At 69.4% G+C, this 54,547-nt stretch carries 53 protein-coding genes (2 of these 53 cut by a window edge); 24 read left to right on the top strand and 29 right to left on the bottom strand.

All coding sequences use genetic code 11. From position 1 onward, the window contains the following. From J8I33_RS06895 to ugpC, 3 genes are all read left to right on the top strand, one after another. Window positions 1-532, top strand: partial view of a carbohydrate ABC transporter permease gene (locus J8I33_RS06895; RefSeq protein ID WP_050016995.1) — the 3' portion only. 320 nt of this gene lie to the left of the window's left edge; 532 of the gene's 852 nt are visible here — the last part of the coding sequence; its start codon lies beyond the left edge, outside the window; it ends in the stop codon at window positions 530-532. Next, the gene (locus J8I33_RS06890) at window positions 529-1,257 is read left to right on the top strand and encodes an HAD family phosphatase (RefSeq protein ID WP_209934055.1); all 729 of its coding nucleotides are present in this window, start codon (window positions 529-531) and stop codon (window positions 1,255-1,257) included. The genes J8I33_RS06895 and J8I33_RS06890 overlap by 4 nt, the downstream gene beginning before the upstream one ends. A gap of 62 nt (window positions 1,258-1,319) precedes the next feature. Continuing rightward, a complete protein-coding gene (ugpC, locus tag J8I33_RS06885; protein WP_124557316.1) occupies window positions 1,320-2,429 on the top strand; it encodes a sn-glycerol-3-phosphate ABC transporter ATP-binding protein UgpC in 1,110 nt (369 codons plus the stop codon). Window positions 2,430-2,529: 100 nt separating this feature from the next. On the opposite strand, the gene J8I33_RS06880 is transcribed toward ugpC, so the two are convergent. The 4 genes from J8I33_RS06880 to J8I33_RS06865 all read right to left on the bottom strand — a co-directional run bounded on the left by J8I33_RS06880 (window position 2,530) and on the right by J8I33_RS06865 (window position 7,674). Then, window positions 2,530-3,543, bottom strand: coding sequence for a sugar-binding transcriptional regulator (locus J8I33_RS06880; RefSeq protein ID WP_011546075.1), 1,014 nt, complete (start codon window positions 3,541-3,543; stop codon window positions 2,530-2,532). A gap of 64 nt (window positions 3,544-3,607) precedes the next feature. After that, entirely contained in the window at window positions 3,608-5,089 is a 1,482-nt protein-coding gene (xylB, locus tag J8I33_RS06875) for a xylulokinase (RefSeq protein WP_175977455.1), read from the bottom strand. Between the two features lie 105 nt (window positions 5,090-5,194). Then, complete coding sequence (gene dalD, locus J8I33_RS06870) at window positions 5,195-6,589, bottom strand: D-arabinitol 4-dehydrogenase (RefSeq protein WP_209926290.1); 1,395 nt, start codon at window positions 6,587-6,589, stop codon at window positions 5,195-5,197. A 173-nt stretch (window positions 6,590-6,762) separates the two neighbouring features. Next, complete coding sequence (locus J8I33_RS06865; RefSeq protein WP_050017005.1) at window positions 6,763-7,674, bottom strand: LysR family transcriptional regulator; 912 nt, start codon at window positions 7,672-7,674, stop codon at window positions 6,763-6,765. A gap of 99 nt (window positions 7,675-7,773) precedes the next feature. Between J8I33_RS06865 and mdlC the strand changes: the two genes are divergently transcribed. The 4 genes from mdlC (at window position 7,774) to J8I33_RS06845 (ending at window position 13,491) form a co-directional block, all read left to right on the top strand. Continuing rightward, entirely contained in the window at window positions 7,774-9,381 is a 1,608-nt protein-coding gene (gene mdlC, locus J8I33_RS06860; RefSeq protein WP_209934053.1) for a benzoylformate decarboxylase, read from the top strand. A gap of 29 nt (window positions 9,382-9,410) precedes the next feature. Continuing rightward, a complete protein-coding gene (locus J8I33_RS06855) occupies window positions 9,411-10,862 on the top strand; it encodes an aldehyde dehydrogenase family protein (protein ID WP_124639450.1) in 1,452 nt (483 codons plus the stop codon). Between the two features lie 14 nt (window positions 10,863-10,876). Then, the gene (locus J8I33_RS06850) at window positions 10,877-11,821 is read left to right on the top strand and encodes a 2-dehydropantoate 2-reductase (RefSeq protein WP_209934051.1); all 945 of its coding nucleotides are present in this window, start codon (window positions 10,877-10,879) and stop codon (window positions 11,819-11,821) included. Window positions 11,822-12,084: 263 nt separating this feature from the next. Further along, window positions 12,085-13,491: an MFS transporter gene (locus tag J8I33_RS06845; protein ID WP_209926292.1), complete on the top strand. Its 1,407-nt coding sequence runs from the start codon at window positions 12,085-12,087 to the stop codon at window positions 13,489-13,491. Window positions 13,492-13,512: 21 nt separating this feature from the next. Here J8I33_RS06845 and kynA read toward each other — a convergent pair whose 3' ends face one another. From kynA to kynB, 3 genes are all read right to left on the bottom strand, one after another. After that, window positions 13,513-14,448: a tryptophan 2,3-dioxygenase gene (gene kynA / locus J8I33_RS06840; protein WP_050017015.1), complete on the bottom strand. Its 936-nt coding sequence runs from the start codon at window positions 14,446-14,448 to the stop codon at window positions 13,513-13,515. Window positions 14,449-14,535: 87 nt separating this feature from the next. Continuing rightward, window positions 14,536-15,786, bottom strand: a complete 1,251-nt coding sequence (gene kynU, locus J8I33_RS06835) for a kynureninase (RefSeq protein WP_124557329.1) — start codon at window positions 15,784-15,786, stop codon at window positions 14,536-14,538. A gap of 30 nt (window positions 15,787-15,816) precedes the next feature. Beyond that, window positions 15,817-16,458, bottom strand: coding sequence for an arylformamidase (gene kynB / locus J8I33_RS06830; RefSeq protein WP_050017019.1), 642 nt, complete (start codon window positions 16,456-16,458; stop codon window positions 15,817-15,819). Window positions 16,459-16,587: 129 nt separating this feature from the next. Between kynB and J8I33_RS06825 the strand changes: the two genes are divergently transcribed. Further along, window positions 16,588-17,088: an Lrp/AsnC family transcriptional regulator gene (locus J8I33_RS06825; RefSeq protein WP_006477992.1), complete on the top strand. Its 501-nt coding sequence runs from the start codon at window positions 16,588-16,590 to the stop codon at window positions 17,086-17,088. Here J8I33_RS06825 and J8I33_RS06820 read toward each other — a convergent pair. From J8I33_RS06820 to J8I33_RS06810, 3 genes are all read right to left on the bottom strand, one after another. Continuing rightward, window positions 17,075-17,584, bottom strand: a complete 510-nt coding sequence (locus J8I33_RS06820) for a flavin reductase family protein (RefSeq protein ID WP_050017021.1) — start codon at window positions 17,582-17,584, stop codon at window positions 17,075-17,077. The genes J8I33_RS06825 and J8I33_RS06820 overlap by 14 nt on opposite strands. Before the next feature lie 279 nt (window positions 17,585-17,863). Then, window positions 17,864-18,529: a hypothetical protein gene (locus tag J8I33_RS06815; protein WP_050017023.1), complete on the bottom strand. Its 666-nt coding sequence runs from the start codon at window positions 18,527-18,529 to the stop codon at window positions 17,864-17,866. Next, window positions 18,526-19,932 carry a selenium-binding protein SBP56-related protein gene (locus J8I33_RS06810; protein ID WP_050017025.1) on the bottom strand — a complete coding sequence of 469 codons (1,407 nt, stop codon included), beginning with the start codon at window positions 19,930-19,932 and terminating at the stop codon, window positions 18,526-18,528. The genes J8I33_RS06815 and J8I33_RS06810 overlap by 4 nt, the downstream gene beginning before the upstream one ends. Window positions 19,933-20,523: 591 nt before the next feature. Between J8I33_RS06810 and msrA the strand changes: the two genes are divergently transcribed. Next, window positions 20,524-21,084: a peptide-methionine (S)-S-oxide reductase MsrA gene (gene msrA / locus J8I33_RS06805; protein WP_050017027.1), complete on the top strand. Its 561-nt coding sequence runs from the start codon at window positions 20,524-20,526 to the stop codon at window positions 21,082-21,084. Between the two features lie 31 nt (window positions 21,085-21,115). On the opposite strand, the gene J8I33_RS06800 is transcribed toward msrA, so the two are convergent. The 3 genes from J8I33_RS06800 to pdxH all read right to left on the bottom strand — a co-directional run bounded on the left by J8I33_RS06800 (window position 21,116) and on the right by pdxH (window position 24,427). Further along, on the bottom strand, window positions 21,116-22,417 hold the full coding sequence (locus tag J8I33_RS06800; protein ID WP_209934049.1) for a DUF72 domain-containing protein: 1,302 nt from the start codon (window positions 22,415-22,417) through the stop codon (window positions 21,116-21,118). A 23-nt stretch (window positions 22,418-22,440) separates the two neighbouring features. Continuing rightward, window positions 22,441-23,661, bottom strand: a complete 1,221-nt coding sequence (locus J8I33_RS06795) for a cyclopropane-fatty-acyl-phospholipid synthase family protein (protein WP_050017030.1) — start codon at window positions 23,659-23,661, stop codon at window positions 22,441-22,443. 121 nt (window positions 23,662-23,782) lie between these two features. Next, window positions 23,783-24,427 carry a pyridoxamine 5'-phosphate oxidase gene (pdxH, locus tag J8I33_RS06790; RefSeq protein ID WP_209934047.1) on the bottom strand — a complete coding sequence of 215 codons (645 nt, stop codon included), beginning with the start codon at window positions 24,425-24,427 and terminating at the stop codon, window positions 23,783-23,785. A gap of 128 nt (window positions 24,428-24,555) precedes the next feature. Between pdxH and J8I33_RS06785 the strand changes: the two genes are divergently transcribed. Continuing rightward, complete coding sequence (locus tag J8I33_RS06785) at window positions 24,556-25,413, top strand: tRNA threonylcarbamoyladenosine dehydratase (protein ID WP_050017033.1); 858 nt, start codon at window positions 24,556-24,558, stop codon at window positions 25,411-25,413. 108 nt (window positions 25,414-25,521) lie between these two features. Here J8I33_RS06785 and trxA read toward each other — a convergent pair whose 3' ends face one another. Both trxA and J8I33_RS06775 read right to left on the bottom strand, forming a co-directional pair. Beyond that, on the bottom strand, window positions 25,522-26,370 hold the full coding sequence (gene trxA / locus J8I33_RS06780; protein WP_050017034.1) for a thioredoxin: 849 nt from the start codon (window positions 26,368-26,370) through the stop codon (window positions 25,522-25,524). Between the two features lie 52 nt (window positions 26,371-26,422). Beyond that, a complete protein-coding gene (locus J8I33_RS06775) occupies window positions 26,423-27,304 on the bottom strand; it encodes a pirin family protein (protein WP_050017036.1) in 882 nt (293 codons plus the stop codon). Window positions 27,305-27,521: 217 nt separating this feature from the next. On the opposite strand from J8I33_RS06775, the gene J8I33_RS06770 reads away from it, so the two are divergent. Then, entirely contained in the window at window positions 27,522-28,400 is an 879-nt protein-coding gene (locus J8I33_RS06770; RefSeq protein WP_185625052.1) for an EamA family transporter, read from the top strand. 45 nt (window positions 28,401-28,445) lie between these two features. Here the strand turns inward: J8I33_RS06770 and J8I33_RS06765 are convergent, their stop codons facing one another. Further along, window positions 28,446-29,978, bottom strand: a complete 1,533-nt coding sequence (locus tag J8I33_RS06765; protein WP_050017039.1) for an N-acetylmuramoyl-L-alanine amidase — start codon at window positions 29,976-29,978, stop codon at window positions 28,446-28,448. Then, complete coding sequence (tsaE, locus tag J8I33_RS06760) at window positions 29,960-30,511, bottom strand: tRNA (adenosine(37)-N6)-threonylcarbamoyltransferase complex ATPase subunit type 1 TsaE (RefSeq protein ID WP_050017041.1); 552 nt, start codon at window positions 30,509-30,511, stop codon at window positions 29,960-29,962. The genes J8I33_RS06765 and tsaE overlap by 19 nt, the downstream gene beginning before the upstream one ends. 17 nt (window positions 30,512-30,528) lie before the next feature. Here tsaE and queG point away from each other — a divergent pair, with 17 nt between their 5' ends. The 3 genes from queG to xerD all read left to right on the top strand — a co-directional run bounded on the left by queG (window position 30,529) and on the right by xerD (window position 33,257). After that, window positions 30,529-31,764, top strand: coding sequence for a tRNA epoxyqueuosine(34) reductase QueG (gene queG, locus J8I33_RS06755; protein WP_209934043.1), 1,236 nt, complete (start codon window positions 30,529-30,531; stop codon window positions 31,762-31,764). A gap of 63 nt (window positions 31,765-31,827) precedes the next feature. Beyond that, window positions 31,828-32,298: a methylated-DNA--[protein]-cysteine S-methyltransferase gene (locus J8I33_RS06750; RefSeq protein WP_050017046.1), complete on the top strand. Its 471-nt coding sequence runs from the start codon at window positions 31,828-31,830 to the stop codon at window positions 32,296-32,298. Next, window positions 32,295-33,257, top strand: a complete 963-nt coding sequence (xerD, locus tag J8I33_RS06745) for a site-specific tyrosine recombinase XerD (RefSeq protein ID WP_209934036.1) — start codon at window positions 32,295-32,297, stop codon at window positions 33,255-33,257. The genes J8I33_RS06750 and xerD overlap by 4 nt, the downstream gene beginning before the upstream one ends. 67 nt (window positions 33,258-33,324) lie before the next feature. Here xerD and J8I33_RS06740 read toward each other — a convergent pair whose 3' ends face one another. Further along, a complete protein-coding gene (locus J8I33_RS06740) occupies window positions 33,325-34,887 on the bottom strand; it encodes an AMP-binding protein (RefSeq protein WP_209934028.1) in 1,563 nt (520 codons plus the stop codon). Window positions 34,888-35,121: 234 nt separating this feature from the next. Between J8I33_RS06740 and ybaK the strand changes: the two genes are divergently transcribed. After that, window positions 35,122-35,613 carry a Cys-tRNA(Pro) deacylase gene (gene ybaK, locus J8I33_RS06735; protein ID WP_047898865.1) on the top strand — a complete coding sequence of 164 codons (492 nt, stop codon included), beginning with the start codon at window positions 35,122-35,124 and terminating at the stop codon, window positions 35,611-35,613. 116 nt (window positions 35,614-35,729) lie between these two features. Then, window positions 35,730-36,371, top strand: a complete 642-nt coding sequence (gene plsY, locus J8I33_RS06730) for a glycerol-3-phosphate 1-O-acyltransferase PlsY (RefSeq protein ID WP_209926305.1) — start codon at window positions 35,730-35,732, stop codon at window positions 36,369-36,371. 79 nt (window positions 36,372-36,450) lie between these two features. On the opposite strand, the gene J8I33_RS06725 is transcribed toward plsY, so the two are convergent. Then, window positions 36,451-36,936: a YajQ family cyclic di-GMP-binding protein gene (locus tag J8I33_RS06725; RefSeq protein WP_006482217.1), complete on the bottom strand. Its 486-nt coding sequence runs from the start codon at window positions 36,934-36,936 to the stop codon at window positions 36,451-36,453. 135 nt (window positions 36,937-37,071) lie between these two features. Here J8I33_RS06725 and murB point away from each other — a divergent pair, with 135 nt between their 5' ends. Continuing rightward, window positions 37,072-38,121 (top strand): UDP-N-acetylmuramate dehydrogenase, encoded by a 1,050-nt coding sequence (murB, locus tag J8I33_RS06720; protein WP_124639440.1) that lies wholly within the window; start codon window positions 37,072-37,074, stop codon window positions 38,119-38,121. Between the two features lie 85 nt (window positions 38,122-38,206). On the opposite strand, the gene argF is transcribed toward murB, so the two are convergent. Further along, entirely contained in the window at window positions 38,207-39,136 is a 930-nt protein-coding gene (gene argF, locus J8I33_RS06715; protein ID WP_027785240.1) for an ornithine carbamoyltransferase, read from the bottom strand. A gap of 423 nt (window positions 39,137-39,559) precedes the next feature. Here argF and J8I33_RS06710 point away from each other — a divergent pair, with 423 nt between their 5' ends. Continuing rightward, window positions 39,560-39,880, top strand: coding sequence for a DUF3579 domain-containing protein (locus J8I33_RS06710; protein WP_011546046.1), 321 nt, complete (start codon window positions 39,560-39,562; stop codon window positions 39,878-39,880). A gap of 159 nt (window positions 39,881-40,039) precedes the next feature. Here J8I33_RS06710 and rpsT read toward each other — a convergent pair whose 3' ends face one another. Next, window positions 40,040-40,312 carry a 30S ribosomal protein S20 gene (rpsT, locus tag J8I33_RS06705; RefSeq protein WP_006482211.1) on the bottom strand — a complete coding sequence of 91 codons (273 nt, stop codon included), beginning with the start codon at window positions 40,310-40,312 and terminating at the stop codon, window positions 40,040-40,042. A gap of 304 nt (window positions 40,313-40,616) precedes the next feature. Between rpsT and murJ the strand changes: the two genes are divergently transcribed. Both murJ and J8I33_RS06695 read left to right on the top strand, forming a co-directional pair. Further along, a complete protein-coding gene (murJ, locus tag J8I33_RS06700; RefSeq protein WP_050017059.1) occupies window positions 40,617-42,167 on the top strand; it encodes a murein biosynthesis integral membrane protein MurJ in 1,551 nt (516 codons plus the stop codon). Between the two features lie 8 nt (window positions 42,168-42,175). Then, window positions 42,176-43,018 carry a SirB1 family protein gene (locus tag J8I33_RS06695; protein ID WP_011546044.1) on the top strand — a complete coding sequence of 281 codons (843 nt, stop codon included), beginning with the start codon at window positions 42,176-42,178 and terminating at the stop codon, window positions 43,016-43,018. A gap of 232 nt (window positions 43,019-43,250) precedes the next feature. On the opposite strand, the gene adk is transcribed toward J8I33_RS06695, so the two are convergent. The 4 genes from adk to lpxK all read right to left on the bottom strand — a co-directional run bounded on the left by adk (window position 43,251) and on the right by lpxK (window position 46,241). Further along, a complete protein-coding gene (adk, locus tag J8I33_RS06690; RefSeq protein ID WP_050017061.1) occupies window positions 43,251-43,913 on the bottom strand; it encodes an adenylate kinase in 663 nt (220 codons plus the stop codon). A gap of 208 nt (window positions 43,914-44,121) precedes the next feature. Then, window positions 44,122-44,913 carry a 3-deoxy-manno-octulosonate cytidylyltransferase gene (gene kdsB / locus J8I33_RS06685; protein WP_050017063.1) on the bottom strand — a complete coding sequence of 264 codons (792 nt, stop codon included), beginning with the start codon at window positions 44,911-44,913 and terminating at the stop codon, window positions 44,122-44,124. A gap of 124 nt (window positions 44,914-45,037) precedes the next feature. After that, a complete protein-coding gene (locus J8I33_RS06680) occupies window positions 45,038-45,232 on the bottom strand; it encodes a Trm112 family protein (RefSeq protein WP_006482216.1) in 195 nt (64 codons plus the stop codon). Next, the gene (gene lpxK, locus J8I33_RS06675; protein WP_124557690.1) at window positions 45,213-46,241 is read right to left on the bottom strand and encodes a tetraacyldisaccharide 4'-kinase; all 1,029 of its coding nucleotides are present in this window, start codon (window positions 46,239-46,241) and stop codon (window positions 45,213-45,215) included. The genes J8I33_RS06680 and lpxK overlap by 20 nt, the downstream gene beginning before the upstream one ends. Window positions 46,242-46,690: 449 nt before the next feature. Between lpxK and xseA the strand changes: the two genes are divergently transcribed. Together xseA and sodB are read left to right on the top strand one after the other, a co-directional pair. After that, a complete protein-coding gene (xseA, locus tag J8I33_RS06670; RefSeq protein WP_209934021.1) occupies window positions 46,691-48,073 on the top strand; it encodes an exodeoxyribonuclease VII large subunit in 1,383 nt (460 codons plus the stop codon). 227 nt (window positions 48,074-48,300) lie between these two features. Continuing rightward, on the top strand, window positions 48,301-48,879 hold the full coding sequence (sodB, locus tag J8I33_RS06665; RefSeq protein WP_006489396.1) for a superoxide dismutase [Fe]: 579 nt from the start codon (window positions 48,301-48,303) through the stop codon (window positions 48,877-48,879). A gap of 103 nt (window positions 48,880-48,982) precedes the next feature. Here the strand turns inward: sodB and chrA are convergent, their stop codons facing one another. Together chrA and J8I33_RS06655 are read right to left on the bottom strand one after the other, a co-directional pair. Next, window positions 48,983-50,194: a chromate efflux transporter gene (chrA, locus tag J8I33_RS06660; protein WP_209934019.1), complete on the bottom strand. Its 1,212-nt coding sequence runs from the start codon at window positions 50,192-50,194 to the stop codon at window positions 48,983-48,985. Between the two features lie 115 nt (window positions 50,195-50,309). Next, complete coding sequence (locus J8I33_RS06655) at window positions 50,310-51,017, bottom strand: Crp/Fnr family transcriptional regulator (RefSeq protein ID WP_209934015.1); 708 nt, start codon at window positions 51,015-51,017, stop codon at window positions 50,310-50,312. An 81-nt stretch (window positions 51,018-51,098) separates the two neighbouring features. On the opposite strand from J8I33_RS06655, the gene J8I33_RS06650 reads away from it, so the two are divergent. Together J8I33_RS06650 and J8I33_RS06645 are read left to right on the top strand one after the other, a co-directional pair. Then, window positions 51,099-51,623 (top strand): Mpo1-like protein, encoded by a 525-nt coding sequence (locus J8I33_RS06650; protein WP_124654411.1) that lies wholly within the window; start codon window positions 51,099-51,101, stop codon window positions 51,621-51,623. Between the two features lie 237 nt (window positions 51,624-51,860). After that, window positions 51,861-52,466: a methyltransferase domain-containing protein gene (locus tag J8I33_RS06645; protein ID WP_209926317.1), complete on the top strand. Its 606-nt coding sequence runs from the start codon at window positions 51,861-51,863 to the stop codon at window positions 52,464-52,466. A gap of 19 nt (window positions 52,467-52,485) precedes the next feature. Here the strand turns inward: J8I33_RS06645 and J8I33_RS06640 are convergent, their stop codons facing one another. Both J8I33_RS06640 and mdtD read right to left on the bottom strand, forming a co-directional pair. Continuing rightward, window positions 52,486-53,760, bottom strand: a complete 1,275-nt coding sequence (locus tag J8I33_RS06640) for an EAL domain-containing protein (RefSeq protein ID WP_050017078.1) — start codon at window positions 53,758-53,760, stop codon at window positions 52,486-52,488. A gap of 168 nt (window positions 53,761-53,928) precedes the next feature. Then, window positions 53,929-54,547, bottom strand: the final stretch of a protein-coding gene (gene mdtD, locus J8I33_RS06635; protein ID WP_124595614.1) for a multidrug transporter subunit MdtD. It continues 818 nt past the right edge of the window; 619 of the gene's 1,437 nt are visible here — the last part of the coding sequence; its start codon lies off the right edge, out of view — the gene reads right to left on this strand; the stop codon is at window positions 53,929-53,931.

Below are 54,547 nucleotides of genomic sequence, written 5' to 3'. Positions count from 1 at the left end.
CCCGAACCATCGCACGCAGAAGGTGCTGCTGTGGATGCTGTCGACGAAGATGATGCCGTCGGTCGGCGTGCTGGTGCCGATCTACCTGCTGTGGAAGAACGCGGGGCTGCTCGATACGGTGTCGGGGCTCGTGATCGTCTACACGCTGATCAACCTGCCGATCGCGGTGTGGATGACCTTCACGTACTTCAACGAAATCCCGAAGGACATCCTGGAGGCCGGGCGGATCGATGGCGCATCGACGTGGCAGGAGATCGTCTACCTGCTGATGCCGATGGCGCTGCCGGGGCTCGCGTCCACCGCGCTGCTGCTCGTGATCCTGTCGTGGAACGAGGCGTTCTGGAGCATCAACCTGTCGAGCTCGAACGCCGCGCCGCTGACCGTATTCATCGCGTCGTACTCGAGCCCCGAAGGCTTGTTCTGGGCGAAGCTGTCCGCGGCGTCGCTGCTCGCGGTCGCGCCGATCCTGATCGTCGGCTGGCTGTCGCAGAAGCAGCTCGTGCGCGGGCTCACGTTCGGGGCGGTTAAATGAGCGATGCAAGCAAAGGTGCCGCTGGCAAACGTACGACCGGCCACGGCGTGAACGTGCTGATCTGCGATTGCGACGGCGTGCTGATCGACAGCGAGGCCGTGGCCGCCGACGTGATCGTGCGCGAACTCGATGCACGCTGGCCAGGGGTCGACGCGCGGCCGGCCGTGATGCCGCTGCTCGGGCTGCGCATCGAGCGCGTGCTGGCCGGCGCGAGCGACGCCGTGGGCCGCACGCTATCGGCCGGCGACGTCGACGCGATCCGCCGCGCGGTCGAGGCGGCGGCCGTGAATGCGCCGATGGTCGAAGGCATCGACGCGGCGCTGGCCGCGATCGACCTGACGACGGCCTGCGCGAGCAACAGCTACCGCACGTACGTCGAAGCGGCGCTCGCGCGCACCGGCCTCGCGCGCTTCTTCGGCGACCGGCTGTTCTGCGCGGATGCGGTCGCGCGGCCGAAGCCGGCGCCGGACGTGTATCTGGCAGCCGCACGCACGCTCGGCGCGGTGCCCGCGCAATGCCTCGTGGTCGAGGACAGCGTGACCGGCATCACCGCCGCGGCCGCGGCCGGCATGACCGTGCTCGGCTTCATCGGCGGCGGGCACGCATCGGCGGCCCAGATCGACGCGCTGCGCGGCATCGGCGCGCGTCACGTATTCGACGACATGCACGAGCTGCCCGGCTACGTCGCGCGCTGGCAGGCGACGGGCGAGGTGCTGCCGAACTAGCAATCAGGAACGAAGGCGCGCCGCTTTCAACGCGGCGCATCACGAACGAACGGAGACAGATCATGGCAAGCGTGCTCCTGCGCAACATCGCGAAGCGCTACGACGACACCGAAGTGCTGCGCAACGTGAACCTCGACATCGCCGACGGCGAATTCGTCGTGTTCGTCGGCCCGAGCGGCTGCGGCAAATCCACGCTGATGCGGATGATTGCCGGCCTCGAAGACATTTCGAACGGCGACCTGCTGATCGACGGCGCGAAGGTCAACGACGTGCCGAGCGCGAAACGCGGCATCGCGATGGTGTTCCAGTCGTATGCGCTGTACCCGCATATGACGCTATACGACAACATGGCGTTCGGCCTGAAGCTCGCCGGCGCGAAGAAGCCCGAGATCGACCAGGCGGTGAAGCAGGCCGCGAAAATCCTGCACATCGATCATCTGCTCGACCGCAAGCCGAAGCAGCTGTCGGGCGGCCAGCGGCAGCGCGTCGCGATCGGTCGCGCGATCACGCGCAAGCCGAAGGTGTTCCTGTTCGACGAGCCGCTGTCGAACCTCGACGCCGCGCTGCGCGTGAAGATGCGGCTGGAATTCGCGCGACTGCACGACGAGCTGAAGACGACGATGATCTACGTGACGCACGACCAGGTCGAGGCGATGACGCTCGCCGACAAGATCGTCGTGCTGTCGGGCGGCGCGGTGCAGCAGGTCGGCACGCCGAACGCGCTCTATCACGCGCCGGCGAACCAGTTCGTCGCGGGCTTCATCGGCTCGCCGAAGATGAACTTCCTGAAGGGCACGGTCGAATCGGCCGATGCGGGCGGCGTGCTCGTGCGCTTCGACAGCGGCGAGACGCAGCGTGTCGCGGTGGACGCGGCGGGGCTGCAACGCGGCGCGGCGGTGACCGTGGGCGTGCGGCCCGAGCATCTGCTGGTCGATGCGGCCGCCGCGGGCGTTGCCGCGCGCACGATGGCGGTCGAGTCGCTCGGCGATGCCGCATATCTGTATGCGGAATCGGCCGTCGCGCCGGACGGGCTGATCGCGCGGATTCCGCCGCTCGACACGTACCGCACCGGCGACGCGTTGCGCGTGCATGCGCAGGCGGAGCACTGTCACCTGTTCGACGAAAACGGGCAGGCGTTCCGGCGGCTGAGCGTGCACGCGAAGGCGGCGTGACGCGTCGGTGTTCGGCGGTTTGCGCGTCGATCGTGCGTCCCCCGCGGTAGCGCGAAGCAATGCCGGTACGGCCGAGCGCCGCGCAGGATCCATGGCCGCGTCAGGCCGCCTTCGCCGCGAGCGCGGCGCGCGCGCACGCTTCGTCGGTGACGAGCCCCGACAGCCAGCCGCCGCGCAGCGCGGCAATCACCGCGTCGTGTTTCTTCGGGCCGCCGGCGAACGCGATCGTCGGCAGCTTCGGCGGCGTGGCGAGCGCGACGCTGGTCACGCGCGCGCTCGTCGACACGGTGATCTGCGTGCCCTGCGCGTCGATCGGCACGCCGAGCAGCTCGGCCACCGCGCCGAGCGCGGTCATCTCGTCGCGCTCCTGTTCGGTGATGAAGCCGTCTTCGTAGAGCGGGCAGTGCGGGCCGATGTTGCCGATCCCGACGAACGCGACGTCGGCCTCGCCGGACAGCGCCTCGACGATCCGGTACAGCCGGTGGTTGCACCACTGCGCGCGTTCGGCGTCGCTGTCGGCGAACAGCGGCGCGGGCAGCAGGAAATGCTTGCTGCCGGTTTTCTCGGAGATGTACTGCGCGACGTCGTAGCGGTTCGACGAACCGTCGGCCGCGATCGCGCCGACCATCGACACGAGCCGGTGCTGCGGGCGGTCGATCTGCGCGATCTGCGCGACCGCGGCCTTCAGCGTCCGGCCGCTGCTGACCGCGATCACCATCGGTCGCGTCTCGTTCAGGTAGCGCTCCATCACCTGCGCGCCGGCGACCGCGAGCTTGCGGTCGATCGCGTCGGGCGCATCGGCGTCGACGGGCACGACTTCGCACATCGCGAGGCCGTAGCGTTTCGACAGCTGCGCGCCGAGGTCGAGACAGTCGGCGAGCCGATGGTCGACGCGCACGCGGATCAGGTTCTTCTCGACCGCGAACGCGACGAGACGCTGCGCGACGGGGCGCGACACCTGCAGCTTTTCGGCGATTTCGTTCTGCGTGTCGCCCGCGACGTAATAGAGCCACGCGGCGCGCGTGGCGAGATCGAGTTTTTCTGAGGACTTGGACACGATAGCGATTCGGTTCGGATCGGGGGGCCGCCCCGCGGGCCGGCCGGCGGGCCGCATGACGGCATCCACTGTAACGCATGTCGCGCGGCTGGCCTGCGGCCGGCCGTGCGACGGAGCGCGCCTACGCGAGCCGCGCGCGCGACGGCTCGTACAGCGGCCGCACGTGACGGTACAGCGTGCGGAACGCATCGAGGCGTTCGCGCAGCCGCGCATGGCGAGCGGCATCCGGTGCGTATTCGGCGCGTACCGGCGGCTTGGTCAGCACCGTATGTGCGTCGCCGCCGACGGCCAGCCAACCGAGCCGCGCCGCGCCGAGCGCCGCGCCCGTTTCGCCGCCGCCGATCTGCTGCGTGCGCACGTTCAGCGCGTCCGCGATCAGTTGCGCCCAGAACGCGCTGCGCGCACCGCCGCCGATCAGCGACAGCTGGTCGGTTTCGACGCCGGCCGCGTGCAGCGCGTCGAGGCCGTCGGCGAGGCCGAGCGTCACGCCTTCGAGCACCGCGTAGCCCAAGTGCGCGCGCTCGGTCGCATGCGTCATCCCGAAGAACACGCCCTGCGCGTATGGATCGTTGTGCGGCGTGCGTTCGCCGGACAGGTAGGGCAGGAACAGCGGCGCCGCCGCGAGCGCGTCGGGATCGAGCGCCTCGACTTCGGCGAGCAGCGCGGGCTCGTCGGTGCCGGTCAGCTTGCAGACCCAGCGCAGGCAACTCGCGGCCGACAGCACGACGCTCATCAGTTGCCAGCGATCGGGAATCGCATGGCAGAACGCATGCACGGCCGACGCGGGATTCGGCATGAAGCGATCGCCGACCACGCTCAGCACGCCCGACGTGCCGAGCGACACGAAGCCGTCGCCCGCGTGGATCGCGCCGATGCCGAGCGCGCTCGTCGCGTTGTCGCCGCCGCCGCCCGCGACCAGCACGGCCTCCGACAGCCCGAGCTCGCGTGCGACGTCCGCGCGCAGCGTGCCGGACGGCGCGTTGCCTTCGACGATGCGCGGCATCTGCTCGCGCGTCATCCCGCACGCGGCGAGCAGCGCATCGGACCAGTCGCGGCGCGCGACGTCGAGCCACAGCGTGCCGGCCGCGTCGGACGGATCGGACACTTTCGCGCCGGTCAGCCGGAACCGCAGGTAATCCTTCGGCATCAGCACGCACGCGGTGGCCGCGAACACGTCGGGTTCGTGCTTCGCGACCCACAGCAGCTTCGGCGCGGTGAAGCCGGGCATCGCGAGGTTGCCGGCCAGCGCGTGGAGGTCGGGCGCACGTTCGGTGAGCAGCGCGCATTCGTCGGCGCTGCGCATGTCGTTCCACAGGATCGCGGGGCGCAGCACGCGGTCGTCGCGGCCGAGCAGCACCGCGCCGTGCATCTGGCCCGACAGGCCGATGCCGCGCACCTGCGCGAACGCGTGGGGATGCCGTTCACGCAGCGCCGCGAGCGCGGCGAGCGTGCCTTGCCACCAGTCGTCCGGATGCTGTTCCGCCCAGCGCGGGTGCGGGCGCGACACGGTGAACGGCGAGCCCGCGGTGCCGACCACCGTGCCGTCCGGGGCCAGCAGCAGCACCTTCACTTCCGAGGTGCCGAGGTCGATGCCGAGATACATGAGCGATCCGTTCGGTCGGTGAGGAGCCGCTACTTTAGCCGTGCCGCACGGCCTGTGCCAAGCGGGTTCGCCCGGCTGCGCGGCCGGGCGCCGGCGCGCGCGTCGTCAACGCGCGGCGAGCCAGGCGTCGACGCGCGCGAGCCCGGCGCGCAACGCATCGAACAGCGCCGCGTTGCCGGCGAGCGAGCCCCACAGCGCGCGGTTGGCGCACAGCGCGACGACGGGGTCGTCGGCTTCGACGATCGCGCGTGCGCTGCTGTCGTCCATCACGCCGTCCTGGTACGCATAGGGCAGCGTGCCGCGCGCCCAGCGTTCGAGAAAGCGCAGGAACAGCGCGGGCAGCACGGCGGTGGCGACCGGCGCGGCGCCGCGCGCGAACGATTCGACGAGCGTCGGCGCGATGAAGCCGGGAATCTTCGAGAAGCCGTCGGCCGCGACGCGCTGGTTCGTGTCGAGCACGTACGGGTTGCCGAAGCGCTCCAGCACGACGTCGCGATAGCGCGCGAGATCGAGCGGGCTCGGCGTGAGGCACGGGATCACGTCCTGCGTCACGTAGCCGTGCGCGAAGCGGCGGATTGCCGCGTCGTGCGTGCCTTCATGGATGTAGGTGTAGCCCGCGAGCGTGCCGGCCCACGCGATGCAGCTGTGCGTCGCGTTAAGGATGCGGATCTTCGCTTCCTCGTACGGATGCACGTCGTCGACGAGTTCCGCGCCGGCCAGTTCCCAGCGCGGCCGGCCGGCCGCGAAGCGGTCCTCGATCACCCACTGGATGAACGATTCGCCCATCACCGGGCACGCGTCGTCGATGCCGGTGGCCGCCCGCACGCGCTCGCGCACGTCGGCGGTCGGGCGCGGCGTGATGCGGTCGACCATCGCGCTCGGCGTCGCGACGTGCGCATCGAACCACGCGAGCAGGCCGCCTTCGCCGCGCCGTTCGAGGAATTCGCGCATCCCCGCGCGAAAGCGTGCGCCGTTGTTGCGCAGGTTGTCGCAGCTCTGCAGCGTGAGTGGGCCCGCGCCGCGCTTCACACGTTCGGCGAGCAGCGCCGCGAGCGCGCCGTACAGCGTCGTGCGCGCGCCCTGCAGGTCGGCGGCGAGATCGGCGTTCGCGACGTCGAGCCGGTTGTGTTCGTCGAGGTAGTAACCGCCTTCGGTGACGGTGAACGACACGATCCGGCAGGCTGGATCGGCGCCCGCGTCGATCAGCGCGGCGAGGTCGATCGACCACGGCAGCACGCGCGTGATCGCACGGATCGTCTCGTACGCGCGCTCGCCTTGCGGCGTGACGGTTTCGAGCGTGTACGCGCCGTGCTGGGCGGCCAGCGCGTCCATCGTCGCGCGCATGTCGTCGCGGATGTTGCCGATGGTCAGCGACCAGCGTTCGTCGGCCGGCACGGCCGCGTTCACGCGATGCAGATACCACGCCTGGTGCGCGCGGTGAAACGAGCCCGCGCCGATGTGCAGCAGCACGGGCGCGTGGGCGGAGGACGATTCGCTCATCCGTGTCTCCTGTTCCTGGCTGTCTATCCTGTCGAATACGATCATTTGCTCTTTGTGTGAGCGAATGATCGTATTCGGGCGAGCGAAAGTCAAGGCGCGGACACGGCATTTCGATGGTGCGCTGCGGTGGCGTACGGGGCAGGGCGAGTGGGGCGGCGCCGGCGGAAAAGGCGTCAGCGCCCTTCGCGCGTGAGGGCGACGAGTTCGTCGAGCAGCTTGCCGGCCGGCCCCGGCAGGATCCCGTGGCGGCGCCGGAACGCGGTGAGCGTGCGCACCGCGACGACTTCGCGTACCGGCAGCGTGTCGATCGTGCCGGCGCGCCGTTCGGCGCCGACCATCGGCTCGGCCATCCAGCTGAGGAAGCCCGCATGCGCGACCAGGCTTTTCAGCGTGATGACCGAGCGCGTCTCGACCGCGATGTCGGGCAACGGCAGCCCGTGCGCGTCGAAGGTCGCGCGCATGTGGTCGAACGGCGCGGTGCCGCGCGGCGGAATCGCCCAGCGCGCGTGCAGCGTATCGGCGAGCGTCGGTGCGCGGCCGAGCGCGCGCAGCGGATGGTGCGGCGCCGCAACGATATGGCTGCGATCTTCCCAGCGGCATTCGGGAATCGCGACGATCTCGTCGGTATCGGGCCCGTGCGCGGACAGCGCGAGGTCGATCTCGTGCTTGATCAGCCCTTCCGCGAGCCGGTCCCACACGCCCTCGATGATTTCGACGCGCAGGTTCGGCCAGCGGTCGAGCACGCGGCCGACCGCGACCGGCAGCACGAGGCTCGCGATGCTGCCCACCGTGCCGACCTTGATCGTGCCCTTCGCGAACCCGCGCATCGCGTCCAGTTCCTCGCGCGCATGCTCGGCCTCGTGCTGCAGCAGCGTCGCGTGCGGCAGCAACGCTTCGCCGAACGCGGTGAGTTGCACGCCCTTCGAATGGCGTTCGAACAGCGGCGCGCCGACCTGCTCCTCGAGCCGCTTCAGGATCCGGCTCAGCGCCGGCTGCGTGACATGCAGCGCGTCGGCCGCACGGCCGAGGCTGCCGCACGCGACGATCGTCGTAAACGCGCGCAATTGTCGGAGATCGAAAGTCATGCGGGGACGTAATGGCTTTTCGCAGAAAATACAGTATCCGTGAATGGCTTGCGCTTCGATACTGTGGAAACCGCCAAGCCATCGAGGAGACGCCCGAGCATGTCCGGCACCCCGTCCCATTCCGCCGCATCGATCACCGTGCGCGACGCCGTGATCGATTTGCTCCGCCAGTTCGGCATCGACCGCGTGTTCGGCAATCCCGGTTCGACCGAGCTGCCGATGTTCCGCGACTTCCCCGACGATTTCCGCTACGTGCTCGGCCTGCACGAAGCCGTCGTGGTCGGCATGGCCGACGGTCATGCGCAGGCCACCGGCAATGCAGCCGTCGTGAACCTGCATTCGGCGGCCGGCGTCGGCAACGCGATGGGCAATCTGTTCACCGCATTCAAGAACCGCACGCCGCTGATCGTCACCGCGGGCCAGCAGGCGCGCGCGATTCTGCCGTTCGATCCGTTCCTTGGCGCGACGCAGGCCGCCGAGTTGCCGAAGCCGTACGTGAAATGGAGCATCGAGCCCGCGCGTGCGCAGGACGTGCCGGCCGCGATCGCGCGTGCGTACCGGATCGCGATGCAGGAGCCGCGCGGGCCGGTGTTCGTGTCGATTCCGGTCGACGACTGGGACCAGCCGGCCGAGCTGCTGCCGCGCCGCGACGTGAGCAGCGTCGTGCGGCCCGATCCCGACGCGCTCGCGCGGCTCGGCGACGCGCTCGATGCCGCGCGGCGTCCCGCGCTGGTGGTCGGCGCGGCCGTCGATCGCGCGCTCGCGTGGGGCGACGTCGTGCAGCTCGCCGAACGGCATCGGGCACGCGTGTACGTCGCGCCGATGTCGGGGCGCTGCAGCTTTCCCGAGGACCATCCGCTGTTCGCCGGCTTCCTGCCTGCGATCCGCGAGAAGATCGTCGCGCGGCTCGACGGCCACGACCTCGTATTCGCGTTCGGCGCGCCCGCGTTCACCTATCACATCGAGGGCTTCGGCCCGCACGTGCCGCCGGGCGCGACGCTCGTGCAGCTCGTCGACGATCCGGGCGTCGCCGCGTGGACGCCGTCGGGCGATGCGGTCGTCGGCAATTTGCGGCTCGCCGCGCGCGATCTGCTGGCGCGTCCCGCGCCGCCCGAGCGGCCGATGCCCGAGGCGCGCGCGCCGCGGGTGCGCGTCGATGCGCCCGCCGCCGGCGAGCGGATGTCGGTCGCGTTCGCGCTGCAGACGCTCGCCGACGTGCGCGACGCGCAGGACATCGTCGTCGAGGAGGCGCCGAGCGCGCGGCCGGTGATGCAGGAGCATCTGCCGTTCACGCGCAGCGGCACGTTCTACACGATGGACAGCGGCGGGCTCGGCTACGGGATGCCGGCCGCCGTCGGCGTCGCGCTCGCGCAGCCGGGCCGGCGCGTGATCGGGCTGATCGGCGACGGCTCGAGCCTGTATTCGATCCAGGCGCTGTGGAGCGCCGCGCAACTGAAACTGCCGATCACGTTCGTGATCCTGAACAACCGGCGTTACGCGGCGCTGCAGGATTTTGCGCCCGTGTTCGGCTTCGGCCCGAGCGACCCGGTGCAGGGCACCGATCTGCCCGACCTGGATTTCGTCGCGCTCGCGCAAGGGATGGGCTGCCGCGGCGTGCGCGTGACCGATGCCGCACGCCTGCGCGACACGCTGACCGATGCGCTGCGTGCGGCGACGCCGGTCGTCGTCGACGTCGAGATTGCCTGACGCGCCGCGCGCGTCTTTCCGGAGATTCCATGCAAACCGTAGCGATGCTGATCGGCGGGGAACGCCGCCACTCGTCCAGCGGCGCGACCTTCGTGCGCCGTAACCCGCTCGACGGCGACATCGCGTCGGCCGCGCCCGCAGGCACCGTCGACGATGCGCGCGCGGCGGCCGATGCGGCTGCCCGTGCGTTTCCCGGCTGGGCCGCGCGCGGCCCCGGCGCGCGGCGCGCCTTGCTGCTGAAGGCGGCCGCCGCGCTCGAAGCGAAGCAAGAGCAGTTCGTCGCCGCGATGGCGGCTGAAACGGGCGCATCCGCGCTGTGGGCCGGCTTCAACGTGCAGCTCGCGGCGAGCGGGCTCGTCGAGGCCGCGTCGCTGACCACGCAGGTCGGCGGCGAGCTGATCCCGTCCGACGTGCCGGGCTCGCTTGCGATGGGCGTGCGGCAGCCGGCCGGCGTCGTGCTCGGCATCGCGCCGTGGAATGCGCCGGTGATTCTCGCGACGCGCGCGCTCGCGCTGCCGCTCGCCTGCGGCAACACGATCGTGCTGAAAGGCTCGGAGCTGTGCCCCGTCACGCACGGGCTGGTCGTCGAGGCGCTGCAGGAGGCCGGGCTGCCGCCGGGCGTCGTCAACTTCGTGACGAACGCGCCCGACGATGCGGGCGCCGTCGTCGACGCGCTGATCGCGCACCCGGCCGTGCGCCGCGTGAATTTCACCGGCTCGACGCGGGTCGGGCGGATCGTCGCCGAAGCGTGCGCGCGCCATCTGAAGCCGGCGGTGCTGGAGCTCGGCGGCAAGGCGCCGTTCGTCGTGCTCGACGATGCCGACCTCGACGCGGCGGTCGCCGCGGCCGCATTCGGGGCGTTCGCGAATTCCGGGCAGATCTGCATGTCGACCGAGCGCATCGTCGTCGACGCGTCGATCGCCGATGCGTTCGTCGCGAAGCTCGCCGCCAAGGCCGCGTCGCTGCCGCTCGGCGACCCGCGCCACGGGCCGGTCGTCCTTGGTTCGCTGATCGACACCAAGGCGGTCGAGCGCTGCAACGCGCTGATCGACGATGCGCTCGCGCACGGCGCGACGCTGCGGTGCGGCGGCAAGGCGGACAGCACGCTGTTTCCGGCGACGCTGCTCGACCACGTGACGCCGGCGATGCGCGTCTATGCGGAAGAATCGTTCGGCCCGGTGAAGGGCATCGTGCGCGTCGACGGCGAGGAGGCCGCGATCCGCTGCGCGAACGACAACGCGTTCGGGCTGGCGTCGGCCGTGTTCAGCCGCGACGTCGCGCGGGCGCTGCGCGTCGCGGCGCGCATCGAATCGGGCCTCTGTCACGTGAACGGCCCGACCGTGCACGACGAGGCGCAGATGCCGTTCGGCGGCGTGAAGGACAGCGGCTTCGGCCACTTCGGCGGCAACGCCGGCATCGCCGCGTTCACCGACCTGCGCTGGATCACCGTGCAGACGGCCCCGCGCCACTACCCATTCTGACGAGGCGGCCGACGATGAGAATCGCGATTCTGGGAGCGGGCGCGATGGGCTCGCTGTTCGGCGGGCGGCTCGCCGAAAGCGGCGAAGCCGTCACGCTGATCGACGTGAACGATGCGCATCTCGATGCAATCCGCCGCGACGGGCTGCGCATCGACGACGATCGCGGCGAACGGCGCATTCGCACGCTGCAGGCCGTGCGACCGGAAGCCGCGAATGCGGCCGCGGCCGGCGCGCCCGACACACCGTTCGACCTGCTGATCGTTTTCACGAAATCGCTGCACACGCGCGCGGCGCTCGATGGCGTGCGCGCGCTGCTGACGACGGACACGTTCGTGCTGACGCTGCAGAACGGGCTCGGCAACGTCGAGACGCTGAATGCGTTCGTGCCGCTGGAGCGCATCCTGGTCGGCGTGACGACGTGGCCGGCCGATGCGGCCGGGCCCGCGCACGTGCGCTCGCACGGCGCCGGCACGATCCGCATGATGACGGCCGACGGTGCGGCGCACCCGTTCGCGGCGGCGGTGGCCGACGCGCTGTCGCGCGCGGGGCTCGCGTGCACGCTCGACGCCGACGTATGGGCCGCGATCTGGGAGAAGGTCGCGTTCAACGCGGCGCTCAACACGCTGTGCGCGGCGACGGGCTGCACCGTCGACCAGCTCGGCCATCATCACGACGGGCCGCGGCTCGCGCTCGCGATCGCGGCGGAGACGGCCGCCGTCGCGCGCGCGAAGGGCATCGCGGTCGATGGCGAGCGCATCGCGCGCAACGTCGAGCATGCGATCCGCGACCATCTCGGCCATCGCCCGTCGATGCTGCAGGACGTGCTTGCGGGGCGCCGCACCGAAATCGATGCGATCAGCGGCAAGGTCGTCGCGGCCGCACGCGAAACTGGCGTCGCGGTGCCGCATGCGGAGACGCTGCTCGCGCTGGTCCGGTTGATCGACGCGCGGACGAACTGAGCAACAGGCCGGCGGCCGGCTGGCGCCGCATGACGATACGGATGCCGTGCGCGCGAAGCAACGGCGCTGGATCTTGAAGGATGGGACGAGACACCGGTGCCGATCGATGAGCGCCGGTCGACTGCTGCACAGCATGAGATCCGGGCACGCGTGCGCGCGCCAGCCCGGACAACAGGAGACGCCATGAAAACCATCGAATACCGTTGTCTTGCCGCGCGCCGTTCGCGCCTCTTGCCGCCGACGCGCGGTGCATCGGAGGCCGCATGAGCACGCCCGACGCACTGAATGAACGGCGGCCGCCCTCGGTCGACATCGGCACGACGCTCGACGACGGGCCGTTCACGCCGATGCAGCGCGGCGTGGTGCTGCTCGCCGCGCTCGCGATCGTGCTCGACGGTTTCGACGGCCAGTTGATCGGTTTCGCGATTCCGGTGCTGATCCGCGAATGGGGCGTCACGCGCGGCGCGTTCGCGCCGGCCGTCGCGGCGGGGCTGGTCGGGATGGGGATCGGCAGCGCGTGCGCGGGGATCGTCGCGGACCGCTTCGGCCGCCGCCAGGCCGTGATCGGCAGCGTGTTCCTGTTCGGCATCGCGACCTGCGCGATCGGGTTCGCGCCCGACGTCGCGACGATCGCGATCCTGCGCTTTTGCGCGGGGCTCGGGATCGGCGGCGCGCTGCCGACCGCCACGACGATGACCGCCGAATACACGCCCGCGCGGCGCCGCACGATGATGGTGACCGCGACGATCGTCTGCGTGCCGCTCGGCGGGATGCTGGCCGGCCTGTTCGCGCACGAGGTGCTGCCGCGCTACGGCTGGCGCGGGCTGTTCTTCGCGGGCGGCGCGTTGCCGCTCGTGCTCGGCTTCGTGCTCGTGCGCGCGTTGCCCGAATCGCCGCGCTATCTGGCGCGGCGCCCCGCGCGCTGGCCGGAACTCGGCGCGCTGCTCGCGCGGATGCAGCGGCCGGTCGCGCCGGGCACCGTGTTCACCGATGCGAAGGACGCCCGCGCGCCGGGCGGCCGCGGCGGCTTCGGCGCGCTGTTCGCGAGCGGGCAGGCGCGCGACACGGTCGCGCTGTGGTGCGCGTTCTTCATGTGTCTGCTCGCCGTGTATGCGGCATTCAGCTGGCTGCCGACGATGCTCGCGGCGAGCGGGTTGAGCGTGTCGGTTGCGGGCTCGGGACTCACCGCGTACAACCTCGGCGGCGTGATCGGCGCGCTGTTGTGCGCGTGGGCGATCGCGCACGCGGGGTCGCGCTGGCCGCTCGCGCTGTGCAGCATCGGGGGCGCCGCGAGCGCGGTGTGGCTGATGGGCGTCGACGCGAGCCGTCACACGAACTGGCTGATCGTCGGGCTCGGCCTGCACGGGCTGTTCGTCAATGCGGTGCAGTCGACGATGTATGCGCTGTGCGCGTACATCTACCCGACGGCCGTGCGCGCGACGGGGACCGCGAGCGCGCTCGCGTTCGGCCGGCTCGGCGCGATCCTCAGCGCGTTCGCGGGCGCGCTCGTGATCACGGCGGGCGGCGCGGGCGCGTACCTGACGATGCTGGCCGTTGCGATGGGCGTGGTGTGCGTCGCGCTGCTCGCGGTGCGGCGGCACATTCCGCGGCTGTCGCGCGCGCAAACGCAGCCGCGCGAAGGGGACGAACTCGCCCGCACGTCGTCGTGACGTGCGGACGCATCGCGTGCGTTACAGCGTGGTGCGCACGTGCCAGAGCTCGGGGAACAGCACGACGTCGAGCATCTTGCGCAGATACGGCGCGCCGCTCGTGCCGCCGGTGCCCTGCTTGAAGCCGATGATGCGTTCGACCGTCGTCACGTGACGGAAGCGCCACTGGCGGAACGCATCCTCGAGATCGACGAGTTCCTCGGCCATCTCGTACAGTTCCCAGTGCTGCTGCGGATGACGGTAGACCTCGAGCCACGCGGCCTCGACCGTCTCGTCGTGCCGCATCGGCTGGGTCCAGTCGCGCTCGAGCCGCTCGGGCGCGATCGGGAACCCGCGCCGCGCGAGCAGGCGCACGACCTCGTCGTAGAACGACGGCGCTTCGAGCGTCGCGCGCACCTGTTCGAGGATGTCGGCCCGGTGCGCATGCGGCTGCAGCATCTGCGCGTTCTTGTTGCCGAGCAGGAATTCGAGCTGTCGATACTGGTACGACTGGAAGCCCGACGACTGGCCGAGATACGGCCGCATCGCCGAATACTCGGACGGCGTCATCGTCGACAGCACGTTCCACGCCTGGACCAGTTGCTCGAGGATGCGCGACACGCGCGCGAGCATCTTGAACGCGGGCGGCAGCGCGTCGGTGCGCACCGCGTCGAGCGCGCCGCGCAGCTCGAACAGCGCGAGCTTCATCCACAGTTCGCTCGTCTGATGCTGGATGATGAACAGCATCTCGTTGTGATCGGGCGACAGCGGATGCTGCGCATCGAGGATCGAATTCAGCGACAGGTAGTCGCCATAGCTCATCGACTTCGAGAAATCGAGCTGCGCGTCGTGCCAGCCGGCTTGAGCGTTGGCCTCGCCCGGCACGTGCGGGGCCTCGTGCGCGGCTTGCGCCGGTTGTGCGGCGCGTGTGCCCGAGAACGGGCAGCCTGCCGGCGCGTCGCCGCCGGGCGGCTGCATATGACCAGAATTCACGACTTTCTCCAGATTTGAATGACGAACGCGTGGCGCGCGCTGCGCATGCGGCGGCGCGCCACGCAACACCGCTCAGGTCACCGCGCCGCGTTCGGCGAACTCGGGCGCCTTCCACGCGTCGGTGGCGAGGATGTCGCGCAGCGTCTCGACCGCATCCCATACGTCGGCGAAGCGCGTATAGAGCGGCGTGAAGCCGAAGCGCAGCACGTACGGCTCGCGGTAGTCGCCGATCACGCCGCGCGCGATCAGCGCCTGCATCACTTCGTAGCCGTGCGGATGCTCGAAGCTCGCCTGCGAGCCGCGCTGGTGATGCGCGCGCGGCGTGACGAGCTTCAGCGACAGGCCCGCGCAGCGTTCCTCGACGAGCGCGATGAACGCGTCGGTCAGCGCGAGCGACTTGCGGCGGATCGTCTGCATGTCGGTCTGCAGGAACACGTCGAGCCCGCATTCGACCATCGACATCGACACGATCGGCTGCGTGCCGCACAGGAAGCGCGCGATGCCCGGGTCGGGCGCGAAGCCCGGCTGCATCGCGAACGGCGCGCGGTGGCCCCACCAGCCCGACAGCGGCTGCGAGAAATGCGCGAGGTGACGCTGCGGCACCCACACGAATGCGGGCGAGCCGGGGCCGCCGTTCAGGTACTTGTACGTGCAGCCGACCGCGCCGTCCGCGCGCGCGCCGTTCAGATCGACCGGCACCGCGCCGGCCGAGTGCGCGAGATCCCACAGCATCAGCGCGCCCGCATCGTGCACCAGTTGCGTGACGGCCGGCATGTCGTGCATGTAGCCGGTGCGGTAGTTCACGTGCGTGATCATCGCGACGGCCGTGTCCGCGCCGAGCGCGCCGGGCAGGTCGGCCGGATCGTCGATCAGGCGCAGTTCGTAGTTGCCGCCGAGCTGCTCGATCAACCCTTGCGCGATATACAGGTCGGTCGGGAAGTTCGAGCGCTCCGACACGATCACGCGACGCTCGGGCGCGCGCTCGGCCTGGTGGCGCAGCATCGCGGACAGCAGCTTGAACAGGTTGATCGAGATGGTGTCGGTGACGACCGTTTCGCCGGGCGCGCCGCCGATCAGCGTCGCGAGCTTGTCGCCGAGGCGGCGCGGCAGCGCGAACCAGCCGGCCGTGTTCCAGCTGCGGATCAGGCCTTCGCCCCATTCGGCGCCGATCACCTGCTGCGCGCGGGCGGCCGACGCGCGCGGCTGCGCGCCGAGCGAGTTGCCGTCGAGGTAGATCACGCCGTCGGGCAGCGAGAACTGGTCGCGCAGCGGGGCCAGCGGGTCGTCGCGGTCGAGCGCGAGCGCATCTTCACGGGTCTTGATCATCATGATGTGAGGTCGTAGGTCGGGTAGTCAGGAAGCCTGCGCGGGCAGCGCGCGCAGCACCGCGCGCACGGGGCTCGCGTCGAGCGTCGCGAATTTCAGCGGCAGCGCGATCAGTTCGTAGTCGCCGGTCGGCACGTCGTCGAGCACGATCCCTTCGAGGATCGCCATCCGGTGCGCGCGTACGCGGTGATGCGCATCCATCGTCTTCGATTCCTGGGGATCGAGCGACGGCGTATCGATGCCGATCAGCTTCACGCCGTGCGCGGCGAGCAGGTCGACGGTGTCGGGCGCGACCGCGCAGAAGTTGCTGTCCCACTGCTCGACCGCGGCGCGCGCATAAGTGCGCAACAGCACGCGCGGCGGCACGCCGTCGAGCGCGGCTTCCACATCGGCCGGCCGCACGACGGGCGATGCGCCGATGCAATGGATCACGCGGCACGGGCCGAGATAGGTGTCGAGCGGCACCGCGCCGATCGGCGCGCCGTCGGCGTCGTAGTGCAGCGGCGCGTCGCAGTGCGCGCCCGTGTGCGGCGACAGCGTCAGCCGCGCGACGTTGACCGGCGAACCGGCCTCCATCCGCCACACGCGTTCGACGGAAACCGGCGTATCGCCCGGCCACACGGGCGTGGCGGGGCTGACTGGCGGCGAAATGTCCCAGAGTGTGTCCATGGCATGACGAAGCGTGAATCGATGCTTCGAATGATAGGTGGACGCTCGCAGAAAGTGCTTGCGAAATAAACATGGACAATCCGCCGGATTGGCAGATAATTCGACTCAGAGGGAAAACGGGGACCAAAAATGCACGCGATCACGCTCGATGCCACCGACTGCCGGATTCTGGCGGTATTGCAGGAGGAGGGCAGAATCAGCAATCTCGACCTGGCCGAACGCATCTCGCTTTCGCCATCCGCCTGCCTGCGCCGCATGCGCCTGCTCGAGGAGCAGGGCGTGATCGAGCACTATCGCGCGTGCCTGAGCCGCGAGAAGCTCGGCTTCGAGCTCGAGGCGTTCGTGCAGGTGTCGATGCGCAACGAAGAAAATCAATGGCACGAGCGCTTCGCGGAAGCGCTGCGCGAATGGCCGGAGGTGGTCGGCGCGTTCGTCGTGACGGGCGAGAGCCACTATCTGCTGCGCGTGCTCGCGCACAACCTCAAGCACTATTCGGATTTCGTGCTGAACCGCCTGTACAAGGCGCCGGGCGTAATGGACATCCGTTCGAACATCGTGCTGCAGACGCTGAAGGACGAAGCGGGCGCGCCGGTCGGGCTGGCGCGCACGGGGGCGATCAAAGCGGTGTGAGGCCGTGGAAGCCGCCGCCGTGGAACACGAGCGGCGGCGCCGTGTCCGATACCGCGCGCACGCCGCAGCGTTCCACTTCGCCGACGAAGATCACGTGGTCGCCTTCGTCGTAGCGGCTGCGGTTGTGGCATTCGAACCACGCGAGCGCGCCGTCGAGCACGGGCATCCCGGAGTTGCCGGCCGCATGCGCGATCCCTTCGAAGCGGTCGCCCTTGTAGGTCGAAAAGCGCTTGCACAGGTCGAGCTGCGACGCCGCGAGCACGTTCACCACGTAGTGGCTGTTGCCGCGGAACACGGGCGTCGACGCCGATTTGTGCGCGAGGCTCCATAGCACGAGCGGCGGATCGAGCGAAACGGAATTGAACGAACTGGCGGTGATGCCGATCAGTTGGCCGGACGGCGCGCGCGTCGTGATCACCGTCACGCCCGTCGCGAACTGGCCGAGCGCTTGCCGGAACGCGGCCGCGTCGAAATCCGGCGGATTGGCCTGGCTCATCGGGCAGCCATCCGGAACGGGACGGGCGGGCGCGACACGACACGGGCGTGACGGGTGCGGCGGACGAAAGACGACAAGGCGGTCGATTGGGAAGGGGTGCGCATGGCCCGATTTTAGCGGAATCGGGGCCGCCGGGCCCGGTCGGGCGGCGCATCGCGACGGCAGGGTGACGTAGCGAACACTGCGGCGCGCGACCGGCAGCGCGGTTCTGTCCCGTTTTTAACGCCGCGGCCATGCCGCGCGGCATGTCGTTGCGCCAGCGCGCGATCGCTACCCGCGCTATCGCGCCGCCGCCAGCCCGAGCGACAACGCCCCCGTGACGATCAGGCTCGACGCCCACACCGTATCGAGATTGAACCAGCTGCGCGACACGAACTTCAGCCCGAGATAGCGGTACACGAGCCACGCGAGCCCGCCGCCGGCGGCGATCATCGCGGCCGCATGCACGGCCGCGACGACGAGCGCCATCCCGAGATGCGCATCGACGAGCGTTGCCGCCGCGCGGTGGCCGGCATCGCGATCCAGCCCGCACAGACCGAGGTAGATCGGCACGAGCATCAGCCCCGCGCCGTGCGCGAGCGCGACCGCGAACGACCACAGGCCGAGCCGCGCCGGCGGAATCCGCGCGAGCGCCCGCGGATGCCGGCGCCGGATCAGCAGCACCGCGCCGAAGCCGATCACCAGCGCGCTCGCGCCGATCCGGATCGCCGACTGCCACGCGAGCAGCGCCGCGAGCAGCCCGAACGGCAGCATCACCGCGAAGACGGCCAGCGCATGACCGACCGCGAGATAGCCAAGCGCCGCGACGAGGGCGCGGCCGCGGCGCGTCATCAGCGCGTTCGACACCGCGAGCGGCCAGCCCATCGCCGGGTTGAGCCCGTGATAGACGCCGCTCGCGAGCACGGCCGCCCACAGCGCGAACGGCGCGGGAAGGCCGGCGCTCAACGCTTGACCGACGGATAGCAGAACGAGTCGGTCGAGCAGTCGCCGCCTTCGAGCCGGATCTGGTGCGCGCGATAGCCGTCGGGGAATTCGACCCAGTAGTCGTCGGCGAGCGTCAGCCCGCCGTCCGGCCCCGCATGCGCGAGCACCTGCGCGGCCGGCACGCCGTCCGGATAGAACTGATCGTCCCACGTCGAATAGAGCGAGTTGGTCCAGTACACGCGCCGGCCGTCGCGGCTGATCTCGACCATCTGCGGGCCGCCCGCGAACGCGCGGCCGTTCGAGTGCGGCGCACGGCGCGCGATGCCGCCGATGCGCACCGACCCGGCGAGCACCGGGTTGTGCGGGTCCGACACGTCGTACTGGCGCATCTCGCCGGTGCCCCAGCACGACACGTACAGGAAGCGGTCGTCGAGCGACAGGTCGATGTCGGTCACGAGCGGCGGCACCGCGCCGAATCCTTGCAGCAGCGGCGGCAGCTCGTCGGCCGTGGCCGGCTCGGCCGGGATCGTCGCGGTCTTCTTCACATGGAACTTGCCGTCTTCGCGCCACCAGGTCCAGATCGAGCCTTCGAGATTGGTCGTGTCGACCACGACGCCGACGAATCCGTATTCGCGCACCGGGTCGTGCGCGGGCCGCACCTCGAGCGCCATCTGGTGCTGCGCGCCGAGATCGATCGTCTGCACGTTGCGCCGCGCGCGCAGGTCCCAGAAATGCAGCCGGTGCCCGTACTTGTTCGCGAGCAGGTCCTCGGGGACGATCCCGTTCTCGAATTGCGGCGGCAGCGCCCATTCGCTCGACACCATGTAGTCGCGCGGCAGGTTCCACCAGAAGTCGTAATGCTTGTCCTGCGGGCCGCGGTCGATCTCCCAGCGGCCGAGCACGTCGAAGGTCTCGCAATCCATGATGAAGATGCCGGGCGCGCCGTCGGTGCCGTCCTTGCCCGCGCCGCCGAGCGTGCTCACGTAGATGCCCTCGGGGCCGCAATGCACGGTGTGCGGCCGCGAATAGCCGGTTTTCGCGAAGATCTCGTCGGGTTCGATGATCTTGTGGATGCGCGCCTGCGTCGGATGCGGCTTCGTGTCGATCACGTAGATGCGCGACGAGCGCAGGCCGGGGATGATCAGGAAGCGGCGCTCGAGGAACGCATGGCCGGTGAGCGGCGACAGCGACGACGAGCACGCATTCCAGCCGAAATGGTGAAACTCGTCGCCGGTATTCGGCATCGTCACCGTATGGACGATCTTGCCGTACGTCGGCGAACCGGGCTTCACGTCGATCACGGCGAGCGCGTCGGGTCTGGAAAAATCGGGGCTCAGCAACAACGTATAGGCAAACGCTTCCGCCGGCGCCTGCATCGCAAGCTCGGGCGAAGCGTGAAACGTCGGGTCGGGCCGCATGCTCATGGTGATGCCTCCTCGATGGGTTGGGATCGTGAACGCACGGCCGTTCGTTGCGGGCGTGCGGGTCGGGATGGCCGCGCGGGGTGCATCGTGCCGGCGGGTGCGATCGACGCACGGACGCACGTGTCGGTGCCACGCGCGGCGCCGTGCATCAGATCGTGAAAGCGGGGAAAGCGGGTGACGGCGACAGGCCGGATCGCCGCACCGGCGGCGGGGCGGACGGGCGGCAACGTGATGAAGCAGCCGAAGCGGCGCCTCGCGACGCGGCAGCGGCCGGGCGGGTGATGCGGGTGAATTCTGTTAAGGCATGCATAGCGATGTTCCGGCAGATGATGTTTGCATCAGGGTCGGGCATGCATCGAACGCTGCGCGCGTGGCGGCGGGTTTGCCGCCGTGCTAGCGCGTGCCTAAGTGTAGACGAGAATCGTGCAGGCGAGTCGGGCGCGGCACCTGGGTGATCTGCCAGTTTCGCGCGCGAGTGAGATACTTGCCGGAGTGCCGCTGCGTGCCGCACCGCGGGCGGGCGGCGGCGACGCGAAACGATGGCGCCGGTACTGGCGTGCCGGCTGCCTTCATCCACGAGGGACTGATTTCATGGGGAACGAGATGCTTGAAACCGCGACGCTCGGAGGCGGGTGTTTCTGGTGCACGGAGGCCGTGTTTCTCGACGTCGACGGCGTGACGGCCGTCCAGTCGGGTTACGCGGGCGGCCATACGCGCAACCCGGGCTATCGCGACATCTGCGAAGGCGACACCGGCCACGCGGAAGTCGTCAACGTGACGTTCGATCCGGCGCGCATCGGCTATCGCGAGATCCTCGAGATCTTCTTCGCGACGCACGATCCGACCACGCTGAACCGGCAGGGCAACGACGTCGGCACGCAGTACCGGTCGGTTGTGTTCACGCATTCGGATGCGCAGCGCGACACGGCGCTCGACGTGATCCGCGAGCTCGAACGCGAGCAGGTGTTCGGCCAGCCGATCGTCACACAGGTCGTGCCGCTCGACGGCAACTACTGGCCGGCCGAGGACTATCACCAGAACTATTACGCGCGGAACCCGGGGCAGGGCTATTGCTCGGTCGTGATCGGGCCGAAGCTCGCGAAATTCCGGCAGAAGTTCTCGCACCGGCTGAAGTCGCTGCGCGGCGCCTGAGCGTCGGCGGCGCAAGCCGGCGAAACCAGCGTCAAGCCGCCTCGTTGCGCCACTGCGCGCACGCGGCGGCGATTTCGCGGGCGAGCGCGATGCACGACAGCGGCGCGGAGCCTTCCGCCTTGTTGTTGATCGTGATGATCACCGGCTGCCCGGCCAGCGCATAGCGCGCGGCGAGTTCTGCGAGCGCCGAGCGCGTGGCCGGATCCTCGTCGACGAGCTTGTCGAACGGCTCGTATTTCGCTTTCGCCTGCTCGTACTTGAAGCCGCCGTGCAGGCTCCAGCGCACGATCAGCGGGCCCGGCGCATCGCCGTCGAGCAGTGCGAGCGCGGCGGCCTGGCGCAGCGGGTCGGGCATCCGCGCGTGCAGGCCGACGCAGTAGCGCACGCCGAGCGCGGCCAGCGCGCGGATGAAGCGCGGCGTGAGCAGGCTCGCGTCTCGGATCTCGATCGCGTAGCGCGTGCCGTCGGCGTCCGGCGGCAGCGGCGGCAGCGCCGCGAAGAACGCGGCGAGCCGGTCGATCAGCGCGGCCGGCTCCGCGAGCAGCTGATCGGGCAGTGGCGAGAACTGGAACACGAGCACGCCGGCTTTCCGGCCGAGCCCGTCGAGACACGGCTGGACGAATTCGCGGGTCGCGAGCTGGGCATCGAGGAAGGTCGGGTTCGGCCCGGACGGCTCGCCGCGCCGGCCGCGGATCACCGCGTCGGTCACCGCGGCCGGCGCCTTCACGACGAAGCGGAAATCGTCGGGCACCTGCTGCGCGTAGCGCAGGTAGTCGGCCACCGACAGCGGCCCGTAGAACGACCGGTCGAGGCTCACGCTCTTCAGCAGCGGATGCGCGCCGTACGCTTCGAGCCCTTCGCGCGACAGCTTCGTCTGCGCGAAATCGCCGTCGTAGACGATGCCGTTCCAGCCGGGGAAATACCACGACGACGTGCCGAGCCGCACGTTCGGCGGGAGGCCTGCCGCGGCGTCGGCCACGTCCGCCGAGATCGGCGCGGGCAGTACGCCGCGCTTGCGGCGGCCTTTCTTCGGCTCGGCGGCCGGCGGGGGCGGTTCGTCCCACAGCAGGCCGGACGACGGGGCAGGCTCGTCGTCATCGGCGGCGGGGCGGGAGGTCTGTCGGGCAAGCCGCGTCGGTCGCGCGTCATCCTGCGCGTCCGGCGTCACGTGCTCATCGGCGCTGGCGGGGCGATCGTCGTCCGGCGGCGACGCGCGTGCGGCATCCGTCGGCACGCCGAACAGATCGAACTGTCCGTCGGCGTGCGACTCGTTGGCGTCGTCGCGCGGCTGTCGTTGCGGCGGCGCGTTGCGCCGCGTCCTGCCGTCACCCATGCATGCCCTGCGTGATGCGCCGCCTAGCGCGGCAGCGCGTGTTCGTACATGTAGCGCCGCGACCACGGCAGCGTTTTCGCGCTGCGTCCGGCCTTGCGGCACACGATCTGGAAGATCGACACGTCGTCGTGCTCGAACGCATACGCGCAGCCGGCGAGATACACGCGCCAGATGCGGAATTTTTCGTCGTCGACGAGCTTTCTCGCTTCCTCGGCTTTCGCTTCGAAGTTTTCCGTCCAGATATCGAGCGTGCGCGCATAGTGCCGGCGCAGGCTTTCGACGTCAACCGCCTCGAGGCCGCCGCGCTGCGCCGCTTCGAGCGCGAGGCTGATGTGCGGCAGCTCGCCGTCCGGGAACACGTAGCGATCGATGAATTCGCCGCCGCCGAGCGCCGTTTCGCCGCTTTCCGCGTCGGTCGACGTGATCCCGTGATTCATTGCGATGCCGTCGTCGGTGAGCAGCTCGCGCACGCGCGAGAAGTAGAGCGGCAGGTTCTTGCGGCCGACGTGCTCGAACATCCCGACGCTCGTGATCCGGTCGAACTGGCCGTCGATCTCGCGGTAATCCTGCAGACGAATCTCGATCTTGTCCTCGAGCCCCGCGGCCTTCACGCGCGCGGTCGCGAGGTCGAACTGGTTCTGCGACAGCGTCACGCCGAGACACGTCGCGCCGAACTTCTGCGCGGCGCGCAGCACGAGCGCGCCCCAGCCGCAGCCGATGTCGAGCAGGCGCTGGCCGGGCTCGAGCTGGATCTTCGTCAGGATGTGGTCGATCTTCTTGATCTGCGCGGTGGCGAGATCCTCGTCGCCGTTCTCGAAGTACGCGCACGAGTACACCATGTTCTCGTCGAGCCACAGCTGGTAGAACGCGTTCGACACGTCGTAGTGGTACTGGATCGCCTTCTTGTCGGTGCTCTTCGTGTGATTGAAGTAGCGTTTCACGCGGGCCAGCTTGCTCGCGCTCGTCACGGTGCTGCGCGCGAGCGAGTAGCCGATGTTGATGATGTCCGACAGCTTGCCTTCGATGTCGATCTTGCCCTTCACGTACGCCTCGCCGAGATTGTCGAGGCTCGGTTCGAGCAGCAGCGGCAACGCCGATGCGCTGTTCACCTTCAGCGTGACCTGCGGCGCGCTGAAGGTGCCGAAATCGAGTTGATCGCCGTTCCACAGCACGAGTCGCGCCGGTATGTTCGCTTTTGCCCGTACTTCATCCGCCCACTGTGCCAGCTTCTTTTCCCAGAACATTTGGATTCTCCGTTTGTTCGTTGAATCGAATACAGCCAAGTATCTTGACCGGCGCCCACCGCTTGCGGCGCAGGCACCCGGATGCAACACGAGACACGACCGGCGCACGCCGGCGCCGCGCTTACGGCGACAGGCGCGAGATCGTCCAGCCCGGCGCCGCCGCGGCGTCGCGCGTATAGAGCAGGCGGTCGTGCAGCCGCGACGGGCGCCCCTGCCAGAATTCGATCGCGTCGGGCACGAGGCGGTAGCCGCCCCAGTGCGGCGGGCGCGGCGGGTTGTCGCCGTAGCGTTCGCTGACGGCCTGTTCGCGCGCTTCGAGCGTCGCGCGGCTGTCGATCACGGTGCTCTGGTCCGACGCCCATGCGCCGATGCGCGAGCCGAGCGGGCGCGATGCGAAATAGCGGTCGCTTTCTTCCGCGCTGGTTTTCTCGATCCGGCCCTCGATGCGCACCTGGCGCTCGAGCTCGATCCAGTAGAACAGCAGCGCGGCTTGCGGATGCACGGCGAGATCGTGGCCCTTGCGGCTGTCGTAATTGGTGAAGAAGACGAACCCGCGTTCGTCGACGCCCTTGATGAGCACGATTCGGGCCGCCGGCCGGCGGTCGGCGCCGACGGTCGCGAGCGTCATCGTGTTCGGCTCGGGCAGCTTGGCGGCGAGCGCCTCCTTGAACCAGCGATCGAACTGGGCGAACGGGTCGGGGGCGGCATCGGCTTCGTCGAGCGAAGCACGCGAATAGTTGATGCGAAGATCGGCGAGAGTCGTCATGTTATGCAAACGCTTCAATCTGGGGCCAGTATAGCTAACGCGCGAGAATCGTGCGTGCACAGTGGGGCGGGGGAGCGGGGAGTTCAGGCAAAATAGAGGGCTGCACGACTTACGTTTTCCTTGCTGCCATGTCCTCCGCCGACGCTGCCCCGCCCCGTTCTTCCGATCTTACCCCGACCCCGGAAATCCAGCTTGACGTGGATCGCGCCCGGCGTTTCGGCGGCGTCGCGCGCCTGTACGGCGCGCCGGCGGCCGCCGCATTCGAGCGGGCGCACGTCGCGGTGATCGGGATCGGCGGCGTCGGGTCGTGGGTGGCCGAGGCGCTCGCGCGCAACGCGGTCGGCACGCTGACGCTGATCGATCTCGACAACGTCGCGGAAAGCAACACGAACCGGCAGGTCCATGCGCTCGACGGGAATTACGGCAAGCCGAAGGTCGACGCGATGGCCGAGCGGATCGCGCTGATCGACCCCGCGTGCCGCGTGAACCGGATCGAGGATTTCGTCGAGCCCGACAACTTCGACGCGCTGCTCGGCGGCGGCTTCGACTACGTGATCGATGCGATCGACAGCGTGCGCACGAAGGTCGCGCTGATCGCATGGTGCGTCGCGAAACGGCAGCCATTGATCGTCGTCGGCGGCGCGGGCGGACAGCTCGACCCGACGCGCATCCGCATCGACGATCTCGCGCTGACGATCCAGGATCCGCTGTTGTCGAAGGTGCGCGCGCAATTGCGCAAGCAGCACGGTTTTCCGCGCGGGCCGAAGGCGCGCTTCAAGGTCAGCGCCGTGTATTCGGACGAGCCGCTGATCTATCCGGAAGCGGCGGCCTGCGACATCGAGGACGGCGCGGAGCCGTCCGCTGCCGCGCACGTCGCGGGGCTCAACTGCGCGGGCTTCGGTTCGAGCGTGTGCGTGACCGCGAGCTTCGGTTTCGCGGCGGCCGCGCATGCGCTGCGGGCGATCGCGGCACAGGCGGCCGGCTGAGCGCGCGGCGCGCGGGCAGGGAAGGATGACGCTGCGGCGCGGGGAGCGCGCCGCGGGCGAGACGGCGATGCAGCCGGGCCGTTGCGGTCCGGCCAGTCGCGCGTCAGGTCAGTTGAGCGCCATGCTCAGCTTGCGTCGCCATGCGGCGACGAGGTCGGGGCGATCGCCGGCCAGTTCGAACACCGAGATCATCGTGCGGCGGCCGAGGTCGTCGCCGTATGCGCGATCGCGCGTCACGATTTCCAGCAACTGCTCCAGCGCCCCTTCGTACGCGCGCCGCGCGATCAGGCTCTGCGCGAGGTCGAAGCGCGCGTCGAGATCGGCCGGGTTCGCCGCGATGCGTGCCTCGAGCGCGTCGGTCGGCGGCAGGTCGGCCGTGGCGTCGAGCGCGTCGAAACGGGTCTTGATCGCCTGGTAGCGCGGGTCGCCGTTCTGCACGGTCTGCGGCGACAGGCGCTCGGTCTCCGCGCGCGCGGCGTCGACTTCGTTGCGCGCGAGCAGCAGCTCGATCAGGTCGAGGCGCGCGTCGTCGTAGCCGGGGTTCAGCGCGAGCGCCGCTTCGAGGTGCGTGAGCGCATCGTCGAAGCGCTGTTCGGCCATCGCGTACTGCGCGGCGCGGCGCTCGGCTTCCTCGGCCGCCGGCAGCAGCCGGTCGAGGAACGCGCGCAACTGCCCTTCGGGCAGCACGCCGACGAACTGGTCGACCGGCCGCCCGTCGGCGAACGCGATCACGTGCGGGATGCTGCGCGTCTGGAAGTGCGCGGCGAGTTCCTGGTTCTCGTCGACGTTGACCTTCACGAGCTTCCAGCGGCCGGCGTAATCGGCTTCGAGTTTTTCCAGCAGCGGGCCGAGCGTCTTGCACGGGCCGCACCACGGCGCCCAGAAGTCGACCAGCACGGGCGTGTCCAGCGACGCCTCGATGACGTCTTTCTCGAATGTGGCAAGCGTGGTGTCCATGTCGTTCTCTTCCGTTCGAATATCGTCAGGATGGGGGCGGTGCGCCGCTTTTTCAACGCGGCTTCGATTCGGGCAGCGGAATCCACTCGGTCTCGCCGGGCACCTTGCCCATTTCCTGGCGCGTCCATGCCGCTTTCGCGTGCTCGATCGCGTCGCGGCTGCTCGCGACGAAATTCCATTCGATGAAGCGTTCGCCGTCGATCCGGTCGCCGCCGAGCAGCATTGCGCGCGCACCGCTGCCGCTCGTCAGCGCGACCGTCGCGCCCGGCGCGAGCACGGCCATCCGTTCGGCCGGCACCGGCGTGCCGTCGATCGCGAGATCGCCATCGACCACGTAGACCGCGCGCTCCTCGTGCGACGCATCGAGTTCGAGCCGGCCGCCGACCGCGAATTCGGCCGCGACGTACAGCGTGCGCGAGAACGTCGTCACGGGCGAATGCAGCCCGAACGCGTCGCCGGCGATCACCGTCAGCGCGACGCCGTTTTCATCGCGCTTGGGCAGCGTGTCGGCCGCGTGGTGCTCGAACGACGGCTCGGTCGTCTCGTGCGTTTTCGGCAGTGCGACCCAGGTCTGGATCCCGTGCACGGTGTGGCCGTTCGCGCGCTGGGCGTCGGGCGTACGCTCGGAGTGGACGATCCCGCGGCCGGCCGTCATCCAGTTCACGTCGCCCGGCACGATTTCCTGCAGCGAGCCGAGGCTGTCGCGATGCAGGATCGCGCCGTCGAACAGGTAGGTGACCGTCGCGAGCCCGATGTGCGGATGCGGGCGCACGTCGAGCCCCGTGCCGGCCGGCAGTGCGGCGGGCCCCATGTGATCGAAGAAGATGAACGGGCCGACGAGGCGTGCGGCGAGCGCGGGCAGCGTGCGGCGCACCTGCAGGTTGCCGATGTCGCGCACGTGCGGCTTCAGCAGGGCTTTGATCGAGTCGGTCATGGCGGGCCTCGTGGGGAGCGGCTGGGTTGGCGGTCATTGTACTGGCGGCGCGAGGCGGCCGCGGCAGGCACGCGTCGTGCTGCGTCCGCCGCGCGGCACAAGCCACCGCGTCCGCCGCCGATTCCATATGCGCCGCGCGGGTATCGGGCGCGGCGGCGAAACCCGGTAGACTGACCGGCTTCACAACGACAATTCGACAATCGAGGAGACGCCGATGATGGCCCCGAAGGACTTGCTGCTCGCGCTGGTCGTGATCCTGGCGTGGGGCGTGAACTTCGTCGTGATCAAGGTCGGCCTGCACGGCATGCCGCCGATGCTGCTCGGCGCGCTGCGCTTCACGCTCGCGGCCGTGCCGGCGGTGTTCTTCGTGCGGCGGCCGCAGATTTCGTGGCGGCTGCTGGTGCTGTACGGCGCGACGATCCAGCTCGGCCAGTTCGTGTTCCTGTTCACCGGCATGTACGTCGGGATGCCGGCCGGCCTCGCGTCGCTCGTGCTGCAATCGCAGGCGTTCTTCACGCTGGTGTTCGCGATGCTGTTTCTCGGCGAGCGGCTGCGCGTGCAGAACCTGGTCGGGCTCGCGATCGCCGCGGCCGGGCTCGTCGTGATCGCCGCGCAGGGCGGCCGCGCGATGACGCTCGCGGGCTTCCTGCTGACGATCTGCTCGGCCGCGATGTGGGCCGTCGGCAACATCGTCACGAAGAAGGTCGGGAAGGCCAACCTCGTGTCGCTCGTCGTGTGGGCGAGCCTCGTGCCGCCCGTGCCGTTCTTCCTGCTGTCGCTGTGGTTCGAGGGGCCGCGGCGGATCGCGACCGCGCTCGCCGGGCTCGACGGCGCGTCGATCTTCGCGGTCGTCTATCTCGCGTTCGTCGCGACGCTGCTCGGCTACGGGCTGTGGAGCCGCCTGCTGTCGCGCTACCCGGCCGCGCAGGTCGCGCAGTTCTCGCTGCTGGTGCCGATCGTCGGGCTCGCGTCGTCGGCGCTGCTGCTCGACGAGCATCTGACGCAATCGCAGCTGATCGGCGCCGCGCTCGTGATGGGCGGGCTCGCGGTGAACGTGTTCGGCGGGAAACTGCTGAGCCGCTTCGCGGCATCGTGACGCGCCGGCACGCGCGGCGTGCCGGCGGCAGGGAACGGGTGACGCTCAGGCCATCCGGTTCTTCGCGAGCGGCGGATTCGCGGCGAAATAACGCTTGATGCCGCGGAAGATCGCGTCGGCCATCTCGTCGCGATAGCTGTCGTCGTTGAGGCGGCGCTCTTCGTCCGGGTTGCTGATGAACGCGGTCTCGACGAGGATCGACGGAATGTCGGGCGCCTTCAGCACCGCGAACCCGGCCTGCTCGACCGAGCCCTTGTGCAGCTTGTTGATGCCGCCCACTTCCTTCAGCACGTAGTTGCCGTAGCGCAGCGAGTCGCGGATCTGCGCGGTCGTCGACATGTCGAACAGCGCGCGGTTCACGGCCGCGTCCGCCGTCTTGATGTTGATGCCGCCGATCAGGTCCGACGAATTCTCCTTGTTCGCCATCCAGCGCGCCGCGGCACTCGTCGCGCCGTGGTCGGACAGCGCGAACACCGACGAGCCGCGCGCGGACGGCGTCGTGAACGCATCCGCGTGGATCGACACGAACAGGTCGGCGCCGACGCGGCGCGCCTTCTGCACGCGCACGTTCAGCGGCACGAAGAAGTCGGCGTCGCGCGTCATCATCGCGCGCATGTTCGGGGCGGCGTCGATCTTCGCGCGCAGCTTCTTCGCGATGTCGAGCGCGATGTGCTTCTCGTACGTGCCGCCGCCGCCGATCGCGCCCGGATCCTCGCCGCCGTGGCCCGGGTCGATCGCGACCGTCAGCAGGCGTACCGTGCCGCCCTTGCCGGATTTTGGCGCGGTGAACTTGTAGGTGTCCCCGTCGTCGTCGTTGTCGTCGCGGCGCGCGATGACGGGCGGCGGCTTGACGGCCGGCTTCGCGGGCGTCGACGGCGTGCCGGCGGCCGGCGGCGTATGCGGCGCGGCCGGGGTGTTCTGCGCGAAACGCTGGAAGAATGCGTCGCTGTTGTCGCCCGCGCCCGCGCCGGGCGGCGGGGTGCCCGGGCCGGCCAGCGTGGACGGCGGTTGCATCTGCTGCGCGCGCGCGGTGTCGTTGAGCGCCTGTTCCTTGCGTTCCGTCTGCGCGATCAGGTCGGACAGCGGATCGGGCGCGACGGCCGGATACAGGTCGAACACGAGCCGGTACTTGTACGTGCCGACGGGCGGCAGCGTGAACACCTGCGGCTTCACCGAGCCTTTCAGGTCGAACACCATCCGCACGACGTGCGGCTGATACTGGCCGACGCGCACCGACTGGATCTGCGGATCGTTCGGCGCGATCTTCGATACGAGATCGCGCAGCGCCTGGTCGAGGTCGAGGCCGTTCAGATCGACGACCAGGCGGTCGGGACCCTGCAGCAACTGTTGGCTATTCTGCAGCGGCTGGTCGGATTCGATCGTGACGCGCGTGTAATCGCGTGCGGGCCACACGCGCACGCCGAGCACCGACGACGCGTGCGCGAGCCGCGGCGCGACGAGACCGAGCACCAGCGTCGACGCCCCCGCGCGCAGGATCTGACGGCGCCGCCAGTTGTGCGTCGCGGTGGCCGCCGATTCGATCGAGCGGAACGGTTTGATCAACATCTTTCGAGACATGCCTTTCCTGAAGCGCTGTACGCCCGGACGGTGAGGGCACGGCCGTCGCCATCCACGTCGAGCGAGAAAACCAGATCGGGCACGCCGAGCAGCGCACCCGCCTGTTGCGGCCATTCGACGAGGCAGATCGCGCTGGAATTGAAATATTCGCGAAAGCCTGCGTCGGACCATTCGGCCGGATCGTTGAATCGATACAGATCGAAGTGATAGACCTCGAGTTCCCCGTCGCTGCGCTCGAGCGCGTACGGCTCGACGAGCGTATAGGTCGGGCTGCGCACGCGCCCCGGGTGGCCGAGGCCGCGCAGGATCGCGCGCACGAGGGTCGTCTTGCCCGCGCCGAGATCGCCGACCAGCTGGATCTGCAGCCCGTCGAACGCATGGGCGCGGCCGAGCTCGATGCGCGCCGCGTCGAGCGCGTGCGCGAAGCGGGTGCCGAAGGCCTCGGTTGCCGCTTCGTCGGCGAGCGCGATCACGCGCTCCGCGAGCGGGGCGGGCAACATGGCATGAGGCGGTTGGCTGGACGTGGCTGGCATTCTCGTAAAATAGTGCGATGAACCGACTACCGGAACGCGCCGCATCCGACAGGCCTTCGACTCATGGCGAAGGCGCGGCGCCGTGCGCGCTCGACGATGCGGCGTTGACTGCGCTCGCCGCTCGCATCAGGGCGTGGGGGCGCGAATTGGGTTTCGGGGCGATCGGCATCAGCGACACCGATCTCTCGGATGCCGAAGCGGGCCTCGCCGCCTGGCTGGAAGCCGGATACCACGGCGAAATGGATTATATGGCCAAACATGGGATGAAACGCGCGCGGCCGGCCGAACTTGTGGCCGGTACGCGACGCGTGATTTCCGTGCGGCTCGCCTATATGCCGGCCGAAACGCTCGCGGCCGACACGCCCGACGACGAGCCGGGCGCGCTCGCGCCGCACGACTGGCGCGCGCGCGAACGGGCGCGGCTCGACGATCCGCAGGCGGCCGTCGTGTCGATCTATGCGCGCGGCCGCGACTATCACAAGGTGCTGCGCAACCGGTTGCAGACGCTCGCGGAGCGCATCGAGCACGAGATCGGCGGGTTCGGCTACCGCGTGTTCACCGATTCGGCGCCCGTGCTCGAAGTCGAGCTCGCGCAGAAGGCCGGGGTCGGCTGGCGCGGCAAGCACACGCTGCTGCTGCAGCGCGATGCCGGCTCGCTGTTCTTTCTCGGCGAGATCTACGTCGACCTGCCGCTGCCGACCGACGCGCACACGTCGCCCGACAGCGCGCCCGAGGCGCCCGGCGCGCACTGCGGCAGCTGCACGCGCTGCATCGACGCGTGCCCGACCGGCGCGATCGTCGAGCCGTACCGCGTCGACGCGCGCCGCTGCATCTCGTATCTGACGATCGAACTGAAAGGCAGCATCCCCGAGCCGCTGCGGCCGATGATCGGCAATCGCGTGTACGGCTGCGACGACTGCCAGCTCGTGTGCCCGTGGAACAAATTCGCGCAGGCCGCGCCCGTCGCCGACTTCGACGTGCGGCACGGCCTCGACCGCGCGACGCTCGTCGAGCTGTTCGCGTGGGACGGCGAGACGTTCGATACGCGGATGCAGGGCAGCGCGATCCGGCGCATCGGCTACGAAAGCTGGCTGCGCAATCTCGCGGTCGGGCTCGGCAATGCGCTGCGCACCGGCGCGGACCGGCTCGCGCCGCCGGCGCGCGACGCGATCGTCGCCGCGCTGCGCGCCCGCGCCGACGATCCGTCGCCGATCGTGCGCGAGCATGTCGAATGGGCGCTGCGAGCCGCGTGAAGGCGGCGTAAAGTGTCGTCGGCGCGCGGGCAGGGCCGCGCGCATCCCGGTCAGGAGAAGTCCATGTTCAACGCAGTCATCGACGCGCCGTTCGGCAAGGTCGGCATCCGCACGGATGCCGCGGTGGTGCGCGAGATCGTCTATCTGCCCGAATCGATGAAGTCGGTCGATCCGGACTCGGCGCTCGCGAAGCGCGCGGTCGAGCAGATCGAACGTTATTTCGAGCGCGCATCGGCGCGCTTCGACCTGCCGCTCGCCGACGTCGGCAGCGCATTCCAGCACCGCGTATGGGACGTGATCAGCGACATCCCGCCCGGTACGGTGCTGACCTACGGCCAGGTCGCGAAGCGGATCGGCAGCGCGCCGCGCGCGGTCGGCCAGGCGTGCGGCGCGAACTACTTCCCGCTCGTGATTCCGTGCCATCGCGTCGTCGCGGCGGGCGGCCTCGGCGGATTCGCGAACCACGACGACAACGGCTATTACCAGAAAGTGAAGCGCTGGCTGCTGGCGCACGAGGGCGTGCCGTACCAATGAGCGAACCGATGATTTCCCCCCGCGCCGACCACGACAGCGAGATCGACGCCGTCGCGGCATCGCCCGCGCTGCTCGCGAGCCGCGCGTCGATCGACGTGTTCTGCGATGCGCTGTGGCTCGAGCACGGGCTCGCGCGCAACACGCTCGATGCGTACCGGCGCGACCTGGCGCTGTTTTCCCACTGGCTGGCCGCGACGCACGACGCGCCGCTCGACTCGGCCGACGAGGCGATGGTGACCGGCTACATCGCCGCGCGCAGCGACGGCAAGGCGACGTCGTCGAACCGGCGGCTGTCCGTGTTCCGCCGCTATTACGGCTGGGCCGTGCGCGAGCATCGCGCGAGCGCCGACCCGACGCTGCGGATCACGTCCGCGAAACAGGCGGCCCGATTCCCGTCGACGCTGTCCGAGGCGCAGGTCGAGGCGCTGCTCGGCGCGCCCGACATCGGCACGCCGCTCGGCCTGCGCGATCGCACGATGCTCGAGCTGATGTACGCGAGCGGGCTGCGCGTGAGCGAACTCGTGACGCTGAAGACGGTCGAGGTCGGCCTCAACGAAGGCGTCGTGCGCGTGATGGGCAAGGGGTCGAAGGAGCGGCTCGTGCCGTTCGGCGAAGTCGCGCACGGCTGGATCGAACGCTACCTGCGCGATGCGCGCCCGGCGCTGCTCGGCGCACGCGCGGCCGATGCGCTGTTCGTGACCGCGCGCGGGGACGGGATGACGCGCCAGCAGTTCTGGAACATCATCAAGCGTCACGCGCAGCAGGCCGACGTGCGCGCGCACCTGTCGCCGCACACGCTGCGGCACGCGTTCGCGACGCACCTGCTGAACCACGGCGCCGACCTGCGCGTCGTGCAGCTGCTGCTCGGCCACAGCGACATCTCGACCACGCAGATCTATACGCACGTCGCGCGCGAGCGGCTCAGGACGCTGCACGCGCAGCATCACCCGCGCGGCTGACGCGCGCAGCGCGTGCATTCGCGGCGCGGACTGCAATGCGGACGCGCGTAGCGCGCCGGCGGCCGCGTCAGACCAGTTCGCGCAGCCGGTGCTTGAGCACCTTGCCGGTCGACGCGGCCGGCAGCGCATCGAGCACGCGGATATGCGCAGGGCGCTTGTAAGCGGTGAGCCGATCCGCGCACCACGCGTGCAATGCCGCCTCGTTCGCCGCCGCGCCGGGCATCAGCTCGACGAACGCGAGCACTTCCTCGTTGCCGTCGATCGCGCGGCCGATCACGGCCGCCTGCACGACGTCCGGATGCGCATTCAGCACCTGTTCGACCTCGACCGGATACACGTTGAAGCCCGAGCGGATGATCAGCTCCTTGCTGCGGCCCACGATCGTCACCGCGCCGTCCGCGTCCTGCCGCGCCAGATCGCCGGTGCTCAGCCAGCCGTCCGGCGACACGGCCGCGCGCGTCGCGTCCGTGTCGCGGTAGTAGCCGAGCATCACGTTCGGCCCGCGCACGCGGATTTCGCCGACTTCGCCCGGCGGCACGTCGGTGCCGTCCGGCGCGACGATCCGCATGTCGACGCCCGGGATCGGCACGCCGACCGAACTGTCCGCGCGCGGCGCGTCGAGCGGCGTCTGCGTGATCGTCGGGCTGCTTTCGGTCATCCCGTAGCCGTTGTGCAGCGGCACGCCGTACAGGCGCTCGACGCGGGCCTTCAGGTTCGCATCGAGCGGCGAGCCGCCCGAATACGCGAAGCGCAGCCGCGGCGCGCGCCACGCGTGGCCGTGCGTGTGCAGGTGTTCGAGCAGCTTCGCGTGCATCGCGGGCACGCCCTGGAAGATCGTCACGCCTTCGTCGGCGAGCGCGACACGCACGGCTTCCGGCGAGAAGCGCGGCGCGAGCCGCAGCGTCGCGCCTGCGTAGAGGCTGCCGACGCATACCGACGCGAGCCCGTACACGTGCGATACGGGCAGCACCGTGTAGACGACGTCGTCAGGAGACACGCGGCGCAGCGTGCTCGATATCGCCGCGATGAAAAGCAGATTGCGGTGCGACAGCATCACGCCTTTCGGCGTACCGGTCGTGCCAGTCGTGTAGATCAGCGCCGCGCATTGCCCGGCGCCGTCGGCGGCCACCGGTTCGGCGGGGGCGCTTGGATCGACGCGATACGACCACGCGCCGATGTCGACCGGCAGCGCGCCGGCGGGCGTCGCGCCGAGCCGCTCGGCGTGGGTGCGCGCGTCGGCCGATGCGTCGGTCGTGAACGCGATCAGCTTCGGACGCGCATGCGCGGCGATCGCGTCGAGCTCGGCGGCCGACAGCCGCGCGTTCGACACGAGCGCCCAGGCGTCGAGGCGCGCGGCCGCGAACAGCAGCACGATCTGCGCGACGCAGTTTTCCGCGACGATCATCACGCGGTCGCCGCCTTGCACGCCGAGGCCAGCGAGCCGCGCGGCCGCCGCGTCGACGGCCTGCGCCAGCTCGCCGTACGACAGCCGGCGAGCATCCTCGATCAGCGCCGGATGCGCGGGCGACTGCGCGGCCCGGTGCGCGGGCACGTCGGCGATGCGGCGCGGCAGCGCGGCGAGCAGCGCATCGACGTCGAGCGATTCGGATGAACGGATGGGCGAGGACATGGCGTCTCCAGATGAGGGGCCGGCGGCGCCGACGATATTTGCGAACGATCGTGCCATGAGGGCGCGCGCGCCACAATCAGCCAAACGGGCAATAGCGCTTCGCGATGTTCGCAACGATGATGGGCACACTTGCGACGGCGATGCGGCGGGCCGGCGGAAAACGGGCCGCGAGTATACCGCCGGCGCGGGCACGCCATCGCGCGCTCGCCGATCGTTCGCCATTAAAATGCCGCCATGAGCAAATCCAGACACGTGTCCGAAACCCCCGCGACCCAGTTGCTGCGCCGCCATGGCGTCGCGTTCGGCGAGCATCCGTACGAATACGTCGAGCACGGCGGCACCGGCGAATCGGCGCGCCAGCTCGGCGTCGACGAGCACAGCGTCGTGAAGACGCTCGTGATGGAAGACGAGCACGCGAAGCCGCTGATCGTGCTGATGCACGGCGACCGCACCGTGTCGACGAAGAATCTCGCGCGGCAGATCGGCGCGAAGCGCGTCGAGCCGTGCAAGCCCGACGTCGCGAACCGCCATTCGGGCTATCTCGTCGGCGGCACGTCGCCGTTCGGCACGCGCAAGACGATGCCCGTCTACGTCGAGGCGACGATCCTCGAACTGCCGACGATCTACCTGAACGGCGGCCGGCGCGGCTACCTCGTCAGCCTCGCGCCGGCGGTGCTCACGTCGCTGCTCGGCGCGCAGCCGGTGCAGTGTGCGAGCGTCGACTGAGGGTTTCACCTTCGTGGCACCCCGCGCCCGTTCGGTAGAATGGGCGCCGTTTCGGCCTGCCGGCTTGCCGCGCACGGCCGTCCCTTTCCCGATACGTTGAAAGAAGAGTCCTCCGCATGCAGATCCTGCTCGCCGCCTTCGTTGCCTACCTGATCGGTTCGGTGTCGTTCGCCGTCGTCGTCAGTTCCGTGATGGGGCTGGCCGACCCGCGTTCGTACGGATCGAAGAATCCCGGCGCGACCAACGTGCTGCGCAGCGGCAACAAGAAGGCCGCGATCCTGACGCTCGTCGGCGACGCGTTCAAGGGCTGGATCGCCGTCTGGCTCGCCCGGCGCTTCGGCCTGCCCGACGTCGCGATCGCGTGGGTCGCGATCGCCGTGTTCCTCGGCCACCTGTACCCGGTGTTCTTCCGCTTCCAGGGCGGCAAGGGCGTCGCGACCGCGGCCGGCGTGCTGCTCGCCGTGCACCCGGTGCTCGGGCTCGCGACCGCGCTGACCTGGCTGATCGTCGCGTTCTTTTTCCGCTATTCGTCGCTCGCGGCGCTGGTCGCGGCCGTGTTCGCGCCGGTATTCGACGTGTTCCTGTTCGGCATGCCGGGCCACAACCCGGTCGCGTGGGCCGTGCTGGCGATGAGCGTGCTGCTCGTGTGGCGTCACCGCGGCAACATTTCGAAGCTGCTCGCGGGGCAGGAGAGCCGGATCGGCGACAAGAAGAAGGCGGCCGCGGACGGCGGCGCGCAGGACGGCGGGAAAGCCTGAGCACGCGCGGCGCTGGCCGCGCGCCGGGCGCGCCGCGTGTGCGGGGCCCGGCCGGATGACGCGACGGATCGGCGGCCGGTCAGTCGCGGAAGTTGTTGAAGTCGAGCGGCGTGTCGGTCACGTCCTTGCGCAGCATCGCGATCGTGCTCTGCAGGTCGTCGCGCTTCGTGCCCGAGATGCGCACCGCGTCGCCCTGGATGCTCGCCTGCACCTTGATCTTGCTGTCCTTCACGAGGCGCACGATCTTCTTCGCCAGGTCGCCCGTTACGCCTTTCTTCACGGTGACGATCTGCTTGACCTTGTCGCCGCCGATCTTCTCGACCTTGCCGTAGTCGAGGAAGCGCACGTCGACGTTGCGCTTGGCCAGCTTGCCGATCAGCACGTCCTTGACCTGGCCGAGCTTGAAATCGTCGTCGGCGAACAGCGTCAGCTCGCGTTCCTTCTGCTCGACGCGCGCGTCGGAGCCCTTGAAGTCGAAGCGCGTCGAAATTTCCTTGTTCGACTGCTCGATGGCGTTCTTCACTTCGATCATGTTCGCTTCGGAAACGACGTCGAACGATGGCATGGCATTCTCCCTTGAGATGCGGGCACCCGGCTCGCGCGCGGGCACTCGCTATAATTGCGGACTGTTTGCCATTTTACCGATGCCCCTCCGTTTGCCCAAGGCCGGCCATGCGCCGCCCGGCCGACGTGACCGCGAATGCCGATGCCTCCTGACGATTGCTCCCTGTCGCTGCTTCCCGACCATCCGCTCGCCGCGCACAACACGTTCGGCATCGCCGCGCGCGCGCGCTTCGCCGCGCGCATCACGCAGGCGGCGCAGTTCGAGGCGCTGCATCGCGACCCGCGGGTCGCGAGCCTGCCGCAGCTCGTGCTCGGCGGCGGCAGCAATATCGTGTTCACGCGCGATTTCGACGGCATCGTGCTGCTCGACGAGATCGCGGGCCGCCGCGTCGTGCGCGAGGACGACGACGCGTGGTATGTCGAGGCCGGTGGCGGCGAGAACTGGCACGCGTTCGTCGCGTGGACGCTCGAGCACGGGATGCCGGGCCTCGAGAATCTCGCGCTGATCCCGGGCACCGTCGGCGCCGCGCCGATCCAGAACATCGGCGCGTACGGCCTCGAGATGAAAGCGTATTTTGATTCGCTGGTCGCGGTCGAGCTGGCGACCGGGCGCAGCGAGCGCTTCGACGCCGCGCGCTGCGCGTTCGGCTATCGCGACAGCTTCTTCAAGCGGGAAGGGCGCGGCCGGTTCGCGATCGTCGCGGTGACGTTCCGGCTGCCGAAGCAATGGACGCCGCGGCTCGGCTACGCGGACGTCACGCGCGAGCTCGACGCGCGCGGCATCGCGTCCGATGCGGCGACGCCGCGCGACGTGTTCGATGCGGTCGTCGCGATCCGCCGCGCGAAGCTGCCCGATCCGCTCGTGCTCGGCAATGCGGGCAGTTTCTTCAAGAATCCGGTGATCGACGCCGCGCAGTTCGACACGCTGCGCGCCCGCGTGCCGGAGGTCGTGTCGTATCCGCAGCCGGACGGGCAGGTGAAGCTCGCGGCCGGCTGGCTGATCGACCGCTGCGGCTGGAAGGGGCGCGCACTCGGGGCGGCGGCCGTGCACGACCGCCAGGCGCTCGTGCTCGTCAATCGCGGCGGCGCGACCGGCGCCGACGTGCTGGCGCTGGCGCGGGCGATCCAGGCTGACGTGCGCGCGCAGTTCGGCGTCGAGCTGGAGGCCGAACCGGTCTGCCTGTAACGGCGCGCGCCGGTTTTCGCGCATCCAAACGAAAAGCGCCGGTCGTCGACCGGCGCTTTTTTACGCGGGTGCGTTGGGCGGCGCGTCAGTGCTTGAGGCGGCCGAGCAGCAGGAACTCCATCAGCGCCTTCTGCACGTGCAGGCGGTTTTCCGCTTCGTCCCACACGACGCTCTGCGGGCCGTCGATCACGCCGGCCGTCACTTCCTCGCCGCGGTGCGCGGGCAGGCAGTGCATGAAGAGCGCATCCGGATTCGCGTGGCCCATCATTTCCTCGTCGACGCACCAGTCGGCGAATGCCTGCTTGCGCGCCTCGTTTTCGGCCTCGAAACCCATGCTCGTCCACACGTCGGTGGTGACGAGATCGGCGCCCTTGCACGCTTCGTTCGGATCGTCGAACACCTCGTAGAACGGCGCGCTGTCGGGCGACACGAGCTTCATGTCGAGCGCATAGCCGGGCGGGGTGGACAGGCGCAGCTTGAAGCCGAGGATCTGCGCGGCCTCGATCCACGTGTACAGCATGTTGTTCGCGTCGCCGACCCACGCGACGGTCTTGCCGGCGATCGGCCCGCGGTGCTCGTAGTACGTGAAGATGTCCGCGAGCACCTGGCACGGGTGGTAGTCGTTCGTCAGCCCGTTGATCACCGGCACGCGGGAATTCTGCGCGAAGCGCGTGATCACGTCCTGTTCGAACGTGCGGATCATGATGATGTCGACCATTCGCGAGATGACCTGCGCGGAATCCTCGACGGGTTCGCCGCGGCCGAGCTGCGTGTCGCGCGTGCTCATGAAGACGGCGTGGCCGCCGAGCTGGAAGATCCCGGCCTCGAACGACAGGCGCGTGCGCGTCGAGCTCTTCTCGAAGATCATCGCGAGCGTGCGGTCGTGCAGCGGGTGATAGGTCTCGTAGTTCTTGAACTTGCGCTTCAGGATACCCGTGCGTTCGAGCACGTACTCGTAGTCTTCCAGCGAGAAATCCTTGAACTGCAGGTAGTGACGAATGGTTTTGGCGGTCATGAAACGAAATACGGCGGGTCTCACCCGGCAGCGAGGCCGGACGGCGCCGCCGTCGGGTGTGGATAACTCAAAGCAGCATAAAGGATTTTCTGTGCTTTGACGAGCCGTGAAAAAGCCGTCGAAAGACGCGGGGCAGGATCGCCGCGCGCGACCGGCCGTGCGGGAAGAGGGGTGTCGGGACGACGCGCGATGGCGCGCTGCGGTATAATTCGAAAGTTTTCTCCAGCCCGGCAGGCAAGGCTTTTCGCGCTCTGCCGGACACAAGCCGTGCGCTGCACACATCCGGTGCAGTCCACCGGCGGCGCGCATCGACGCTCCGTTTTCGGGATATCGATCGGCGCGTGCGGCCGACCCTCCAGCTTTGTGTTCGCGTATCCAGGCGCCGTTGCCTGGGCATCGCCGGGCCGTCACTTGGGTAACCACATGGCTGAAACCCCTCCGACCGAATTTTTCATCCAGGGCATCACGAAAGACGGGAAAAAGTTTCGCCCGAGCGACTGGTCGGAACGTCTGGCCGGTGTGATGGCCTGCTTCGGGCCGGGGGCGAGCGGGCCGAACGCGCGTCTCAAGTATTCGCTGTACGTGCGCCCGACGATGCTCGGCGACCTCAAATGCGTGATCCTCGATTCGCGGTTGCGCGACATCGAGCCGATGGCGTTCGATTTCGTGCTGAATTTCGCGAAGGACAACAACCTCGTCGTGACCGAGGCGTGCGAACTGCCGGACTACAACACGAAGAAGTGACCGATGCCGACGGGCGAGGGTGCGTGTCGCACCCGCCCCCAAGGCAAGCACTGCCGCCGCGCACGATGCGCCGGCGGCAGGCAACGAAAAAGCCCGCCTAGGCGGGCTTTTTCGTGATCGCAGGAAACAGGAACGCCCGCGTGAGCGGGCGCACCGGAGTTACGCTGCTGCCTGCAGGCCCTTGACGGCTGCGGCCAGGCGGCTCTTGCTGCGAGCGGCCTTGTTCTTGTGAACGATCTTCTTGTCGGCGATCGTGTCGATCGTCTTCACGGCAGCCTTGAACAGCTCGGCAGCCTTTGCCTGGTCGCCGGCTTCAACAGCCTTGCGAACCGACTTGATCGCGGTACGGAATTTCGAGCGCAGCGCCGAGTTGTGCGAGTTTGCCTTCGCGGCCTGGCGGGCGCGCTTGCGTGCTTGTGCGGAGTTAGCCATGACGGTTCCTTATCCTGTCCTGTTTCCAGAGCTTGGAGCCTGACGGCCAAGCGCTGCTTTTCGATCCGTCCCCTGAGAACGATTGCCCAGGGGCGCATAAAAAAACGGTGATTTTAACCGAGGCCGGGACATGAAAACGGCAGTTGCCGTGCATGTACGAGCCCAGAAACCGGCGATTATAGCAACAAAATCAAGCGAGTGGCAAGTTCGACGTAACGTCCGCCAACTGGAGCGCCGGCGGCGGCCGCGCTTTTCGGCATCGGCCGGTGGCCGGGTCGCGCAACGTCCGTATAATAAGCGCCCCATGAATCTATTCCGAGCCCTGCTGACGGTCAGCGGCTTCACGCTGCTGTCGCGCGTGACCGGACTGGCCCGCGAGACGCTGATCGCCCGTGCGTTCGGCGCCAGTCAATACACCGACGCGTTCTACGTCGCCTTCCGTATCCCGAACCTGCTGCGCCGCCTGTCCGCCGAAGGCGCGTTCTCGCAGGCGTTCGTGCCGATCCTCGCCGAGTTCAAGAACCAGCAGGGGCACGATGCGACGAAGGCGCTCGTCGACGCGATGTCCACCGTGCTCGCGTGGGCGCTGGCCGTGCTGTCGGTTGTCGGCATCGCCGGCGCGTCGTGGGTCGTGTTCGCGGTCGCGTCCGGCCTGCACGCCGACGGCCAGGCGTTCCCGCTCGCGGTCACGATGACGCGGATCATGTTCCCGTACATCGTGTTCATTTCGCTGACCACGCTCGCGTCGGGCGTGCTGAACACGTACAAGAGCTTCTCGCTGCCCGCGTTCGCGCCGGTGCTGCTCAACGTCGCGTTCATCGCCGCGGCCGTGTTCGTCGCGCCGCACCTGAAGGTGCCGGTCTACGCGCTTGCATGGGCGGTCATCGTCGGCGGCGTGCTGCAGTTTCTCGTGCAGTTGCCGGGCCTCAAGAAGATCGACATGGTGCCGCTGATCGGCATCAACCCGCTGCGCGCGCTGCGTCATCCGGGCGTGAAGCGCGTGCTCGCGAAGATGGTGCCCGCGACGTTCGCGGTGTCCGTTGCGCAACTGTCGCTGATCATCAACACCAACATCGCATCGCGGCTCGGGCAGGGCGCCGTGTCGTGGATCAATTACGCCGACCGCCTGATGGAATTCCCGACCGCGCTGCTCGGCGTTGCGCTCGGCACGATCCTGCTGCCGAGCCTGTCGAAGGCGCACGTCGACGCCGACTCGCACGAGTATTCGGCGCTGCTCGACTGGGGGCTGCGCGTCACGTTCCTGCTCGCGGCGCCGAGCGCGCTCGCGCTGTTCTTCTTCGCGACACCGCTCACCGCGACGCTGTTCAATTACGGCAAGTTCGACGCGCATACCGTCACGATGGTCGCGCGCGCGCTGGCCACCTACGGGATCGGCCTCGTCGGCATCATCCTGATCAAGATCCTCGCGCCGGGCTTCTATGCGAAGCAGGACATCAAGACGCCGGTGAAGATCGCGGTCGGCGTGCTGATCGTCACGCAGCTGTCGAACTACGTGTTCGTGCCGCTGATCGGCCACGCGGGCCTTACGCTCAGCATCGGCGTCGGCGCGTGCCTGAATTCGCTGCTGCTGTTCCTCGGGCTGCGCAAGCGCGGCATCTACCAGCCGTCGCCGGGCTGGCTGCGCTTTTTCGTGCAGCTCGTCGGCGCGGCGCTCGTGCTCGCGGGCCTGATGCACTGGTGCGCGATCAATTTCGACTGGACCGGCATGCGCGCGCAGCCGCTCGATCGCATTGCGCTGATGGCCGCGTGCCTCGTGCTGTTTGCTGCACTATATTTCGGTATGTTGTGGGTGATGGGCTTCAAATACGCTTACTTCAGAAGGCGCGCCAAGTGACGACCGCAATGACCCGCGTCCTCGACTACTTCAGCACGCTCGTGGCGGACGACGACAGTCTGCCCGTCACGGAAGCCGCGCTGTCGCTGGCGCAGGACGCGTATCCCGACCTCGACCTGCAGGGCACGCTGGCCGAACTCGACATGCTGGCGGCGCGGCTGCGCCGGCGGCTCGCCGACGATACGGACCTGAAGGGCCGCGTCGCCGCGCTGAACGACTTCTTCTTCCGCGAGCTCGGCTTCGCGTGCAATCACAACGATTACTACGACCCCGATAACAGCCACCTGAACGCCGTGCTGAAACGGCGCCGCGGGATCCCGATCTCGCTGTCGGTGCTGTACCTGGAGCTCGCCGAGCAGATCGGCGTGCCGGCGCGCGGCGTGTCGTTTCCCGGCCATTTCCTGCTGCGCGTGACGCTGCCGGACGGCGACCTGATCATCGATCCGACCAATGGCCATTCGCTGTCCGAAGCCGAGATGGTCGAGATGCTCGAGCCGTACGTCGCGCGCGCGGCCGGCGCCGTCGACAGCGCGTTGCGCGCGCTGCTGCAGCCGGCGACGAGCCGCGAGATCATCGCGCGGATGCTGCGCAACCTGAAGACGATCTATCTGCAGACGGAGCGCTGGCAGCGGCTGCTCGCGGTGCAGCAGCGGCTCGTGATCCTGTTGCCCGAGCAGCTCGACGAGGTGCGCGACCGCGGCTTCGCGTATGCGCGGCTCGATTACCTGCGTCCCGCGCTCGAGGATCTCGAGCAGTATCTCGGCGAGCGGCCGGAGGCGGAAGACGCGACCGTCGTCGAGTCGCAGGTCAGCGAATTGCGGCAGCGGATGCAGCGCGACGGCGAGGATTGAGCGCGCCGGCACGCCCTTGCCCGCACACGGAAAGAACGCCCGCATCGCGGGCGTTTTTCTTGCACGCGTGCCGTTGCTACTTCGGCTGCATCCGGATCGCGCCGCCCACGCGAATCACTTCGCCGTCGAGCCTCGGACGCTTGCGGCGGCGACACGCGCACGCGCGTGCACGTCGCGGCAGGCGAAAAAAAGCCGCCCGGAACGGGCGGCTTGCGGGTGCGCGACGCGCTGCTTACTTCAGTGCGTCAAACGCGCGCTCGCGGATTTCGTCGACGGTTCCGAGGCCCGAGATCTTGCGATACTGCGGCGCCTTCAAACCGTTTTCCTCGCCGCGCTGCGCCCAGTCGCCGTAGTACGTGATCAGCGGCTTGGTCTGCGCTTCGTATACTTCGAGACGCTTTTTGACAGTTTCTTCCTTGTCGTCGTCGCGCTGGATCAGCGGTTCGCCCGTCACGTCGTCGTGCCCTTCGACCTTCGGCGGGTTGAACTTGACGTGGTACGTGCGGCCCGATGCCGGGTGCGTGCGGCGGCCGCTCATGCGCTCGATGATTTCCGAGAACGGGACGTCGATCTCGAGCACGTAGTCGATCGCGACGCCGGCATCCTTCATCGCGTCAGCCTGCGCGATCGTGCGCGGGAAGCCGTCGAACAGATAGCCGTTCGCGCAGTCGGATTCCTTCAGGCGTTCCTTGACGAGACCGATGATCAGCGCGTCCGGCACGAGCTTGCCGGCATCCATGTAGCCCTTCGCCTCGACGCCGAGCGGCGTGCCGGCCTTGACGGCCGCACGCAGCATGTCGCCGGTCGAGATTTGCGGAATCCCGAATTTTTCCTTGATGAAGTTTGCCTGGGTGCCCTTTCCCGCGCCGGGCGCGCCCAACAGGATCAAACGCATGGTGATATCTCCAAGTATGTAGATTCGTGTGGCGAGACTCAAAGGCGTCGGCGACGGCGGGCGCGGGGCTTGCACGGCGCGTGGCGGACCGGTCTGATGCGGCGCGTCGGTTCGAGTGACGCGCGACTGCCGGTAGGGCCACGGGCGGGGTCAAGCGAGGACGCGCTGGTCGCGGACGGCTCGCACAATCGCCTGATTATGCCACGGGTTATTTTGAACCCGGCTGAAAAAGGGCCTGCACGCGCGCGAGATCGGCCGGCGTGTCGATGCCGGCTTCGGGCGCGGACTCGGTGATCAGCACTGCGATGCGCTCGCCGTGCCACAGCGCGCGCAGCTGTTCGAGCTGCTCGGCCTGTTCGATCGGCGCCTGCGCGAGCGACGGATAGGTGCGCAGGAAACGCGCGCGATACGCATAGAGGCCGATGTGCCGGTAGACCGGGAAAGCCGGTGCTGGCATGGCTGAGACGTCGGGCCAGTGCGGCTGGTACGCGTCGCGGCTCCACGGAATCGGCGCGCGCGAGAAGTACAGCGCGACGCTCTGCGCGTCGAGCGCGACCTTCACGACGTTCGGGTTGAACACGTCGGCCGCGTCGTGGATCGGATGGGCCGCGGTCGCGATCGCGCACGCCGGATGGGCGGCCAGGTGCGACGCTACGTCGCGGACGAGCGCGGGGTCGATCAGCGGTTCGTCGCCTTGCACGTTGACGACGACGGTGTCGTCGCGCCAGCCGAAGGCCGCCGCGACTTCCGCGAGCCGGTCGGTGCCGGACGGATGATCGGCGCGGGTGAGCACCGCTTCGAAGCCGTGATCGCGCGCCGCGTCGAGCACGCTCTGCGCATCGGATGCGACGAGCACCTGCTGCGCGCCCGCTTCGCGCGCGCGTTCGGCGACACGCACGACCATCGGCTTGCCGCCGAGATCGGCGAGCGGCTTGTTCGGGAGCCGCGTCGACGCGAGCCGGGCGGGAATGACGGCGATGAAGGGTTGCGGCTGAGTCATCGGGGAGCGCTGGGAAGGACGGGGCGGGCGACGCCGGAAGCCGGTCGCCCGGCGGAGGGCGGCGACCCGGCCGGGGCCGGGCCGCCAGTGTCGAATCGGTGCGCCGGGCGAGCGGCGCGGCGGTTCAGCGGCCGGCCGGATCGACCGGCGTGCCTTCGACGGTCTGGCGCGCTTCGTCGACGAGCATCACCGGGATGCCGTCGCGGATCGGGTACGCGAGCTTGTCCGCGTTGCAGATCAGCTCCTGCGCGGCACGGTCGTAGTGGAGCGGGCCTTTGCAGATAGGGCACACAATGATTTCAAGCAGGCGAGCGTCCACGGAGTTTCTCCACAACGAGGGCAATGAGGCGAGGGTCGAGCGCGGCTTCGACGGGGACTACCCACAGTCGGGCGTCGCGCCAGGAAGCGCCCAATTTTACTGCATCCTTCTCGGTGATCAGGATCGCATCGACGGCATCGTCGACGAACGGATTGTCGGCGAACGCGTAATGGTCGGGCAGCGCGCGGGTCGCCGGCGAGAGGCCGGCCGCGCGCAGCGTCGCGAAGAAGCGTTCCGGCGCGCCGATGCCGGCCGCGGCGAGCACGCGTTCGTTCGCGAATTGCGACAGCGGGCGGCGCAGCGCGGGCTGGTCGAGGTGCCATGCGGCGCCCGGCGTCAGCGCGAGCGCGTAGGTGTCGGGCCACGGCGGCAGCGCGCCGCTGTACGGATCGTTGACGAGCGTCGCGTCGCGATGCCGCGACAGCGGCTCGCGCAGCGGGCCGGCCGGCAGCAGGAAGCCGTTGCCGCCGAGCCGGTGGTCGAATACGACGAGCTCGACGGTGCGCGCGAGGCGGTAGTGCTGCAGGCCGTCGTCGCTGACGATCACGTCGACGTCCGGATGCGCGGCGCGCAGCGCCTGCGCGGCCGCGACGCGGTCGGGGCACACCCACACGGGCGCGCCGGTGCGGCGCGCGATCAGCAGCGGTTCGTCGCCGGCCGCGCCCGGGCGCGACGCCGGCGTGACGGCCGTCGGCGCCTTCACGTTCGCGCCGTAGCCGCGCGACACGACGCCGGGCGTGAAGCCGGCCGCGCGCAGCGCGTCGACGAGCGCGATCACGGTCGGCGTCTTGCCGGTGCCGCCGACGGTCACGTTGCCGACCACGACGACCGGCACGCCGACGTCGACCGGCTGCTTCCAGCCTTGCGCGTAAGCGGTGCGCCGCAGCGCCGCGCCCAGGCCGAACACGCAGGCGAACGGCGTGAGCGCCCACGCGAGCGCGCCGCGCCGCTGCCATTCGCGCGTCAGGCGCGCTTCGAGTCGCGCGAGCGGGCCGCCGGGCGCGCTCATCGGGCCGGGCGCGGCGCGTCGGGCGCCGCGGCGAGGGACGGATTCGTCAAGGCGGGTTCTCCATTGGGCGGCGCATGCCGCGGGGTCCGTGGAAGGCGGCACTCTAGCGCGCCGCACGCCGGCGCGGCAAGCGCGACCGGCCGCCGCGGCGCGCGGGGCCGGATCGCGACGGCCTGTGGATAACTCTGTGAAAAACTCGCCGGTCGATCGTGTCAAACGCCCGCCCGGCGGGCATCGAATCGGATGAGAATCATTTCGAAAGGTTTAAAAGATTATAAAAATCAATGTGTTGCGAAGAATCGTCTGGCTTTTTTCGCGGTTTCCGGGCGTTTTACGCGGACGAATGCCAGAGTGTGGACACCTTCCGCGCACGGTGGCGAATGCGGCGGCGCTGGACGCCGCGCGCGCGTCGGACTATCGTGACGCCGCCAGCATTCATCCGACCGCCCATGCTTTCCGATTCTCCTTTTTCCGCACCCGGCGCCACGCGCGGCGGCGACGAAGTGATTCCCGTTTCGGCGCTCAATCGTGCGATCTCGACGATGCTCGAGCGTTCGTTTCCGCTGCTGTGGATTGCCGGCGAAGTGTCGAATTTCACGCGCGCCGCGAGCGGCCACTGGTATTTCTCGATCAAGGACCAGCAGGCGCAGATGCGCTGCGTGATGTTCCGCGGCCGCGCGCAGTACGCGGAATTCACGCCGCGCGAAGGCGACCGCATCGAGGTGCGCGCGGTCGTCACGATGTACGAGCCGCGCGGCGAGGTGCAGCTCAACGTCGAAGCCGTGCGGCGCACCGGGCAGGGGCGCCTGTACGAAGCGTTCCTGCGGCTGAAGGCGCAGCTCGAAGGCGAGGGCCTGTTCGCCGCCGAGCGCAAGCGGCCGCTGCCGACCCATCCGCGCGCGATCGGCATCGTCACGTCGCTGCAGGCCGCCGCATTGCGCGACGTGCTGACCACGCTCGCCCGCCGCGCGCCGCACATTCCGGTGATCGTCTATCCGGCCCCCGTGCAGGGCGCCGGCTCCGCCGAAAAGCTCGTCGCCGCAGTTGCGACCGCGAACGCGCGGCGCGAGGTCGACGTGCTGCTGGTGTGTCGCGGCGGCGGCTCGATCGAGGATCTGTGGTCGTTCAACGACGAGGCGCTGGCGCGCGCGATCGCAGCGAGCGAGCTGCCGGTCGTCAGCGGCGTCGGGCACGAAACCGATTTCACGATCGCGGACTTCGCGGCCGACCTGCGCGCGCCGACGCCCACTGGCGCGGCCGAACTCGCGAGCCCGCAGCGCGCGCTGCTGCTGCGCGAGGTCGACGAGCGCCAGCGCGCGCTCGCGCGCGGCATGGCGCGCCGGCTCGAACAGCGCGCGCAGCAGCTCGACTGGCTTGCGCGGCGGCTCGTGAGCCCGGCCGAGCGGCTGCAGCGGCAGCGCACGCACGTCGAGCAGCTCGCGGTGCGGCTCGCGTCCGCGGCATCGCGGCCGGTGCGCGATGCACGTGCGCGTTTCGCGCTCGCGCAACTGCGCTGGCAGCGCGCGCGGCCCGATCCGTCCCAGGCGCGCCACGCGCTCGCCGGGCTGTCGCAACGTCTCGCGAGCGCGGTGCAGCGCCGTCACGAACGCGACACCGCGCGTGTGTCGGCCTGTGCGGCACGGCTCGAGGTGCTGAGCCCGCAGCGCACGCTCGAGCGCGGCTATGCGGCGCTGATCGATGCGCAGACGGGCCGCGCGGTGCGCGCACCGAACGCGCTGAAGCCGCAGCGGCGCCTGACCGTGCATCTCGCCGAAGGCTCGGCCGACGTGTCGCTCGCCGACGTGCAGCCACGGCTGACGGATACGATCTGACGTAACGGGTGCCAAGCGAAACGCGTGTCGTCGCAACACGCGCATCGCGGCGGGAACGGATGCTGCGCATCGTCGGGCTCGTCCTGCCCGGCGTTGCGCCAGCAGCGCTTTTCCGCATACCGCGGATAAATGGCCCGTGAGTTTGCGGGGTTATTCGTCCTCGCCTACAATCGGACGCTCGGCAGCATCCAACACAGCCTCCCTACATACTCAACGAAGGAATCGCCATGGCTCATACGCTCCCGCCGCTCCCGTACGCTGAAGACGCACTCGCGCCGACCATCTCGAAAGAGACGATCGAGTACCACTACGGCAAGCACCATCAGGCTTATGTGACGAACCTGAACAATCTGATCCCGGGCACGGAATTCGAAAACCTGCCGCTGGAAGAGATCGTGAAGAAGTCGTCGGGCGGCATCTTCAACAACGCCGCGCAAATCTGGAACCACACGTTCTTCTGGAACAGCCTGTCGCCGAACGGCGGCGGCGCACCGACGGGCGCGCTGGGCGATGCGATCAACGCGAAGTGGGGTTCGTACGACGCATTCAAGGAAGCGTTCACGAAGGCCGCGGTCGGCACGTTCGGTTCGGGCTGGGCATGGCTCGTGAAGAAGGCCGACGGTTCGCTCGACATCGTGTCGACGAGCAACGCCGCCACGCCGCTGACGACCGCCGACAAGGCGCTGCTGACGATCGACGTGTGGGAACACGCGTACTACATCGACTACCGCAACGCGCGTCCGAAGTTCGTCGAAGCGTTCTGGAACATCGTGAACTGGGACTTCGCCGCGAAGAACTTCGCGTAAGTCCGGCGCCTGCGCGCCGCCACGGCGCGCGGCATCGAAGCAAAGCCCTCGTTTCGAGGGCTTTTTGTTTTTTGCGCGGCCCGAACGTGCGGCGTTCGCTGGCTCAGCCGGCCGTGCCGAGCAGCCAGCCGAGCGCCGCGCTCGCGATCACCACGGCCCACGGCGGCACGCGCCAGAACACCAGCGCGACGAACGCGACCAGCGCGGCGGCCAGGTCGCGCGGCGCGACGATCGTGTCGGTCCAGACCGGATGATAGAGCGCGGCGAGCAGCAGCCCGACGACGGCCGCGTTCACGCCGGCGAGCGCGGCCTGCATGTGCGCGCTGCGGCGCAGGCGCTCCCAGAACGGCGCGGTGCCGGCGATGAGCAGGAACGACGGCGCGAAGATCGACACGAGTGCGAGCGTGCCGCCGAGCCAGCCGTTCGGCGCATCGCGCAGCGACGCACCGAGGAAGGCCGCGAACGTGAACAGCGGCCCCGGCACGGCCTGTGCGACGCCATACCCGGCGAGAAACGCCGAATCGCCGACCCAGCCGGGGGCGACCACGGCCGCCTGCAGCAGCGGCAGCACCACGTGGCCGCCGCCGAACACAAGCGCACCCGTGCGGAAGAATGCGTCGACGACAGCGAGCGTATCCGAGCGCAGCGCGCGGGCTGCGGACGGCAGCGCGACGAGCAGCGCCGCGAACAGCGCGAGCCACAGCACGCCCGCGTGGCGCGACACGTGCAGCGGCAACGGTTCGTGTGCATCGCGTGCCGGTTGCGGCAGCAGCACGAGACCGGCCGCGCCGGCCACGACGATTACCGCGACCTGCATCCACGCAGCCGGCGCGAGCAGCGCGACGCACGCGGCCGCGGCCATCAGCGTGACGCGCCGCGCATCCGGGCACAGCGTGCGCGCCATGCCCCACACGGCCTGCGCGATCACCGCGACCGACACGATGCGCAGCCCGTGCAACGCGCCGGCTTCGATCGGCGCGCCCGTTGCGTGAACGCCGAGCGCGAACAGCATCATCAGCAGCGCCGACGGCAGCGTGAAACCGAGCCACGCGGCGAACATGCCCGCATAGCCGGCACGCGCGAGACCGATCGCCATCCCGACCTGGCTGCTCGCGGGCCCCGGCAGGAACTGGCACAGCCCGACGAGATCGGCATAGGTGCGCTCGGTGAGCCAGCCGCGCCGCGTGACGAATTCCGCGCGAAAGTAGCCGAGATGCGCGACCGGGCCGCCGAACGACGTGAGGCCGAGCCGCAGGAATGCGATGAAGACGGGCCACGGATGGCGGGCGGAGGCGGGGACGGTCGACGTGTTCAAGGCGGTGCGCGCGGCGGACGGAACGAGTTGCCACGATAGCGCAACTCGGCGGCCGCGGGCAGCGCATGGCGCCAATCGCGGCCAATCGCGGCCGATAGATGTCGTTGCGCGTCGTTCAGTACGGGCCGTCGCCGAGCCCGCTCGCGCGGCGCAATGCGTCGATGTCCACGAGTTCGATCTCGCCGACGTGCAGCCGCACGACGCCATCCGCCTGCAGCGCCTTCAGCAACTGGTTGGTGGTCTGCCGCGTCAGCGACAGCATCGACGCGAGCGTTTCCTGCGACAGCCGGATGTGCGTGCGCCCGGCGCTGATGCCGCCGTAGCCTTCGGCGATCATCAGCAGCCGCGCGGCGAGCCGCTGCGCGGCCGGCATCACGCTCATCGATTCGACGGTCAGGAAGCTCAGGCGCAGCTTTTGCGCCATCAGCAGCGCGAACTGCCGCCAGTATTGCGGCGTCGTCTCGAGGATCGCGAGCAGCCCGGCCTGCGGCACGTGCAGCAGCAGCGCGTCGTCGAGCGCGATCGCGTCGTGCGTGCGCGGCTGGCCGTCGAACAACGCGATCTCGCCGAACCACGTGACGGGCTCGGCCACCGTCAGCAGCGTCTCCTTGCCCTGCGGATCGACCGCACCTATCGTGAGTGAACCGGCCAGGACCGCGTACAGTCCGCACGGCGGGTCGCCGCGCCGGAACAGCGCGTGGCCGGACGGCAGCCGGCGCAGCGTCGCGTGGGCGATCAGCTCCGCGCGCAACGCGGGCGGCAGCGCGGCGAACCACGGGTTCGATTCGAGCTGCGGCAGGTATGGGGCGAGCGAGGCAGGCATGGGCACGCGATGTCGGGTAGCTGACAGAGGTTCTCGGGCGTGACGCGCATCATAGCGCTCAACAACCGATCAGGAGACGCGATGAAGACCCTCGAAGACCATCTTTCCCAGTATGCGGCCTACCATCGCGACGCGCGCAACATCGCGACGCATCTGGTCGGCATCCCGATGATCGTGTTCGCGGTCGAGGTGCTGCTGTCGCGGCCGGCGATCGGGATGCTGGCCGGCATCGCGCTGTCGCCGGCGCTGCTGCTCGCCGTCGTGTCCGCGCTGTTCTACCTGCGTCTCGACCTGCGGTTCGGGATCGTGATGACCGTGCTGCTCGCGCTCGGCCTGTGGGCCGCGCAGTCGCTGGCGCCGCTGCCGACCGCGCAATGGCTCGCGATCGGCGTCGGCGCGTTCGTCGTCGGCTGGATCGTGCAGTTCGTCGGGCACTGGTTCGAAGGCCGCAAGCCGGCATTCGTCGACGATCTGGTCGGCCTGATCGTCGGGCCGTTGTTCGTCGTCGCCGAGGTCGCGTTCTTCGCGGGACTGCGCGGCGACGTGCGCCGCGAAGTCGAGCGGCGCGCCGGTCCCGTGCATGGCGGTGCGCATTCGCATGTCTGACGGGCCGGCCGGGCCGGTCTGCGTGTTCGGCGCGGGCGCGTCCACGACGCCGAACGCGCGACGGCGCGTCGGGCTTGGCGCGGCGATGCGCGGTGGGCCGATCTGACCGCGCAGGCGCCGCGTGCGGGCCACGTGCCGGCCCCGTAGACCGGCGTCGCGCGAACCCGGTCGGCGCGGGCCGCGCGCAGCGACTAAGATGCGGAGTGCGTCATCCGACGCCCTTGCGGAGCACTCGCCATGGCGGATCGCCCGACTCTCGATGCCTACGACACCCATGCCGCGCAATACGCGCAGGACTGGCTCGACCAGGCCGCGCCCGACGACATGTACGCGCTGCTCGAACAGCATTTCACGCCGGGACCGACCGCCGACGTCGGCTGTGGGGCGGGGCGCGACACGGCCTGGCTCGCGTCGCGCGGCTTCGACGTGCGCGGCTACGACGCGAGCGCCGCGCTGCTCGACGAGGCGCGGCGTCGCCATCGCGGGCTGACTTTCGAGCTGACCGCGCTGCCGGCGCTGGCCGGCGTACCGTCCGGCGCGTTTCGCAACGTGCTGTGCGAAACGGTCGTCATGCATCTCGAACAGGCGGACGCAGCGGCGGCTGCCGCGCGGCTGGCCGATCTGCTGATGCCGGGCGGCACGTTGTACCTGAGCTGGCGGGTGGCCGGACACGGCGTGTTGCGCGACGAGCGCGGCCGCCTCTATACGCCGCTCGACTCGGCGCGGATGCATGCGGCGCTGGGCGCCGGCGTGCAGGTGATCGACGAACACGAAGTCGTCAGCGCGTCGTCCGGCAAGCGCGTGCACCGGCTGATCGTGCGCAAGGCGGCCGGCGACGCGTGAACGCGGCGCGCCGGCGCGCTTACTCGCGGCTGAGCGCCGCTTCCCAGTTGATGTCGACGCAGAGCACCTGCATGCCGGTCGCGGCCGGCGCGGCGATCGACGCGGTCACGCACAGGTGCGCCTCGTTGATCGACAGGTAGGGCGGCGTCAGGTGCACGCGGCCCGGCGCGCGCATCGCGTCGATGAAATACGGGCGGCGTTCCCAGCTCGCGCCTTCGGAATGCAGCAGCGGCCGGAAGCGCTTCGCGCGTTGCGACACGCTGCCGCGCGCGAGCACGTTGTCGCCGATCTGGCGGCCCGACGCGTCGAGCAGGAAGCAGCGCGCGGTCTCGGGCAGCCCGAGCACGGCGGTGGCCGCATCGGTGAGCGATTCGCCCGCGCCGAGCCGGCGGCTCGCTTCCTCGAGTGCGGCGACGTACGGCGCGAGCCGTTCCGACTGCGTGCGCTCGCGCTGCGCGACGCGCAGCCGCAGCGCGGCCGACAGCGTATCCATGCAGCCCGCGGCGGCCTGCGGCTGCACGGGATCGACGCTCGGCCCCGCGAAGTACTGGCCCTGCACGAAATCGACGTCGCATTCGAGCGCGATCAGCGCGTCGCGTTCGGTCGAGAGGCCGCCCATCAGCACGAGCTGGCCGGATTCGTGCAGCAGCGACACGAGCCCCGGCAGCACGCGTTCGAGATGCGAGTGCTCGCTCGCCTGCGCGAGGATGCCGCGGTCGAGCGTGACGATGTCGGGATGCAGATGCCACACGCGATCGACGTTCGAGTGCTTCGCGCCGAACCCGACGAGCGCGATCAGGAAGCCGGCCTTGCGCAGCCCGTCGATGATCGCCGCATAGCGCGGCGTCTCGCCGCCGGCCTGCTCGGGCACCTCGAGCACCACGCGGTGCGGCGGCAGCCCGAGCGCCTTCAGGTTCGCGAGCAGCGCGTCGCCGTAGACGGTGTCCATCAGCGCGGCCGGATGCAGGCTCAGGAAGAGCCATTCGTCGTGGCTGTCGAACGCGTGGAAGTTACCGAGATGCAACGATTCGGCGAGCCGGCCGAGCTCGAGCAGGTCGCCGCGCCGCGCCGCCTGCGTGAATACCTCGTGCGACGCGACCTGGCGGCTTTCCTCGTCGTGCGCGCGCAGCGACGCGTGATAGCCGATCGCGCGCCGGTGCGACACCGAGAAAACGGGCTGGAACACGCTGAACACGGTGTAGCCGCCGTACAGCACGGTGCGCCGGTTCCCGTCGTCGCCGGCGACCGGGCGGGGCGGCTGAAAGCCGGGGGGATCGATTTCGATCATGCTCATGATGTCGGCCGAAGGAAGACTGCCAGTTTACCTACAGAATAGGCGAGCAAGAAGCATGCACGGCAGGGCGCCACGTGCGGCCGCCGGTCGCGGTCGATACGCGCACGCGTGCCGGGCCGCGTTGCACCGCGATGGTGCGCGCGGGCCCGATTCGGCGCGCGCCGCCGGTCACGCGCGCTCGGACGGGTCGGTCTTGCGCGCGGTGCTGCGGATCTCGGGCGCGAGCTGCGCGAAGATCCACGCGGACGCGGCCGTGATGATCCCGACGCAGATGAACGTCGCATGGAACGCCGGCAGCGTGTTGCTCGGCGTCACGGTGCGCAGCATGCCGGTGAACGTCGCGAGCAGCGCGCCGGCGACCGTGACGCCGAGGCTCATCGACAGCATCTGCACGAGCGAGAACAGGCTGTTGCCGCTGCTCGCGCCGCCGGTGCCGAGATCCTTCAGCGTCAGCGTATTCATCGCGGTGAACTGCATCGAGTTGAAGCCGCCGAACAGCGCGAGATGCACGACCTTCACCCACACCGGCACCGTGTCGCGCATCAGCGCGAAGCTCGCCATCATCACGCCGACCATGATCGTGTTCGCGAGCAGCACCTTGCGATAGCCGTGCTGCGTGATCAGCCGCGTGATGATCCGCTTCGAGAACATGCCGGCTGCCGCGACCGGCAGCATCATCAGCCCGGCCTCGAACGCCGAGTAGCCGAGGCTCACCTGCAGCAGCAGCGGGATCAGGTACGGCATCGCGCCGCTGCCGATCCGCGCGAACAGGTTGCCGAGCAGCCCG

Source organism: Burkholderia sp. AcTa6-5, assembly GCF_017815075.1.
Taxonomy (GTDB): Bacteria; Pseudomonadota; Gammaproteobacteria; order Burkholderiales; family Burkholderiaceae; genus Burkholderia; species Burkholderia sola.
This window is presented reverse-complemented; position numbering and strand designations above follow the sequence as displayed.

What these genes read in the sequence shown, in the direction of transcription:
- J8I33_RS06890 (WP_209934055.1), top strand. Translation starts at nt 529, where the DNA reads ATGAGCGATGCAAGCAAAGGTGCCGCTGGCAAACGTACGACCGGCCAC.
- ugpC (WP_124557316.1), top strand. Translation starts at nt 1,320, where the DNA reads ATGGCAAGCGTGCTCCTGCGCAACATCGCGAAGCGCTACGACGACACC.
- J8I33_RS06880 (WP_011546075.1), bottom strand. Translation starts at nt 3,543, where the DNA reads ATGCGGCCCGCCGGCCGGCCCGCGGGGCGGCCCCCCGATCCGAACCGA.
- xylB (WP_175977455.1), bottom strand. Translation starts at nt 5,089, where the DNA reads ATGTATCTCGGCATCGACCTCGGCACCTCGGAAGTGAAGGTGCTGCTG.
- dalD (WP_209926290.1), bottom strand. Translation starts at nt 6,589, where the DNA reads ATGAGCGAATCGTCCTCCGCCCACGCGCCCGTGCTGCTGCACATCGGC.
- J8I33_RS06865 (WP_050017005.1), bottom strand. Translation starts at nt 7,674, where the DNA reads ATGACTTTCGATCTCCGACAATTGCGCGCGTTTACGACGATCGTCGCG.
- mdlC (WP_209934053.1), top strand. Translation starts at nt 7,774, where the DNA reads ATGTCCGGCACCCCGTCCCATTCCGCCGCATCGATCACCGTGCGCGAC.
- J8I33_RS06855 (WP_124639450.1), top strand. Translation starts at nt 9,411, where the DNA reads ATGCAAACCGTAGCGATGCTGATCGGCGGGGAACGCCGCCACTCGTCC.
- J8I33_RS06850 (WP_209934051.1), top strand. Translation starts at nt 10,877, where the DNA reads ATGAGAATCGCGATTCTGGGAGCGGGCGCGATGGGCTCGCTGTTCGGC.
- J8I33_RS06845 (WP_209926292.1), top strand. Translation starts at nt 12,085, where the DNA reads ATGAGCACGCCCGACGCACTGAATGAACGGCGGCCGCCCTCGGTCGAC.
- kynA (WP_050017015.1), bottom strand. Translation starts at nt 14,448, where the DNA reads ATGCAGCCGCCCGGCGGCGACGCGCCGGCAGGCTGCCCGTTCTCGGGC.
- kynB (WP_050017019.1), bottom strand. Translation starts at nt 16,458, where the DNA reads ATGGACACACTCTGGGACATTTCGCCGCCAGTCAGCCCCGCCACGCCC.
- J8I33_RS06825 (WP_006477992.1), top strand. Translation starts at nt 16,588, where the DNA reads ATGCACGCGATCACGCTCGATGCCACCGACTGCCGGATTCTGGCGGTA.
- J8I33_RS06820 (WP_050017021.1), bottom strand. Translation starts at nt 17,584, where the DNA reads ATGAGCCAGGCCAATCCGCCGGATTTCGACGCGGCCGCGTTCCGGCAA.
- J8I33_RS06810 (WP_050017025.1), bottom strand. Translation starts at nt 19,932, where the DNA reads ATGAGCATGCGGCCCGACCCGACGTTTCACGCTTCGCCCGAGCTTGCG.
- msrA (WP_050017027.1), top strand. Translation starts at nt 20,524, where the DNA reads ATGGGGAACGAGATGCTTGAAACCGCGACGCTCGGAGGCGGGTGTTTC.
- J8I33_RS06800 (WP_209934049.1), bottom strand. Translation starts at nt 22,417, where the DNA reads ATGGGTGACGGCAGGACGCGGCGCAACGCGCCGCCGCAACGACAGCCG.
- J8I33_RS06795 (WP_050017030.1), bottom strand. Translation starts at nt 23,661, where the DNA reads ATGTTCTGGGAAAAGAAGCTGGCACAGTGGGCGGATGAAGTACGGGCA.
- pdxH (WP_209934047.1), bottom strand. Translation starts at nt 24,427, where the DNA reads ATGACGACTCTCGCCGATCTTCGCATCAACTATTCGCGTGCTTCGCTC.
- J8I33_RS06785 (WP_050017033.1), top strand. Translation starts at nt 24,556, where the DNA reads ATGTCCTCCGCCGACGCTGCCCCGCCCCGTTCTTCCGATCTTACCCCG.
- trxA (WP_050017034.1), bottom strand. Translation starts at nt 26,370, where the DNA reads ATGGACACCACGCTTGCCACATTCGAGAAAGACGTCATCGAGGCGTCG.
- J8I33_RS06775 (WP_050017036.1), bottom strand. Translation starts at nt 27,304, where the DNA reads ATGACCGACTCGATCAAAGCCCTGCTGAAGCCGCACGTGCGCGACATC.
- J8I33_RS06770 (WP_185625052.1), top strand. Translation starts at nt 27,522, where the DNA reads ATGGCCCCGAAGGACTTGCTGCTCGCGCTGGTCGTGATCCTGGCGTGG.
- J8I33_RS06765 (WP_050017039.1), bottom strand. Translation starts at nt 29,978, where the DNA reads ATGTCTCGAAAGATGTTGATCAAACCGTTCCGCTCGATCGAATCGGCG.
- tsaE (WP_050017041.1), bottom strand. Translation starts at nt 30,511, where the DNA reads ATGCCAGCCACGTCCAGCCAACCGCCTCATGCCATGTTGCCCGCCCCG.
- queG (WP_209934043.1), top strand. Translation starts at nt 30,529, where the DNA reads ATGAACCGACTACCGGAACGCGCCGCATCCGACAGGCCTTCGACTCAT.
- J8I33_RS06750 (WP_050017046.1), top strand. Translation starts at nt 31,828, where the DNA reads ATGTTCAACGCAGTCATCGACGCGCCGTTCGGCAAGGTCGGCATCCGC.
- xerD (WP_209934036.1), top strand. Translation starts at nt 32,295, where the DNA reads ATGAGCGAACCGATGATTTCCCCCCGCGCCGACCACGACAGCGAGATC.
- J8I33_RS06740 (WP_209934028.1), bottom strand. Translation starts at nt 34,887, where the DNA reads ATGTCCTCGCCCATCCGTTCATCCGAATCGCTCGACGTCGATGCGCTG.
- ybaK (WP_047898865.1), top strand. Translation starts at nt 35,122, where the DNA reads ATGAGCAAATCCAGACACGTGTCCGAAACCCCCGCGACCCAGTTGCTG.
- plsY (WP_209926305.1), top strand. Translation starts at nt 35,730, where the DNA reads ATGCAGATCCTGCTCGCCGCCTTCGTTGCCTACCTGATCGGTTCGGTG.
- J8I33_RS06725 (WP_006482217.1), bottom strand. Translation starts at nt 36,936, where the DNA reads ATGCCATCGTTCGACGTCGTTTCCGAAGCGAACATGATCGAAGTGAAG.
- murB (WP_124639440.1), top strand. Translation starts at nt 37,072, where the DNA reads ATGCCGATGCCTCCTGACGATTGCTCCCTGTCGCTGCTTCCCGACCAT.
- argF (WP_027785240.1), bottom strand. Translation starts at nt 39,136, where the DNA reads ATGACCGCCAAAACCATTCGTCACTACCTGCAGTTCAAGGATTTCTCG.
- J8I33_RS06710 (WP_011546046.1), top strand. Translation starts at nt 39,560, where the DNA reads ATGGCTGAAACCCCTCCGACCGAATTTTTCATCCAGGGCATCACGAAA.
- rpsT (WP_006482211.1), bottom strand. Translation starts at nt 40,312, where the DNA reads ATGGCTAACTCCGCACAAGCACGCAAGCGCGCCCGCCAGGCCGCGAAG.
- murJ (WP_050017059.1), top strand. Translation starts at nt 40,617, where the DNA reads ATGAATCTATTCCGAGCCCTGCTGACGGTCAGCGGCTTCACGCTGCTG.
- J8I33_RS06695 (WP_011546044.1), top strand. Translation starts at nt 42,176, where the DNA reads ATGACCCGCGTCCTCGACTACTTCAGCACGCTCGTGGCGGACGACGAC.
- adk (WP_050017061.1), bottom strand. Translation starts at nt 43,913, where the DNA reads ATGCGTTTGATCCTGTTGGGCGCGCCCGGCGCGGGAAAGGGCACCCAG.
- kdsB (WP_050017063.1), bottom strand. Translation starts at nt 44,913, where the DNA reads ATGACTCAGCCGCAACCCTTCATCGCCGTCATTCCCGCCCGGCTCGCG.
- lpxK (WP_124557690.1), bottom strand. Translation starts at nt 46,241, where the DNA reads ATGAGCGCGCCCGGCGGCCCGCTCGCGCGACTCGAAGCGCGCCTGACG.
- xseA (WP_209934021.1), top strand. Translation starts at nt 46,691, where the DNA reads ATGCTTTCCGATTCTCCTTTTTCCGCACCCGGCGCCACGCGCGGCGGC.
- sodB (WP_006489396.1), top strand. Translation starts at nt 48,301, where the DNA reads ATGGCTCATACGCTCCCGCCGCTCCCGTACGCTGAAGACGCACTCGCG.
- J8I33_RS06655 (WP_209934015.1), bottom strand. Translation starts at nt 51,017, where the DNA reads ATGCCTGCCTCGCTCGCCCCATACCTGCCGCAGCTCGAATCGAACCCG.
- J8I33_RS06650 (WP_124654411.1), top strand. Translation starts at nt 51,099, where the DNA reads ATGAAGACCCTCGAAGACCATCTTTCCCAGTATGCGGCCTACCATCGC.
- J8I33_RS06645 (WP_209926317.1), top strand. Translation starts at nt 51,861, where the DNA reads ATGGCGGATCGCCCGACTCTCGATGCCTACGACACCCATGCCGCGCAA.
- J8I33_RS06640 (WP_050017078.1), bottom strand. Translation starts at nt 53,760, where the DNA reads ATGAGCATGATCGAAATCGATCCCCCCGGCTTTCAGCCGCCCCGCCCG.